Here is a 57,671-nt window from a genome sequence, read left to right as displayed (position 1 = left end):
AGCCGTACGGAAATATTCTTCCTGAGGTTAAAAAGAATATGTTCCAAAATCATCCTTATAGATGGACCACAATTGGTTCTATGAAAGATTTGGATGCAGCAACTCTTGAAGAATTCCAGGCTTTTAATAAAAAATTCTATACTCCAAATAATGCCGTTTTGGTCGTTGCAGGAGATTTTGAAAAAACAAAAACAAAAGAATGGATTCAGAAATATTTTGGACCAATTCCAAAAGGTGAAGAAGTTAAAAAACAAACTTACACAGAAGAACCTATAAACCAAACCATTAAAGCAACTTACGAAGATCCGAATATTCAGATCCCAATGATTGTAGCTTCATACAGAACGCCTTCAATGAAAACAAGAGACGCAAGGGTTTTAGATTTGATTTCTTCTTATTTAAGTGATGGGAAAAGTTCTAAACTTTACAAAAAAATAGTTGACGACAAAAAAATGGCGTTACAAATTGGCGCAGTAGGATTTAGTCAAGAAGATTATGGAATGTACATTCTTTACGGCCTACCAATGGCACCATACACCATTAATGATATTTTAAAGGAAATGGATGAGGAAATTGTAAAAATCCAAACCGATCTTATTTCCGAAAAAGATTATGAAAAATTACAGAATAAATTCGATAACAATTACGTAAATGCCAATGCAAGCGTAGAAGGAATTGCAGAAAATCTGGCTTCTTATTATCTTCTTTACGGAGATGTCAATTTAATTAATACCGAAATCGACATTTACCATTCTATTACGAGAGAAGAAATTAGAGAAGTTGCCAAAAAATACCTGAATCCGAATCAGCGTTTGATTTTAGATTATGTTCCTACTGCCAAATCTCAAAACTAAGAATATCGAATCATGAAAAAAATATATCCTTTTTTAATCCTTATTTTCCTAACTGGAATTATGCAAGCACAAGATCGTCCACAACCCAAACCAGGAAATGCCCCAGTAGTCAACATCAAAAAACCGCAGACCTTTGTTTTAGCAAACGGAATGAAAGTTTTAGTTGTTGAAAACCACAAATTACCTAGAGTGAGCTATACACTTACTTTAGATAATGCTCCGTTTACTGAAGGCAACAAAAAAGGGGTTGATGAATTGACCAGCAGCTTAATTGGAAACGGAACTAAAAAAACAACCAAAGAAGCTTTTAACGAAGAAATTGATTTTTACGGAGCTAATATCAACTTTACTTCTCAAGGCGCCTATGCAAGTTCATTGTCAAAGTATTCTGGCCGCGTTTTAGAGCTATTAGCAGAAGGTGCTTTACAACCCAACTTCACTCAAACTGAATTTGATAAAGAAAAAGCAAAACTTTTGGAAGGTCTTAAAGCCGATGAAAAAAGTGTTCCTGCCATTTCAAACCGAGTAGTTGACGTTTTGGCTTTTGGAAAAAATCATCCGGTAGGAGAATATCTTTCTGAAGAGACTGTAAAAAATGTAACTCTTGCTGATGTTCAAAACAATTACAATACTTATTTCGTTCCAGAAAATGCTTATTTAGTTATTATTGGTGACGTCAAATTTAAAGAAGCAAAAACTGCTGTTGAAAAATTATTCAGCGGATGGAAAAAGCAGACTGCACCAAAAAACACTTACCCAACTCCAGTAAATGTTTCGAGCTTACAAATCGATTTTGTTGATGTTCCAAATGCGGTTCAATCTGAAATTTCATTAGTAAATACGGTAAATTTAAGAATGAACGATCCAGATTTTTTTCCTGCCGTTATTGCCAATCAAATTCTTGGAGGCGATTTTAATAGCTACTTAAACATGAATTTACGCGAACAGCACGCTTGGACTTATGGAGCAAGTTCTAGCATTGGGAGCGGGAAATATGTTACTAAATTTAAGGCTTCATCTGCTGTTAGAAATACGGTAACAGATAGCGCTGTTGTTCAATTCGTTAAAGAAATAAAGCGAATTAGAACAGAAAGAGTTGATCCAGAAGTTTTAAGAAATGTAAAAGCAGGCTATATTGGAAGATTTGTAATGCAAGTTGAAAAACCGCAAGCTGTTGCGCGTTACGCCTTGAACATTGAAACAGAAAAACTTCCTGCAGATTTCTACGAAAAATACATTCAGACCATTAACAATGTTACTGCCGATGATATTTATCGTGTGGCCAACAAGTATTTCTTGTTAGACAATATGCGTATCGTAATAGTTGGCAAAGGTTCTGATGTACTTCCTGGTTTAGAAAAATTACAAATTCCGATTCATTATTTCGACAAATACGGAAATCCAGTTGAAAAACCTGCTACAAAAAAAGAGGCTCCTAAAGATGTTAGCGCAAAAACGGTTTTTGAAAACTATATTAACGCAATTGGTGGAGAAAAAGCTGTTACCGCAGTAAAAACATTATACATGAATGGCACAACAACTGTTCCGCAGGCCCCTAATCCATTAACGTTTACCTCTAAATTAGATTCGAAAGGAAAAATGATGGTTTCGCTTTCTATGGGAACTATGAATTTAATGAAACAGGTGGTTAACGAAAAAGGTGCTTACGTTGAACAGCAAGGCCAAAGAAAAAACCTTGAAGGTGAAGATTTAGCCGAAATGAAAGCTAATGCCGCTCCTTTTGAAGAATTACAACTTGTAAAAAGAACAGACCTTAAAGTAGAAGGAATTGAACCAATTAACGGAAATGATGCTTACGTAATTAAAGATGGCAAAACAAAGTATTATTACGACGTTAAATCTGGATTAAAAACAGCCGAATCTAAAGTTCGCGAACAAGGCGGAAAATCAGTTGAACAAATCACTAATTTCAATGATTATAAAGAAGTAAAAGGCGTTAAAGTTCCTTTTAACTTAGTTCAGAATGTTGGTTTTGAATTAGATATTAAGATGTCTGATATTAAGATTAACGAAGGGGTTTCTGAGAAAGATTTTCTTTAAAAGATGCTAAGTTCTGAGACACTAAGATACTAAGTTGCTAAGGGCCTAAGACTTTAAGGCTTTGTCAAAGTTTAAAACTTTGACAAAGCTTTTTTTTATTCATTACGTTTTGTCAGGCTAAGCGACTCCGCGATATTAGAAAAAAACTCTCTTTTGTTAGGCTGAATGAAGTCGAAGCCCCACCCCTATTGGAACGCCTTTCTCCCCAAGCCTCGGAATCGCTCAGGGAGACATTCGCATCAAATCACATTTTACATTTTACAAGTAACATTTCACAATTCAAATCACTTCTTAGCCGACAAATAAACTCCAATTAAAATAATAAAAGCGCCAACAGATTGAATTGGCGTCAGGAATTCATTATCTAAAAGTCCCCAGAAGAATGCTACGATCGGAATTAAATATGTCACAGATGTTGCAAAAACTGGCGATGACATCTGAATCAGCTTGAAGAAAAGAATGTTGGCGATTCCTGTCCCAAGAACACCTAAAATCGCTACAAAAAGTATAGAATGCTGTGTTTCTGCAAAATGTATTTTCTGACTGATATCGGTTGTACTTAAAATGATTAATGCAGGTAAAAGTAAAACTGCAAAATTTCCTGTTGTAATACTTACAGAATTTAGATCGTGAAGATATTTTTTAATTAGATTTACGTTAATAGCATAACTAAGCGTTGCAATAACAACCAATAAAACATAGAGGTAATTTTGAGTTCCACTTGCAGAATCTCCGCTTAAAACCAAAAGCAGACAACCTACAAGTCCGACAAAAACGCCTAAAACCTGTCGTTTTTGAAACTGAATCCCAAATGCTATAATTCCTAGAATCAAAGTGTTTAATGGCGTTAACGAATTTAAAATCGCAACTATCGAACTATTAACCTGAGTTTCTGCAATAGCAAAAAGATAAGCCGGTATAAAAGTCCCGAAAAGCGAAGTTATGGCGACAAATTTCCATTGGCGGCGCGAAATCTTTTTCAGACTATTAAAACCCACAATCAATAAAAACAAAGCAGCAAAAATAATTCGGAACGATCCTACCTGAACAGCACTTAAGCCAATCAATCCTTTTTTTATTAGAATAAAAGAGCTTCCCCAGATAAGAGAAAGTATCGTTAAGTAAATCCACTTTAACTGTTTTGTTTCCATAAATTGTTATTTACTGCAAATTTGTAATTATTTTACGGACTAAGCATTCTCTTTTTATTAATTTTGCAAGAATCTTATTCGCAATTTTTAAATTTATATATAATGAAAATTTCAAAAATCTTATTCGCTGCAGCAATCGCTGGTTTAGTATTTGTTGGCTGTAAAAAAGCAGAAGACAAAAGTCTTGAGGTTGTAAATGCAGAAAAAAGTGCTCCAAAAGAACACAAACCTATTGCTGCCGAAAATCTTCAAACAGCAAGCTTCAAAATTGACGGAATGACTTGTGCTATGGGATGCGCAAAAACAATAGAAGAAGAATTAGCTAATCTTGACGGAGTTGACAAAGCAACAGTTGATTTTGACAAAAAAACTGCAACGGTAAGTTTTGACAAAACAATCCAAAACTCAGAATCTTTAACAAAAGTGGTTCAAGAAACTGGAGATGGGAAAACATATAAAGTTTCGAATTTTAAATCGTAAACAGATCAATTACAATAAAAAAAGGAATCCGATTTGGATTCCTTTTTTTATTTCCATTTCAACGTTTCCATCAAACGCTGCATATCATTTTTAACGTAACTCGCGGCAGGCATAATCGAGTCGAAATTTGGTTTTGCATAAAAATACACAGAACCTATTAAAAAATGTTTTGTGCTATCTGTAACGTAAAATTGAGAGTTTGTCGCTGCATTTCCGTCAACTTGATAAAACATTCCGTAAACCTTTTTCTGCGGATTTAAATACGGCTGTTCCAAAATATCATCGGCTTTAATAACGTGTTCGTAAGTCAGTTTTTGTGCATCACGCAATAACTTATCAATATTTCCATTTACTGGCTTATATGTCAAATAAATCGTTGCTTTCATCTTTGGATACGTGATTGCAAATCCGCATTCTTTCTCTCCTTTGATGATTGCATCTTCATTCATTTCGAAAGCAAACGGACAATTGTTTTCAAAATTCACATATTTTGCTTCCGGATAATCTAATCGCAGGTAACTTGCTGGTTTTGGCAAAACATCATTTTTACAGCTTATAACCGTTAGAGCAAGCAAAATTGCTGTTATTGAAAGTATTTTATTAAACATTTTTATTTATTGTTACTTTTATTTGTTTTACACGCTTTTTATCAACTGTTTCTACAGTGAAAATACAGTTTTCAAAAGGCACTTTTTGATCTTTTTTCGGAAAATTACCCAAAATCTCCAGAATGAATCCGGCCAATGTTTCGGCTTCTCCTTTATGAGCTTCAAAGACATCTTCATCGACATCTACAATTCGATAGAAATCTTTCAGGTTTATTTTTCCTTCAAAAAGAAAATTATTCTCATCGATCTGCGAGAAGTTTAGATTTTCATCGTCAAACTCATCACTAATATCACCAACAATTTCTTCGATAACATCTTCTAAAGAAACTAATCCAGAAGTACCTCCATATTCATCAACCACAATGGCTAAATGGCTTTTTAAGCTCTGAAAATCCTTTAGCAGATTATCTAATTTTTTATTCTCAGGAACAAAAAAGGCTTCTCTAATCAAAGAAGTCCAGTCAAATTCTTCTTTCTCAATATGAGGCAATAAATCTTTTACGAAAAGTACGCCTTCAATCTGATCGATATTATCTCGATAAACCGGAATTCTCGAAAAACCTGTTTCTATTATTTTAGGATAAATCTCCGCAAATGTTTCTGATATTTCCAATGCAAAAATATCAATTCTCGGACTCATTACCTGTTTTGTATCTGTATTTCCAAAAGAAACAATTCCTTCTAGAATTTTCTGCTCTTCTGTAGATGTTCCTTCCGAATCAGTAAGTTCCAATGCCTGAGAAAGTTGATTGACAGAAAAATTACTTTTTTGCTTTCCTAATTTATTTTGAAAATATATAGTAACGGCACGCATTGGCAAACTAACCGGAGAAAGCACTTTGTCTAAAAATGCCAGCGGATACGCAACTCGCTTAGCAAAACGAATACTATTTCTGCTAGCGTAAACTTTAGGAAGAACTTCGCCAAATAATAAAATTAAAAAAGTAACTAAAATTACCTCTAGAGTAAACTTAAAGGCTGGCGAACTTATGTTGGCAAAAATATTTTGCCCTATATAAGCGAACAGGATTACTACACCAATATTAAAAAAGTTATTCGCAACCAATAAAGTTGCCAAAAGTTTTTTAGGCTTTTCTAGTAGATTCGAAATAATTTTACCTTTTGCTGGACTATCATTTAAAGAATCATCGATGTCTTGCTGTGATAAAGAAAAAAGAGCTACTTCAGCACCAGAAACGATTGCTGAAAGAAATAATAAAATAAAAATTCCGACGAAACCAATAATTAAATTGGCGTCAAGATTTGTAGAAAAAAGTAAACTGGGCTCTGGGTCCAAATTGCATAAAATTAGTTAAACATCGCTTAAAAGGGCAGATCGTTAATTGGAAGCCCTTCAGGAGCATCAAAGTTAGTGTTTTTTGCCGACTCTGTATCCTGGTTTTGTTTAGTATACGCAGTTTCTTTTTTAGTTGTCAGGAAAGTAAACTCCGTTACCTGAATTTCGGTCGTATATTTTGTCGTCCCATCTTCTGTTTGCCACTGGCGAGATTTTATTCTTCCTTCGACATAAATTTTGTCTCCTTTAGAAAGATATTTTTCGCAAATCTCTGCGGCTTTATTACGCACAACCAAATTATGCCATTCTGTAGAAGTTATCTTTTCATTAGTCGTTTTATTGATATATACCTCATTGGTAGCCAGCTGAAAACGTCCGATGCAGTTTCCTCCATCAAAATAATGCATCTTTACATCATCGCCTAAATGGCCAATAAGCATCACTTTATTTAATGTTCCGTTCATAGTTTTGGTGGTATTTCTCCCAAAGATACATTTTTTTAGCAATTTATTTCTTGCTTTTCTATAAAATTATACAACACAATAGGAAAAGGAAAAGTTTTCAATTTTTGAGCATCTACTCCGTTTTCGACTTCCTCTTTCACTTTAATTTTCCAAAATTGAATATGCAAATGTTGGTGCGAAAGCTTGTGTATAAGCATCGATTCGTTGCAATCTTCTATACTTATAATAGTATACTTTGTAAAAATTTCATTTTTGACTGTTTGAGAAATCTCGTCAAAATCAACAATTGATTGCGTTTCCAATAACGGAAACTCATATAAATTATGCCAAATTCCTTTTGCAGTTCTTTTTTGAATTAATGTGTTTCCTGAAGCATCTTCTAAAATCAAATAATTAAAGTAACGATTGGTCACTTTTACCTTTTTTGACTTAACAGGAAGCATATTTACTTTTCCTTTTTGCAAAGCAGCACAGCTTTCGTTAAAAACACAAATCGCACAATTAGGACTTTTAGGAACACATTGCAGCGCACCAAACTCCATTATGGCCTGATTGAATATCGCTGGATTATCTTTAGGCATTAATTGCTGTGCCAAAGCGGCAAACTCTTTTTTGGTTGCAGGAAGCGCAATATCAGATTCAATATCAAAATAACGAGCCAAAACCCTAAACACATTTCCATCTACAACAGGAACCGCTTCATTATAAGAAAAAGAAGCTATTGCAGCAGCTGTATATTCGCCAACACCTTTGAGTTTTAGCAGCTCTTTATAAGAATCAGGAAAAACTCCATTTAAGTCATTAGATATATATTGAGCCGTTTTATGAAGATTACGAGCGCGAGAATAATACCCCAGACCTTGCCAAAGTTTCAAAACTTTCTCTTCTGAAGCATCTGCTAAATGTTTTACAGTAGGAAATTCCTGAGTAAATGAAAAAAAATAAGGCATTCCTTGCGCAACTCGCGTCTGCTGAAGCATGATTTCTGAGAGCCAAATCTGGTACGGATCGACCGTTTTTCGCCACGGTAAATCACGCTGGTGCTGTAAATACCATTTTATCAATATGTTATAAAAATCCATTGCAAAATACTTAGATTACAAAAGTAAATGTTTATGTAATTAAAATTTAACGAATTAGCTTGATTAATTATTTTTTTAATTCCTATATTTGCAAACTCAAAAAAATAGTACACCATTTATAAAATAAAATAGGAAAGAAAATGACGAAAGCAGATATCGTAGCGAAGATTTCAGAGAAGCTAGGTCTTGAAAAAGGAGACGTTCAAGCAACAGTAGAAACTTTTATGGAAGAAGTTAAAACTTCTTTAGAGACTGGAGACAATGTATACCTTAGAGGTTTTGGTAGTTTTATCGTTAAAACTAGAGCTGAAAAAACTGGAAGAAACATTTCTAAAAACACTACTATTAAAATTCCAGCACACAACATTCCTGCTTTCAAACCTGCAAAAGTTTTTGTAGAAGGAGTTAAAACCAACAACGAAGCAAAATAATATTAATTAACATAAATCTGACACAATATGCCAAGTGGTAAAAAAAGAAAGAGACATAAGGTAGCTACTCACAAACGTAAAAAAAGAGCGAGAGCTAACCGCCACAAAAAGAAAAAGTAGTTTTAAACTACTTTTTTCTTTTTAAACGTTCATTGAAATTGAAAATTAGTATTCAGTCATCAGTTTTTAGTCTTCAGTCTACTGATTACTTAGAACTACAAACTGCAAGCTGATTTTCCCCGGGTTCAATACCTGTTAAAATATTGTTTAATCCATCTGTAGATAAGATTTTAGATTTTAGACTTAAGATTTTAGATTTTTATTAATCTATACTCTTCTCTCTTTTTCTATTTTCTGAAAAAACAGATAAAAATTTACAGTGTGAATAAAGAATTAATCATTAGATCTAGTTCTGAAGCAGTAGATTTTGCCTTATTAAAAGATGGAAAACTAATTGAATTACACAAAGAAGAAGAAAAAAGCAACTTTCAGGTTGGTGATATTTTTATTGCCAAAATCAGAAAACCAGTTGCTGGACTTAACGCCGCTTTTGTAAATGTAGGCTTCGAAAAAGATGCCTTTTTACATTATCACGATTTGGGTCCAAATCTAGCTTCTCAGCTGAAATTCATAAAACTTGTAAGCGCAGGTAAATTAAAAGATTTCTCCCTAAAAACCTTTCAGTTTGAAAAAGAGATTGACAAAGATGGCATCATTACTGATATTTTAAGTGCCAATCAATCTGTCTTAGTTCAAGTAGTTAAAGAACCTATATCAACCAAAGGCCCAAGAATAAGTGCTGAGCTTTCTCTTGCCGGAAGATTTATTGTTCTAGTTCCTTTCTCTGACCGTGTTTCTATTTCTCAAAAAATAGAGGACAAAAAAGAAAAGGATCGTCTAAAAAAACTTGTTCTATCGATCAAACCTAAAGGATTTGGTGTTATTGTTCGTACAGTAGCCGAAGGCAAAAACGTAGCCGAATTAGAAAAAGATTTGCAGAACCTGCTTGGCAGATGGTCTGCAATGTGTAAAAAATTACCAACTGCTCATCATCCATCAAAAGTATTAGGAGAGCTTAATAGAGCTTCTTCGATATTAAGAGATGTATTTAATGATACCTTCAGTGGTATTCAAATAGATGATGAAGAGTTGTACCATCAAACGAAGGAATATTTGCAAGAAATTGCACCTTCAAAACAATCGATTGTTAAGTTTTATCAATCAAATGACACTCCCATTTTTGAGAAATACAATATAGAGAGACAAATCAAAACTTCTTTTGGCCGAACTGTTTCCATGAGCAAAGGTGCGTATCTTATTATAGAACACACTGAAGCGTTACACGTTATAGACGTAAACAGCGGAAACCGTTCTAATAAAGCGACCAACCAAGAAGACACAGCCATGGAAGTGAATATGATTGCCGCAGCAGAAATCGCACGACAACTTCGTTTGCGTGATATGGGCGGAATAATCGTAGTTGATTTTATCGATATGTCTAATCCAGAAAACAGGAAAGTTTTGTTCGACTTCTTGCGAGAAGAAATGAGCGACGATAAAGCAAAACATAAAATATTACCGCCGAGTAAATTTGGTTTGGTCCAGATTACAAGACAGCGCGTAAGACCAGAAGTGAATATCAAAACCAGAGAGGAAGATCCTAACAAACATAATGGTGAAATTGAAGCTCCAATTTTAATCATTGATAAGATCACCGCTGATTTAGAAAGACTTTTAAAAACCCACAATAAGGTTGTACTAAACACACACCCGTTTGTGGCTGCATACCTCAGTAAAGGTTTTCCATCATTACGTTCAAAATGGTTTTTTGAACATAAGAAATGGGTGAAAATCATACCTCGTGACGCTTACACGTACTTAGAATACCATTTCTATGATAAAAAAGGAAATGTTATTTCAGAATAAATCAAAAACCGCCTTTCGTGAGATTGGCGGTTTTTTTGTGCTTTTTTATAACTTCTTTTATGTCTTATACTAACACAAAAAAAGCTTATGCGTTTACAAAATATTTATATTTTAAAGTAAGTTTATATAATCTTTAAAAGATAATAAATGAAAATTGTTACGACTTATAGTTTTGAGAAAAAAAAATATGCCATTTACCTTCTTATAACAATCCTTTTTTTGCTTTCTTCGAAAGTGGCTGCGCAAAACGATACTCTCTTTTTTGATAAACAATGGAAAATATCTACCAAAGAAGTTGCTTTTTATTACAGAATTAAGCCTTTAAAAATAAAAACAAAAGATGCTTTAGGATATAAAATAAAGAATACTGACTCTCTTTTTACAATTTACGATTACTATTTAAATAGCAATAAAATACAATTTCAAGGCTATTCTAAAGATTACAATGGTGATTATTTAGTTGGGAAAGCAAAATGGTATAATGAAAACGACGACACAATTGAAACGAGAGAATTTGACTACAGAGAAAACAATGCTACACCAAAATTTAGGATTCCAGATTGGCCTATACTTTATTTAAATTATTCAATTGCCAACAAAAGTCTTTTAACTGCAGGTATGGAATTTTGTTTAGTTTGCCATACTGACAACAAACTCTTCATAGGTGCTGGGTACGGAATTACAAACAGCTACAATGACAAATATTATGGTCTTCCAGATCTACATTTGTCATTTAATACAGAATATTTTCTATTTTTAAAAGCTGGGAGTTCTACTAAAAATGCATATGCAATGGGAGGCGTAACCTTTTTAAACATGATAGATTTAGGCTTAGGTTATTCACTTTCATATAACAAAGAAAAAATTCCAACTTATGAGGGATTTACCACTTCAATTACGTTCCGATTTACAAACAATAAAAATGTATATGGCAAATTCAAAATCATGTAATAAATTCATTATTCCTTTACAATTTCAATTTTTCTTCTAATTTCATTTCCAGAAGCATCTACAACTGTTATGTAATGTATTCCTGTTGTTGGCCTAATAGGCAGTTCATGAAAAGTTTTTGTTGTGGCTTTATAAACATCATCAACATACCAAAATAATTCTTTATCTCTTTCAGAATACGCTACTTTCAAAATTACGGGCTGTATGTTACTGTTAAAATCCTTTGTTAAATATATTTTACTATTCGCTTTCGGATAAATAAAGTCCATTGTAGTGGTTTGCGTTCCTTCGCATCCTTCTTTAAATGGCGGTAACGGCAAATATTCAATATGCTGGCTTTTATAATACCAAGCCATAACAGGAGGCAGTACAAACCAGTTTCTAGTCACAATATTATCGATACTCTCACAGCTGCTATTAACCTGAAATTGCTCTGTTTTATCCAAATGAATGGTTCTATGATACGGACAAACCTTAGTCGATTTACCTTTTTTAGAGACCCATTGTTTAATTTTTGGGCAATTTTCTTTTGCCAGATAACCGCTTAAACGGCAAACCTCAACTTCTGCTAAATCATTATACGGAGTATCAAACCATCGTTGTCTTGGCAATAAATTAAAAACGTCAAATAAAATTGGTGCAGCGCTCGTAACTCCAGTTAAAGTTGGCCTTCCCTCCCCTGTTGCATTTCCTACCCATATTCCAACTACATATCTTGAATTTGTTCCAATAGCCCACGCATCACGATTTCCGAAACTGGTTCCCGTTTTCCATGCAATTTTAAGCGAACTGTCATAAAACTTCCAGGCTTCATCTCCTTCCGGCCTATTAACCTCTTCCATCGCATTGTACGTTAACCAAATTGATCCCGCACCCAAAATATTCTTCTGGTCGGTTTCTGAGCCAAAATCGGGCTTAAAATCATTTTTATAATTGAGTTCGGTAAATTCGTTAGTACGATATTTACTTTTATTTTTAGTGTAATAATTGACCGTAGACGAAAGATTTGCATAGGTTCGGCATAAATCCCATAAATTACTTTCGGCACCTCCCAAAATAAGCGATAGCCCATAATGATCGGGAGTTTTATTTATGTTTTTTAATTTAAATTTTTGAAGTTCTTCGTAAAACTTGTTTACAGTAAATTCCTGAAGCATTAAAACCGCAGGAATATTCAACGAACGTGACAATGCACGATGTGCAGGAACAGCGCCATCAAAAGTTAAATTGAAATTTTGAGGCGTATATCCAGAAATCTGTGTTGGTATATCAGCTACTAAAGTATTGGGCAGTAATTCGCCATCATCCAACATTGCTCCATACAAAAGTGGTTTTAGAATACTTCCTGTACTTCTTGGCGAATCAATAATATCTACGTCTTTTTGATGATCTGCATCTGCCGGAGAATTTCCAACATAACTCATTACATTTCTACTCTGAACATCAATAACCAAAATCGCCAGATTATGAACCTCATTCTGTTTATACTGGTTGTAATAATATCTTGCAATTTGATTGACACGATTTTGCAAGGCATAATCAATAGTAGTTTTTACTCTTGTTCCTTCTTCATTTTTTGCAACTCTCTGTAATAAATGCGGAGCGATTTGAGGCAAATCATACGGTTTTTGAGGCAATGGTTCTTCTATTGAAAGTTCGTACGTCTGCTTATCGATAATACCTTCCTCATGTAGTTTTAGTAAAAGTCGGTTTCTTTTGTTCAATAATTTTATCTGGTTTTTCCCCGGATAAATTAAACTTGGCGCATTGGGTAAAACAGCCAAAACTGCATTTTCTGCCCATGATAACTGATTGGACTGCACTCCAAAATAGCGCCATGAAGCCATTTCCAATCCCACAACATTTCCACCAAAAGGCGCATGTGCAGCATACATTTCTAGAATTTCATTTTTAGAATACCCTAATTCTAATCTCGTGGCGAGAATAATTTCTATTATTTTTTCAAAATACGTTCTGTTTTTTCCTTTTCGGGATAATCGAATAACCTGTTGTGTTAAGGTACTTCCTCCTCTGACCACTTTTCCTGCTTTTCTGTTTTGTTTAAAAGCATTAATCATCGCACCAGGATTGAATCCGGGGTGTTTATAGAAATACTCGTCTTCAAAATACACAATGCATTTTTTAAACTTATCTGGAACGCTATCTTGTGCTGGAAAACGCCATTGTCCGTCACGGGCAATTTTAGCTCCAAGTAATTCTCCTTCTTTGCTTTCAATTACGGTTGAATAAGGTTCTTTGAATAACGTTCGAGGTATCGAAAAATAGTAAATCAGCAAGAGCAGAAATGCAATTGCTGATTTTATTTTATTTCTTTTTATCCAGTTTAGAATGCGCTGAAAGAACGCTTTTAATTTATTTTTCAATGCTTGTTTTTTTTAACCGCAAAGGCGCTAAGTTATCGCAAATTCACAAAGTTTTTTTTTGCTCGCAGATTCAGCAGATCTTATTTTATCTGCTTGATCTGCAAAATCTGCGAGAAACTTTTTTCCTAAGTTTGCAAAGTTTTTGTCACAGATTAAAGGATTAAAAAAGATTTTGAAATCTGTGATAATCTGTGCAATCTGTGGCTAAAAAAAATTATTTCACAACCTCAACCCAGAATCCTTTTGTTCTGGCTAAGAATGTATTATCATACATCGCTTCACATTGTAATCCTGGCAGGTAATAATTCCCTAAATACGATGCATTTAACAGGATTCTAAATACTTTAGTTTCTCTAGCTTTCATTCCGAAATAGAAATTAGTTCTGTCATCTCGAATATCAATATAATCTGCAATGTTGTTTACAGCATCTCCATAATCGGTAAAACGAGTGTTTACAATTTCGAATCCTGAAGGCAGAATTTGAGATAACGCTACGTTTTGAACGCTTTCTCCTCTTTGGTTTTTAATCGTAACCTCGGCCACAAATTCAGTTCCCTGATTAATTCTTGAAACATTGATTACGCTTCCTTTTCTGTTTTTGAAAACAATAGAAGCCGTAACATCACTTTGAACCGCATTTTCTTGTCCGATAGGCAATATTCCGGTGTTCAATACACGAACATAAACTGTATTGGCTTTATTGTTTTTCAACGTAACGCTATTTGTTCCAGAAGCAACAGACAAACTGCGATCAGCAACCGATTTACCTGTATTGATTGTCTCTCCTTTTCCGTTTTTACTAAATTGGATATTGATTCCTTTCGGACCATTACTCACCGCAAATTTCGACATTGCATACAAACAATAAGCCGTTGTCTGCGTACTCATCCATTGATTGGCTGACATTTCTTTAGCTAATTTTGTTGCAGTAACAAATGCTTTTTGTTTCTGATCTAAAAGAAGCATCGTTTCTAAAGCCATTGCTCGGTTTCTTTCACTTGAACCATAATAGTAATAGCTGTAGCCATCTGAACTTCCATCAATGCTGGTTTTCAGGAACAAACTTTGCCCAGCCGATTTCTGACCTGCTAAAACATAAGCTGCGGCTAAGCGAAGCATACTTTCATTCGAAATGCCTTTTGTTTCTCTCAATCTGTTCATTGCTGATAAATCAGCATTTCCTGCTAAAGCTAAAGTATATAAACGATATGCCTGAGCCAGATCATTTCCGTATTTTGGTTCAAAACGCCATTGTTTCGCTTCTTTCTGCTGATACGACAGCCATTTCGATTTGAAATTAATTGGCAGTACATATCCTTTTTTCTCTGCTTCAATTAAGAAATGTCCAGCATAAGAAGTTCCCCAATCATCTGCAATTGCATTTCCTTGCCAGTACGGCATTCCGCCATTTGATAATTGGAAATTACCCAATCTGGCAATTCCGGCTGCGATATTTTTCTGAATCAGATCTTTGCGTTTCGCATCTATATCTGCCACATCGCCCAAATACAATTGCGGGAAAACAGATGAAGTCGTCTGCTCTACACATCCATGAGGGTATTGAATTAAGAATTGCAATCTTCCATTCAAATTCATTGATGGCATTGACGAAACTTCTAATCTTGCCTTATTGCTTCCTGCAATTCCGAAAGTTTTCCATGAAATTGTCTTCGTACTATTTGGCGTTAAAACAACATCTGTAAATGTACTCGTAACCGGATTTGGATTCGTCATGTCGATTTCAACATCATAAGTTGACTTCTCACTTCCAGATGTTGCTATTACTTGAACTTTTGCAATTCCTGTTGCAGAGCCTACAACCAAATTAAAATAAGCCATTTTCTCATCTGGCTGTGCAAAACTTAGCTTCTGAAGCGCGCTTCCCATTACTTTCAATCCGTTGCTGGTTTTAACCTGAATTGAAACATTTTTAATTTTATTTTCAGTTGCAAAAACAGTTACAGGCAATGTTACTTTCTCTGATGGAGAAATCTTTCTAGGCAACGAAGCCAGCACCATTAAAGGGCTCTTAACTTGCGTTGCTTTTTCGACGCTTCCGTAAGCGCTTGTATTCGCATCACCCGCTACTACCATTGTTCGAACAGAACCAATATATTTTGGAAGCTTTAAATCATGCGATTTCGTTTCTCCTTTTCCTAATTTAAATGGTCCATAATATAACACTACAGGTTTAAAACGGTTGGCTTTTTTAGCTTTTCCACCACCTAAATCCTGGTCACCACCAATACTAAAAATCTGATTTATTTTTCCGCCATAAGCGCCAATTACATCATCGTACACGTCCCAAGTTTTTACTCCTAAAGCTTCACGCACATAGAAACTATCCCACGCATTTGGTGTTTTAAAACGAGTTAAATCCAAAAGACCTTCATCGACAACTGCGATTGTATAAGTCATTTCTTTACCTGATTTTTCACCCACTTTAACCGTAAATGGCTGTTCTGGTCTTAATACATCTGGCATAGTAAGAGTTGGTGTCAAAATGGTGTTTTTATCTACGACTTCGATTGGCACAATTCCGTACATGCGAATCGGAGAATCGTTTTTAGTCGAAGCATGAGGCTGTAATAACGTGATATTGAAATATACATTTGGCGCCATCGCTCCCGTAATTGGAACCTCTACTTTTGTTTCTCCATTTTTAGTTTCAGCCCAAATAGTCTGTACAACTCTCGATCCGTTTTCAATTGAAATTAAAGCACGGCCACCTTCACTTGAAGGGAAAGAAATCTGTGCTTTTTCTCCAACAGCATAATTCTTTTTATCGGTAGAGAAAACTAACATATTGGCTGTTGAAGCATCTCTATTACGTGTTTTTCCAGACCAGATTGGCCAATCGATATTTACGGTTAAAGATGTTGCATGACCATCTTGCTGATCGGCGACACGAATTAAATAACGTCCCCATTCTTCATCTGTCAAGGCAAACTGGAAACTTCCTTTTCCACTTGAATCGGTATTGATGACAAAAGTTTTGTATGAAGTTGTTGCATTCGACGAGTTGTAATTTGATAAATTATCACTCGAAGAATCCCACCACCATCTCCAGTCTACTTTATAAACTCGTACTTCGAGATTACGAACCGATTTTGGTCTTCCGTTTTCGTCAACTGTTACAACATCAAAACGATTGTTTGTTCTCGTTTCAAGCATGCTGTATTTATTCAGTTCCGGCGTTTTTAAACCTACATAGGTTTTGTATGGAGAATAGGTCGTTGACATCACATCTGTACTAAAATCTCCTCCTTCTTCGTACACTTTTGTAATGAATGAAGCACGAAGCATTCCGGGTGCCTGACCTTGTAATCTTGGCTGAATGTTTACTGATGCTTTTCCGCTTTCATTTAATTTGCCAGAGAAAATATTAATTTCTTCTGTACTGAATTGACGTGCTAAATCATCAAAAGTATATTTTTCATAACCTTTAAAAGTCGTGCTTTGTTGAGAGAATTTAGCCTGCATTTCTACATTCAAATTCTTAGCAATTGCACCGTGAAGCCATGTTACCTCAAGATTGTCTGTATTTGGATACGAAGCCGAAAGTGTTTTTCTGCTAAATGTATTCTTGATTTTTAAACGATTTGGTTTGATGGTTTCAATCTTAATGTTCTTATAGAATTTAGCTCCACCAACACTTACCATTGCTTCCCAGTTTCCTGTTGGTGCATCTTGATTTGTTGGCACTATAAAGGCATAATGATTTAAATCATTCGTTTTTTGAACAGTCTGATAAACCGTTTTACCGTTCGGGTCGTTTAATCTGAATTTAATTGGATGTGATTTTGGAAGTTTATTCGCGGCATCATTCAAAATAAATGACAGATACAAATTATCTCCCGGACGCCAAACGCCTCTTTCTCCATAAATAAATCCTTTCAGTCCTTTTTGCAAAGTTTCACCTGCAACATCAAAATTACTTACAGATAACGAAAGTCCATCGTCTAACTTCACATAAGTCGACTGATCGCCTAAAGTAACAATGGCAAAATAGGCAAATTTATCCAATTGGAAAGATGCAATACCTTCACTGCTGGTTGCTTCTGTCGCTATTTTTTGCTGTTGGTAATTGTATAAATCTACCCTTGCATTTGAAACAGGTTCAGTTGTAACGATATTATTTACCGCAAATAAATATGATTTGTTTTCTCCTCTTTTGGCAATAACTCCTAAATCTGATGCTAAAATATTGGTTGCAATTCTAGCGTTGTAATAGTAAGAACCTGTACACGGATCTTGACTTTCTCTCCAGTCATAATCATCATAATAATAGTAATCGTCATAAGAGTTTCCGCTGTAGTTTACGTCGTTTTCATCAACTTCTTCTTCCTCGGCTTCATCATCGCTATTGTCTGATGTTTCACATTTATAAAGCGAATATTTCTTTTTATAAACAAATTCAACTCTGTAAATTGCTCCTGGTTCTGGTTTAATGATCTTAGATAAATCTAAGGCATACGTATTCCATTTCGCCAGATTTACGAGCGTACTTTCTTTTAAATTTAAAGTGGTTTTAGCAATTGGCTGTGCGACTTTTTTAAGATTTTGCCCGCCATTTAATTCATTGTATTGAAGAAATTGCAGAATATTATTTTTATAAATCTTGTATACTTTTACATCTACAGCACTTAGATTTACAGCTTCAAAATTCAGTTTTAAATTGTTGGAACTTGGCAAAATTGTTCCATTTTTAATAAAACGAATGTTTGGTTTTATCTGGTCAAAAGAAATTTTCTCGCTGTAATTGTTTTCCAGTTTTTTACCATATTGGCTCTCGATTCCCTGAAAAACTTCCAATAATAGTTCGCCCGTAACAACTTGTTCTGGTTCTTCGTCTGGTACATATTCAAAGGCTTCTTCTACAACTGCCACGGCTGAATCTACAGCAACAGCAGCTGAGTCAACCATTACCGCAGCCGAATCTACTGCAACTGCAACTGGTTCTTGCACAGCTACTGCTACAGGCTCTTGTTTTTTAGAAGCATTTTGGTTTGTAAAATATACTTTAAGTAAATTTCCTTGGGTAGAAAATTTCAGATTATTGGTGTTTTGAATCGAAACCAATCCCGCAAAATCTTGACCTTTTTCTAAAGGCTCAGAAAAATTAATTAAAACCTGCTGATTGTTTCCGTCTGGAACTTCAACTTTTATAACTTTAAATTCGTTGATGCTCGTAATCGGGAAATCGATTTGTCCTTTTTGATCAATGTCAAAATCATTTCCGTCATAGATAATTTCTAAATTAGAAGCTTCCGATTGACGCTGAATACTGTCAATTATAAAACGAAATTCTTTAGCAGGGCCAGCTACTTTCTCAAATTTAATTTTAAGATTATTACCTTTCTGCTTCGCTTCAACAAGCTTTTGAGCGGTTTCCAAATCAATATTGTCGGCTGTTTTTAAAACACAGTTTAAATATTGGTATTCTTTGCTGTACGATTGAATATCACCCGTATTGATGGTAAAATCTTGCTTAACCGTTTTAACTGTAAAGTTGAATTTTGACAGCTCCTTTTCTTTCTCTTTCGGAATGGCAGTCAGTTTATCTAAGTTTAAAGTAACCTGATATTCTGTTCCCATTTTTAGTTTTTTCTCCGGAATAAAAGCTACCGTGTTTGTTGAAAGCGCTATGACTTTTCCGTGAACACTTGGCGAAATGTCAAACAAATCGTCATCTAATTCCTGATTTGGCTTCCAGTCGTTTTTATCGAAAGCCAAAACCACACGAATGTCAGAATCCGAAGAAACAATTCCGCCCGTAAAACTGGTAATGTAATCTTTAAATAGTGAAAAATCTGAATTGAAATCTGCTGCTGATTTACGCCCGCAAGATTGAAAAATAAAAAACACAAAAGATACGAGAATTAGTCCTTTTACTTTCACCTTTAATTAGAGTTAATTGGTTAATAAACTAAGAATTTAATACAATTTACCGTCAAAAGCCTTAACAGCAAAAACGTAATTAAATTATTATAAAAGTAAAATATTTTCCGAATCCTTTAAGAAGAAAATTCTCTAATATGATTATTTAACTTTTGTTGAAGTTTTATCATTGCTCTCAAAGCTCAGAACCTAATTTTGATATAACTTTATCCATTTCTAAAAAGTGTTCTTCTGTACCCGATGAATAAAAAATTTGATTGTTACTCATTACTATAATTACATCATCATCATGATTTCCATAGAAATTTATTCCATCTGCCCATTGCGTAAAAGAAACAATTTTATTTTTATAATTCGTAGCAATAAAGCGAAAACCTTCATCGTCTATTTCGTAAAAACAATCAGAAGTAAACCCTAACGCAAAACCAGCCTGAAGATAAGCCATTGCAGTAAAAAAGTCTGTCAAGTTCTCTGTTTCCAAATTCCATTCTTTTTCATCATAACTCATGTAAACTGGCGGATTCGTTTTTGACAAATCGTCTTTATGAATTCCCCAAACACAAGCCCGTTGATTTTCATAGTAAAAAATCAAATAATCATTGTGCTTAAAATATTGAAAACGTTCTGGAACAATCAATAAATCTTGGGTCTGATTTAAATTTTGAATTTTCCCCAATTCATTATAGTAATCAACAAAAACTGCTGGAAGATCTCCAAAAATATTTTTTATAACCTTAATTTCATTTTCGGTAAAACCATTGGGCTCAGTAATGCCAAAAAGCTTTTTTATTCTTGAAAAATCTGTCATGATAATTAGTTTTATTTTCTTCTTTCTAAGAAAAAACGTTTCATCAAATCCGCAGCTTCATTAGCCATTACCCCAGAAACAACAGTCGTTTTAGGGTGCAATTTTGTTCCCATATTGATAAACCCACGTTGTTCGTCTCTTGCGCCAAAAACAATTTTAGAAATCTGGCTCCAGTACAAAGCGCCCGCACACATTTGGCAAGGTTCAAGAGTGACATAAAGGGTACAGTCTTTTAAGTATTTTCCGCCTAGAAAGTTTGCTGCTGCTGTGATAGATTGCATTTCAGCATGAGCTGTAACATCATTTAATAATTCGGTTAAGTTATGACTGCTTGCAATTACTTTATCTGCAACGACAATTATAGCGCCAACAGGAATTTCGCCTCTTTCAAAGGCTTTTTCTGCTTCCTGCAAAGCTTTTTTCATAAAATATTCGTCTGTAAAAGGATTTATCATAATTGCAAAAATAGGATTTTAGAACTTATTTTTATTACATTTAATCTTTGATATCTGAATATGGAAAGAAATTACAAAATCAGCATTCCTGAACCATGCTCTGAAGAATGGAACAAAATGACGCCAAATGAAAATGGTCGTTTCTGCATGAGCTGTTCAAAAACTGTTGTTGATTTTACCTTGATGTCTCCAGAAGAAATTCAGCACTATTTTACTCAAAATAAAAATGAAGGGGTTTGTGGGAGATTTAAAAACTCGCAACTAGAAACCATAATAATTCAAATTCCAAGTCGAATTTTACATACGCAAACACAATACCATAAAATATTTCTGCTCGCTTTATTTATTGCTATGGGAACAACTCTATTTAGTTGTTCGGACAAAGATGGAAACAAAAACAGAATCCATAAGGTCGAAATTGTGAACACAGAGAAAAATCAAGATGAAAATGAAACTGTTCCGGCATGTTATGGACATCAATTTGAACCTAAAAAAGCAAAATATGTCGGAGAACTTTCTAAAGGATTCACAACTGGAGTACTTGTAATGACTGAAAAACCTTTGAAATATGATGTCGTTTTTAGTTCAAATGATTTAGATATAGTACCCTCTCCAAAAGATGGAATGAAAAAATTCTATTCTTATTTTACAAAAAATTATAAGGCTTCAAAACAGTTAAAAATGTCAATCTTATTTGTTGTAGAAAAAGATGGCACTTTAAGTAATTTCAATGTAACAAAAAATACATCATCAGCAAATGAAGCAGAAGTTATTAAAGTTTTAGAATCTGGTCCAAAATGGATTCCTGGAAAAGTAAACAATCAATTTGTTCGATCAACTTTCATTTTGCCAATTACACTTAAATAATGAAAATAAAACATGAAATAACTACTTATATAAATCGCAAATCGTTTTTGCCAACGTTGTATGTAGTTATGGCTGTAGTTTTTTTCGGTTGTCAAAACAAAGAAAATAAACAGCAGGAAGTTAAAAGTATTGAGGTTGCCAAAGATACTTTGACAGCAAAACCAGAAGCTTTAGATGCAACTGCAATTAGTACAAAAAAAACAGATCAAGTGCCATCAGATTTATCAAAAATTGAGCAGCTTAAAATAAAAAAAACAACAACAATAGCCTCTAGAGAAGTTGATGATAACAAATCTTCAAAATCTGATAAAGTAAAAAAAGATGATGCTTCTTCTTCAACTCTAAAACCTCTTTCGAATACCAATGCCGAATTTCCTGGTGGTATTGATCAATTTCATACTTTCTTCATGAAAGAATATAAAAAACCAGAAAATGTGAATTACTGGAAACTCAATTTCACACTTGCCTTTGCGATAGAAAAAAATGGAAGTGTTTCATTTCTTGAATGTTCGCCGCCTGTTGAAGAGCCTCTAGAAAAAGAAATTATAAGGGTTTTAAACTTATGTCCTAAATGGCAACCAGGCGAATCAAACGGAAAAAAAGTCAGAATGCAATATTCTGTGCCTATTCTTCTAAAATAATACGCACAGAGAAATTAAATTTAAAACCGTAAATTTGCTTTTTACCATACAATGAAAAGCGATTTACTTTCAAACATATACAATCCGACCGATTTACGTCTTTTAAAAGAAGAACAGCTTACTCAGGTTGCTCAAGAACTTCGTCAATTTATTATTGATATCGTTTCTGTAAAAGAAGGGCATTTGGGGGCAAGCTTGGGCGTTGTAGAGCTTACAATTGCTTTGCATTATGTTTTTAACACCCCCGATGATTTATTGGTTTGGGATGTTGGACATCAAGCTTATGGGCACAAAATATTGACCGAAAGAAGAGAAAACTTTCATACCAATAGGCAAATCGAAGGTATTTCTGGTTTCCCTAAAAGAAGCGAAAGTGTTTACGATACTTTTGGCGTTGGGCATTCTTCCACTTCAATTTCTGCAGCTTTAGGAATGGCGATTGCTTCTAAGCTAAAAGGTGATTTTGACAAAGAACATATTGCTGTAATTGGCGATGCTTCTATTGCAAGCGGAATGGCGTTTGAAGGACTTAATCATGCTGGAGTTACCGATGCTAATATTTTGGTTATTCTAAATGACAATGCAATCGGAATTGACCCCAGTGTTGGCGCTTTAAAACAATATCTGACTTCTGTCAAAAACGGAAAAAATCCAATACAAAATAATATCATAAAGTCTTTAAATTTTGATTATTCGGGACCAATAGACGGTCACGATCTTCCGAAATTAATTAAAGAATTAAAACGTTTAAAAAAGATTAAAGGCCCAAAATTCCTTCATATCGTAACTACAAAAGGAAAAGGTTTGCTTCAGGCTGAAGAAAATCAGGTAAAATATCACGCGCCTGGAAAGTTTGATGCTTCGACTGGCGAAATTCATTCAAAATCGGAAGAAAATCTCCCTCCAAAATATCAAGATGTTTTTGGCTTGACCATTTTAGATTTAGCTAAAAAGAATGAAAAAATAATCGGAATTACGCCTGCAATGCCCTCTGGAAGTTCATTAAAATTTATGATGGACGAATTGCCAGATCGCGCCTTTGACGTTGGAATTGCCGAACAGCATGCCGTTACATTAGCGGCTGGTATGGCAACTCAGGGAATGATTGTTTACTGCAATATTTATTCGACTTTTTTACAGCGCGCCTATGATCAAGTAATTCATGATGTGGCGCTGCAAAACCTTCCTGTTATTTTTTGTTTGGACAGAGCAGGTCTAGTTGGAGAAGACGGAGCAACACATCATGGTGTTTTTGATATTGCCTACTTGCGTTCGATTCCGAATATGATTATCTATGCGCCTTTAAACGAAATTGAACTTCAAAACGTTTTGTATACTGCGCAACTTGGATTAGATCATCCAATTGCAATTCGATATCCAAGAGGTCGAGGCGTACTTCCAAATTGGGAAGTAGAAAATTTCGGACATTACAAAAAAATTAATTTAGGTGAAGCAAAATGTTTAAAAGATGGTACAAAAGTTGCGGTACTGTCGACCGGAACAATTGGAAATAATGTTATAGAAGCCCTCAAAGAATCTACCCATTCAGATGAGATTGCCCATTACAACTTTAGCTTTATTAAACCACTAGATAACAATACATTAACCACTATATTTAAAACTTTTAAAAACATTATTACAATCGAAGATGGAGTTAAAAATGGTGGTTTTGGAAGTGCTGTTTTAGAATTTGCAGCATCAAATAATTTTAAAAATTCGATTGAAATTTTGGGTGTTCCAGACCAATTTATTGAGCATGGAACAGTAAATCAATTACAACAATTGTGTAAAATTGACGTTAAAAATTTAATAAATCTTTTTTCTAACGGTTCAAAATAATTATTTTGCGATACCAAAACAAAAATTACCTATAATGAAATTATTGCGTTCTACCCTTTTGCTATTATTGCTTTTGTGTACTTCTAATAACTTTGCCCAGATTATACAAACAACTCTAAGCCCCAATCAAGCACCTAAACCGCCTTCAAACTGGACAGAAAAAAACCAACTTGGTTTTGACCTTTCACAAATAGCTTTTGTAAACTGGAGCGCGGGGGGAACAAGTTCTATCTCTGGATTATTTAAAGGAGAATTCTCTAGAACTTATTTGAAAGGAAATCATAAATGGTTCAACGAACTTATTATGAAATATGGTCTAAACAAACAAGAAGATATTGAAACGAGAAAAACGGATGATGCGATTCAATTGAACTCTACTTACGGTTTTAGAAAAGATACCGCTTCAAATTGGTACTACTCAGCAAAGTTTAACTTCAATACGCAGTTTACCAACGGTTACAATTATCCTAATCGAGACGTTCCTATTTCTAGACCTTTTGCACCAGCATATGTCTTTTTAGGAGCCGGAGCAGAAAATTCAAATAAAGAGAAAAACAGAACATTTTATTTCTCACCAATTACTTTAAAGACTACATTGGTATTAGATCAAAATTTGGCAAACCAAGGTTCTTTTGGTGTTAAAAAAGCCGTTTATGCGCCAGATCCTTTAGATCCAACCCAGCAAATTTTGATTGAAGAAGGTCAAAAGGTAAAAGCCGAATTTGGTATCCTTTTTACTGCCTACATGAAAAACGAAATCTATAAAAATGTTTTTTACGAAAACAGACTTTCCTTATATACTGACTATTTAAATCGATTCGGAAATGTCGACATTGATTATGACACACGTCTAGATTTGGTTGTAAATGCTTATGTCAAAGCAAACATTGGCGTTCATTTAATTTACGATGATGACATTAAAAACAAAAAAGACGTTATTGATCCTGCCACAGGAACAAAAAGTCAAGTTACTGAAGGTCCAAGAATGCAGTTAAAACAAGTTCTTGGCGTTGGTTTGGTTTATGCCTTCAAATAAAGAAATCAATAAAAATAAAAAAGCTTCTTTTAGAATATTTCTGAAAGAAGCTTTTTTATTTAACGCTTTTTTTGTCCTTGAATCATTTCATAGAGTTCAAGCGCATTTCCGTCTGTTAAGAGCGAAACATAATGGCAGATATGCAATAGGCGCTCATATAAATTTGTTTTCTCTAAATGATGTTTTTCTGGAAGCATTTTCAAAATCAACTTATCGTAGTTGGAGGCAGTTCCATCATATTTATTATTAAATGCTGTAATAAATTTATCCAACAGCGTTTGAATAATCTGGTAACCTACAATTTCTTTTTCAATTACTTCTCTGCTCTGGTAGATTTTTTCAACACTCAGTTTGATAATATCATTCATCTGCGCTTTGTATTTACTTTTATCTGTTAAAGCATACGGAAAATTTCCTGCCAGAATTGCTTCTTCATTTTCAACAAAAACATTTACAGCATCATTAATTAAAGTTCCAATTGCCAAAGCTCTCAAATAACTGATACGATCTTCTTTTGTAGTTAACGATTTGTATTTAGAAACCCCAATATTATCTTTTACGAGATTAATCAGATATTCTAAAGCAAAATCTTCAGAAACCAAACCTAAATTAATTCCGTCTTCAAAATCAATAATCGTATAGCAAATATCATCTGCCGCTTCAACCAAATACGCTAAAGGATGTCTTTCAAAACCAATATCGTCTCCAGATTTATTGGCAATCATTCCCATATCTTTGGCAACTTCTTCAAAGAATAATTTATCTGTTTGAAAGAAACCGTATTTCTTATCAGCGATATTATTGGTCGGCTTTTTCGGAAGACTCTCTTTCGGATATTTCATAAAAGCCCCCAAAGTAGCATACGAAATACGAAGTCCGCCTTCAATTCCAGGGCGGCTTGCGGTTAGAACTGAAAATCCGTTTGCATTTCCTTCAAAATCAATTAAATCCTGCCATTGCTTATCTGTTAGCTGATTTCTATATTTCTGACCATTTCCGATAGCAAAATATTCGCCAATTGCTTTTTCGCCAGAATGCCCAAAAGGCGGGTTTCCGATATCGTGCGCTAAAGAAGCCGCAGCTACAATTGCGCCAAAATCGTTCATATGATAACCATGAACTTCTTTTAAATAAGGGTACTTTTCAATGATTTTCTTTCCAACCAAACGCCCAAGCGAACGCCCTACAACAGAAACTTCCAAACTATGCGTTAAACGCGTGTGCACGAAATCGGTTTTAGAAAGCGGAATAACTTGTGTCTTATCTTGCAAACTTCTAAAAGCGGCGGAGAATATAATTCGGTCGTAATCGACTTCAAATCCTAGACGAGTATCATCTTGTTCTACACGTAATCTTTTGCTTGTATCCCCCTGACGTTTTAATGATAAAAGTTGTTCCCAGTTCATTTTAATTTTTGATTGTAGATTAACGATTTTAGATTTTTGATCTAAATTGCTGATTTTAGATTTCAAAAATACGTTTTATTTTAGGATTTTCTTCTGCTTTAAAATTCTAAAGCGGTGCTGTGTTTGATTTCTCCCATTACAAAAATACTGTTCGTCTTTCCAATGTTTTCAATCATTGACAGCTTATTCATTACAAAATCCTGATAACTAGCCATCTCTTGCACTAAGATCTTGAGCATAAAATCGTAATCGCCAGCAATATTCTAACATTCTATAATTTGACTTAATACCTTTAAATAGTTTTTGTTTTTTATGTCAACAAATAAGGCCGAATATTAGTTCTGATTCGGTTCGGCTTCATTTTGTTGGTATTTTATAGCCAGAAATAGATTTGTAGAATAGCAGTCAGTACTTTCTTGCTTTTACTAAAACAAATTGTTTTTCTATTCAGTCTTTTTAAATGTGTTCGCATTGAAAGATTCTTTCTTTCTATACGATTTGTACCAAATTGTTTTGTTTTATGAATTCCTGAAGAGATAAGATATTTATAATGCTTCAGTTTATCTGTATAAATCGCTTTTGGTTGTGATAACTTCAAAGTAGTTAAAACTACATTTAATGTTTTATTGGTTCTACTGCCTACATTAAAACTAACTACTCTTCCCGACTCTCTTTCTAGTGCGTAGACAATCCATATTAGTTTATCTTTACTTTTTATATAACTTCTCATTTCGTCTACTTCATAAATCTTACCTAAACTCAAGATAGGTCTTGTACAATTTTCTGAAATTAATAGGATGCGTTTGATCAAAGTTGTTGTAGAAATTTTCAGAACCCTAGCAGTGCTTCGTATTCCCAAACCTTCTTTTGTAAATAAAATAATCTGCTGATCAACATCCTTCTGACAGGCATTATAGTTATAATTCAATTGTTGTTTCTTTTTGCAAACCTTGCATTTATAACGCTGAATTCCGTTAGACTGACAACCATTTTTATTACATTTTCCTCCGCAAAATCTACACTCTACATCCATGTACACTTAATAAGTTTTTCAATGCTTGAAAAATAAGAAAGGCAACCTTAAGGTTGCCTCATTTTTTATAAAAATTAATATTCATTCTTTACTCTAATGCTCTTAAAAGCATATTTTCTTATAAATGCCCTAATCTGATACATTACCGGGAAGTCAGAGACATTCGCACAGCGCACAGCCTTTCAGCAGAACTCTTCGGAGAGCGGGGACATTCGCACAGCGCATAACTTTGTCATTAGAACTCTTCGAAGAGCGGGGTAAAGCGTTTAATTCTTTTATTCTTTGTCGATTTGCTTTGTCTCACGAGCGGGTTTCTCTAATTGCTTTTTTCTATAGGCATCTAATGCAGGAACTTTACTCTCATCTATTTCTAAATATTTTAAAATCCTAGCCAAAAAATGATCTGATACATATTGACCTGTAGAAAAATCTATATAATATTCACTATTAGGTTTAAGAATAATACCTGTCGTTAAGCTATTAATATACTCCCCCATTCCATATTGATCCTTTTTTAAAAATCGTATAAGAATTGTTCCTTCAAAAGGTCTTGTTTGCAGATTGTTCTCTTCTTTTAATGAAATTAATTCTTTACAAATAGAAGCTATTTCTTTTTTATCTTTAATATTAATTTCTTCAATTCCTCCAAACCTATGTAAAGCTCGATTTTGAATATTGATTTCATATATAGAATCTAACATTTCTTTATTAATATTATCCCTAGTACTGCAACAGCTCGTTAAAAAACACAACAAGCATAATAAACAAAATTTATACATAATTAATCTTTTTTAGGTCCTGGTTCTATTGATAAATCTTTTATTAATTTAGCTCCAGATAATTCAAAACTTTTATTATCTCTTTTTCCTCCAAAAACCTCCTTAGACTTGCCAAATCCAGCAGAAATTCCATAATAAGATTGATCAGCTGCAACAAATAATGACCCATTCAAAATACCACGGCTAACCCCTATAGAAGTTTCAAGCCCCTCAAAAGTATATCTATTAAATTTTTCAAAATTACTATCTGATTTATAAATTAAACTTGCGCCTAATCCTGCACTAATTTCAAGAGAATAACTGGCTTTTTCAAATCCAATATTAAAGCCTTTTTCACCAGAAGGTCTATAAAAGAATAATCCTCCTTTATCAGGACCTTGAAGAGGAGTAACAATCCCCAATGTCCCCCCTACATTGACCCCTCCAGCATGCAATTCTGCTGCAACATTAAATCGTACTGCATCTGGCTTCCCTGTAAGCGTAGCCCATAAATCCAGTCCATACATAACGGTCGGTTCCATTGGTGCCATGCTCACTGGAGCCATAGGCGCTAAAATATTTCTTGAATAATAATCTATGTTATATATATTAGATTTCATAACAAGAGTTTGTCTGTATTTTTTTGAGATAGGATCCCATCCCCATAAAATGATATCATTTGGGGCTTTACCATCGGGATCAGTAAACCTGACAGGATTATTTAAAGCATAAGCATAAGAACTTACTCCTTTAAACTTCTCTGCCAATGGATCGACCGATATAAAGATTCCCAAGCTTAGGATCCTGATATCTCGCCCCGAAATAGTAAAGTCCTGTCTCTCTGTCAAGTTCTTTGCTCGTAAACAAATACGGCGTATTCCATTTGGCATTTTTCTCTTCCAAGAAAACTTCCCCGAAAGGCACGTATTCGACATGTTGAACAACCTCACCATCTAAGTTGCTAATATACGAAGAACTTCCCAAATGGTCAGGGTGATAATAAAACTGCTGTAATTCTGCATTGTCATTTTTACCTGCCATCAACTTTCCTGTTGTAGAACTAGAAGAACTAGAACTTTCCCCAGAAGGATTACAACAGAATCCAATCCCATTTACATAGTCATTATTGTCCAAACCATAATAAGGAACTTCAAATGTTGCATAATTTGCTTTAACAACTTCTAAAGATTTCTTGTATTTCGCATCATAATTTACCTTAACCCCTGAAAACGATTCTCCTGCTTTTTCTAAACGTCTTGGATCTGCACCGTACGAATCAAAATCCCCAAGTTTAGAAACTATTCTTTGGCTTCCAATATAAATATGCTTGGTATATCTTCCTCCATTCTGCGCTACTAAATATGGATTCACATAAAGTGTAAAATCACTCGTAGAAGTTTTACCTCCAGCAAAAACAGAGTTTACAAATATTCCCTGTCCTCCTCCTGACATTTTTGTTACGCGTTCTCCGCCTGCATCATAAGTGTAGTTACTCACGTAACCATTAATATCAATCGCCCCTAAACGGTTTTCTTCGTCCCAGATAAATTTCTTTTCCTGAGCTTTTTCAGCAACCTGACCGTTTACTTTTACTTCTTCGGTATTTACATAAATCATGTTACCGTTTTTGTCGTAAACAAATATTGCAATATTGATTAATATTAAAAACCTTTAAAAGTTTTGTTTACAACACTATAAGACATAAAATATCTTTCTTTTAAACGTTTTAAAACCTTAAAAAACCAAAAGACAACCCGAAGGTTGTCTCTTTCTTTTAAAAATTAATACTTTTCTTTATTACAATAAGCTGTAAAGCTGATTTATATAAAATACCTAATCTGATACATGACCCAATTTATCAATAAAGCCTTCTTTAAATACTTTTATTTTGTCAGGATATTCATCTTTGTTTTTATAAAAAACATCAATCATTTTAAAATTAGAATCTACTACAGCTTGAAGTTCAATCCAAGCCCCTTTATATTCTGTAGATTTGTTTTTATCTAAATTAGTTATAAAGAAATAGCTATCACAATCTTTTCCTAAAGTTATATATCTAGTTGTATAAGCGCTATTCTTAAAAGTAGTATTAAGATTGTTTTTTTTTGTCATTTGTTTCTGTATTCTTCTTTCTAATTCATTATATGATATAGGAAAAGTATATACTTTAATTGGTTTTGGCTCTTTTGTAAAAAAATAGATAAACGTAAAATATGAAATTACTATAACAAATAGTGGTGTAATAATTATTAATAATATTTTATAAATTGTTCTCATAAAAAATATATACAATGTTTTAAGTAAAATGAATTGCACCAAAAAGTTATTCCCAAACAATAGGCTGTACTAAAACTTGTATTATTTTTTCTCCAACTATATCAGCTTTTATAGCTGCATCAATTCTAATTTGCTTTTGTTTTACTAATGGTTCAAATGCCCTAATAACTGCTTTTGCTCGAGCAAGTGTAGGCAAAGAAATATCATCTCCCGTAATTTTATCTTTCTTTCCGTCACTTGCATTTTTTAATACTTGTCTTGAATCTGCAAGCAGTTTCTCATCTGCAGGTAAGGTTACTAAATCATAAACTGCCCCTTTAACCCCAGCAGCTTTTATTTTATCATAGCCGACATCATGATTAAATGCAGCTAAATCTACTTCATCAACTGGCTCTACACCCGTTTTTCTTTGCTCCATTGCAGACAATGGGGAAGTAGATGGTCCAATATAATTACTTTTGAACCAAGACTTACATTCACCACCACAGTTTGGATATGCCATCTAAAGTATTGTAGCTTCTGCACCTAGCTGGAACGTCCCTAAAAGTGCTCCGAAATCAACTTGTTTCCCATTAGGATCTACATATTTAACAGGATTCTGATAACAATAGCCATAAGTATTTAAATTTCCAGGATTATACATTCCTCCATTATGGTCTCCATTATAATAAAATTGAGATTCCATTACAGGATTATAAACTGCCAGCGGATCGACAGATGTCCAAACACTAACTTTTGGATCGTAATATCTTGCACCGAAGTAGACTAATCCTGTCTCTCTATCTAACTCTTTAGCATTGAAAAGATACGGTGTATTCCACTTAGCATTCTTTTCTTCCAAGAAAACTTCCCCGAAAGGCACGTATTCAACATGTTGTACAACCTCTCCATCTAAGTTGCTAATATACGAAGAACTTCCTAAATGATCAGGGTGATAATAGAATTGTTGCAACTCTGCATTGTCATTTTTACCTGCCATTAATTTTCCTGTAGTACTGCCAGAACTAGAAGAACTAGCTTCCCCAGAAGGATTACAACAGAAACCTACTCCATTTACATAATCGTTATTGTCCAAGCCATAATATGGCACTTCAAAAGTATCATAATTCGCTTTTACAATTTCTAAAGATTTCTTGTATTTCGCATCATAATTTACCTTAACCCCTGAGAATGATTCTCCCGCTTTCTCTAATCTTCTCGGATCTGCGCCGTAAGAATCAAAATCTCCTAATTTAGAAACTATTCTTTGGCTTCCAATATAAATATGCTTGGTATATCTTCCGTGCATTTTCTTTTTATAACTACATAATTTTAAAATGAAACAACTCAAAGATTGTTATTTAAACCTCAACAAAAAGCCATTAAAAGTTTTCTTTACAATAATATAAGACATAAAAAAAACCTCGCCATTTGGCGAGGTTTAATTCTTTTATTCTTTGTCTATTTGCTTTGTCTCACGAGCGGGACGCTCGCGCCAGCAGGGGGATCGGGGTCTCCATATCCGAGCTATCAGGCCCCTACATTAGCTAAATTCGCTTTAAATATGCTAACGTTTCTTTTATTACCTCCATATGATAACAATGACGTAAAAAGTCCATTTGGATCACAAATACTATTTATATATATCTTGTCCTCTATTTTTATAATAGTTATCATTTCTCCCCAACTACCATCAGTTATATAATCAATTCTTCTATACACCCTTATAAAACCACTTGTTTTATTATCTATAAACCAATTTAGTTCCTCTGCTGTTTTTTCTACTGCAATATTAAACTCAACTAATGAAGAAAAACTTTGAATTTTTTTAAATTTCAATCTATTTCTTTGAATATAAAACATTAAGACTGCAAATAAAATCAATATATAACTATAATTTAATTCCATTAAAGATTGACTTTTTTTTATCTTATAGAATACATCTATCAACGGAATTACTAAAAGAAATGGCACAATTGAATAATGCCAAAAAGATTCTTTTTTACTTAATGCAACTTTATTCCTTTCTAACATATCTTTTATTAATTGCTTATTCATATTAATATCCAAAAGTTTCTTCTCTGAAGGGTAACCATTTTTCCTTTTTCCATTTTTGATAAGCCGACAATTTTGTTATTTCTCTACCACCTTCCCATCCTATTCCCCAAGCAGCTCCATACATTCCACCAAATGTTGAATATGTATTTGAACTATGCTCTAAAGTTGCCTGAACACCATTAATTTCTCCCGAATTGTGTTGAGACTGAATAGAAACTGTATATAATCCTATTCCATAACCTGAAATTTTAAAACTAGTGACAACTTCAGAAGTACCATAAGTTTTTATTTGGCCTCAGCTACCTCCACTCCATCCGCTCTCGTTTAGTTCTTTTATTCTTTGTCGATGCTCTTTAAGGGCACGGGGTTCTCTAATTGCTTTTTTCTATAGGCATCTAATGCAAGCACTTTACTTTCATCTATTTGTAAATATTTAAGAATCCTAGCCAAAAAATGATCTGATTTAAATCTTCCTTTAGAGTAATGTATAAAATATTCATCATTAGGCTTAAAAACTATTCCCGTAGAAAGAAGGTTACTAGCATTATAAGAACCATCGCTATTATTTTTATAAAATTCTATCAATATTGCTCCGTCAAAAGGTCTAGATTGTATATCATTCTCTTCATTTAAGGATAGTAATTCCTCACAAAATGAAGTTATTTCCTTTTTATCCTTAATCTTATATTCCTCAAGACCTCCAAAATTTTCTGGGCTACTATTTTTAATATGTATTTCGTAAACAGAATCTAATAATGTTTTATTGATTCCATCTTTAGTACTATTACAGCTTACTAAGAGAAAACATAAAAACCCAAACGAATAAATTTTATTCATAATTTTAATCTTTTTTAGGGTCAGGATTAATTGACAACTTATCTAATAATTTAGCCCCAGATAATCCAAAACTTTTATTATCTCTTTTTCCTCCAAAAACCTCCTTAGATTTGCCAAATCCAGCTGAAATTCCATAATAAGATCTATCAGATTAATTCTTTTAATCTTTGTCGATTACCTTTGCGGGTGCGAAGTCGGGAGACTTCACACAGCGAACAGCTGTATCTTTAGAACTCTTCGAAGAGCGGGGCTATTCAACTAGTTGTGAGACAGCCTCTTTTTTCTTTTAATTTGGTTTTATTTACTTCCTATTTCTTCTCTTGAAAATCCAGCTTTTAAAATAGCTTTAGTATCAGTAATTTGTTTTGAATAATTCACTCTGATTATTTCAGGAGAATCTGGCAAATATTTAATTTCATAAAACTTATCAATATCCTTTATTGTAATATCAGCATCTAAATCATTCTCATAATAATTATAACTTTTATTATTTATATGATATGACAAATAGATGTTAGACCACTTCGGTAATCGTTTAATACTATCAATTCTACCAATTGTTATCTTACCATCTTTTTTAAATTTTTCCTTATATATGTAACTTCTAATATATGCAAACAAAAAGAAAGAAAATATAGAACCAAGAATTAATGCTGCCTTTATATTTAGTTTCATAATTTATTCTTTTACTAAATTTGGTGCTGAATTAGCTCCAACTGTTACAATTCCTTTAAAATACTCTCTAACCATCGCTTCACCAAAACCTGAACCTGAAAGATAATTGTCGGTTAATTTGCCAAAACGGCAGAACCTGCTTGAACAGCCCATTTATTTAAAGATTTTGGTGTTTGAGGAGCTATACCATTCATAATGTCATTAGCTGTCCAAGTAATAGTTTCTCCAAAAACTGCTGGACCAATTTCAGGTACTACTGAACTTGCTGTTGAAATTACATTTATATCACCAAAACTTCTTCCGTTTGCTAAATATTGAGCTGTAGCATTTGAAGCCATATTAACTCCAGCAGGGAAACAACTCAAAGATTGTTATTTAAATCTCAACAAAAAGCCATTAAAAGTTTTCTTTACAATAATATAAGACAAAAAAAACCTCGCCATTGGCGAGGTTTCTTTCTTTTATTCTTTGTCGATTTCCTTTGCGGGTGCGAAGTCGGGAGACTTCACTCAGCGAAGTTACCTATTAGAATGATCTTCTATTAATTCATTAAAGTAATCTTCATAATTAAATACCTGCTTAAAATTGTTATTACGATATAAGGTAATATAAACTTCATTATTACTTTTAACAATTGAATCACCAATTTTGACTTGATCCCAAAATACATTTTCTAAAGAAATTTCTGTATTATCTCTAAATTTTAACATGGGAGTCGAATGTTCTGATTTATCTATATATTTTTCAGATACAACTCCTGAATAAGATTCTTTTTTTCTTTGTTCTAACATTCTTTTATATAAATTCTCATTTACAGAAAGATATTTAATGCAAAAAACAGCTATAATTATTAATATTACCAACACAATTAATTTAAATATATTTTCTCTCTTTCTTAACACAATAAATTGTTTTAAAAATCCCAAACCCATCTGGTTGTTTCCGATATCATAGCACCAACATTTATACCAACTGAAGGTTTTATTTTGACGCATTCACTATTTCTCCTCTTGAAAATCCAGCTTTTAAAATAGCATTTGTGTCTGTAATCTCTTTTGTGTAATTACCTCTAAATATTTCAGGTGAATCTTGCAAATATCTAATTTCATAGAACTTACCAATATCTTTTTCTGAAACTCCTTTATGTAAGCCACTTTCAAAAGAACTATATCTTTTATTGTCAATATAATATGACAAGACTAAATAAGTGCGTTTTGGGTATTCTCTTATGCTATCAAAGTGTCCAATTGTTACTTTACCATTTTTAGCTAATTCTTTTTCATATCTATGACTTCGTACATAGGCAAATACAAGAATAAAAATTAGAGGGCTTAGAACTAATACTGCTTTTGTTTTTAATTTCATGATTATTTAACTTCTTGTGGAACTGAATTAGCTCCAACTGTAATAACTCCTTTAAAATACTCTCTAACCATCTCTTCACCAAAACCTGGGACATTCGCACAGCGCACAGCCTTTCAGCAGAACTCTTCGAAGAGCGGGAACGAAAATTTCCTTACCATCTGTATTCCAATATAAATGTATTTCGTATATCTTCCGTGCATTTTCTTTTTATAACTACATAATTTTAAAATGAAACAACTCAAAGATTGTTATTTAAAACTCAACAAAAAGCCATTAAAAGTTTTCTTTACAATAATATAAGATATAAAAAAAACCTCGCCATTGGCGAGGTTTCTTTCTTTTATTCTTTCAATCCTTATTTGTTTTCAAGAGTACCATCAATAACGATTACTTTTTTTGTAGCTCTAAACTCATTAGTGATAATCCTTGTATCATAACTTCCTTTTTTATTTTTTACATCCGAAGTTATATATCCTTGATCATTTATAATTCCATCTATAAAGAACGTTCCTGATTTATTGAACTTAACATCATAAAAAGGAATTGTATGATTATTGAGAGCCCCAAAAGTATCTTTAGCAATTTTCCATAAGTCTTTTTCTACATAATCAATGTTATCAGTTAAAGCCATTGAAAAAATAATATATCTATTTTTTTTACTTGTAGAATCATTGTTCATACTTTCTGTTATAGTATCTAATACATTTTTAAAATTAACTTTTCCTTTATAGGTCTTTCCTTTTAAGACAGTATCAGGGAATTCTATACTGTATTCAACACCATTCCCTTTGAATGTAGTATTAACAAACTCCTCACTTTTAGTAGACTTCTCTTTACATTGAGTAAAGAAAAACACACAAAATATAATAATTATTCTAATTGCTACTTTCATTCTCTTTATTTGCTTTTCTTTCTGCTTCCGCTCTTCTTTGATTATTTCTATTGAAAATTTTTCTTGCATCTGATTGATTACGCACAGTGGAGTCTTTTTTTACCGTATGAACTTGGGAGTCATTCCCTCTCAATGTACCTGTAGTAGAATATTTTTCTACAATCACAGTTATTTCTTTTGCTGCATCCGCAGCATTATTAGTTGCATCAAGTACATTACCCGCTGCTGTTTCAGAAGTTGCTTTTCCTCCATTGCTACCTTTACCATTTCCATTCGTTCTTTTAAATAGATCTTTATCCAAACTAAGATAGGCCAAGATAGGCTCAAGTATACCATTGAAATCATACCACTCAACGTTTCTTCCACCTTTTTCTAGAGAACCAGGATTTTGATAACTTCCTCCATCAGATAAAGCAACTCCACTTGAATTGGATCCTGAGGATTTAGGTCTGTTAAAATCAGCTATTGTAGTTCCGTTTACACTAATGGTTTTAGTATTTCCGTCCATTATTAAATGGTCATTTTTATTTACTCCATAACTTTGATTACTGTAACTATAACCAAGATTCGTATATCCTTTAATATTTGAATTACCATCAACCCATGCTACCTTACCAGTTTTATCACTTCTATACCAATCTCTTCCATCAGGATCGATCATATTAACTGGATTATTAACTACATAACAGTATGATGAAATATTTGGATATTTCTCCGCCAATGGATCGACCGATATAAAGATTCCAAGTTTAGGATCTTGATATCTCGCTCCGAAGTAGTATAATCCCGTCTCGCGATCAAGCTCTTTACTTGTGAAAAGATAAGGTGTATTCCATTTAGCATTCTTTTCTTCCAAGAAAACTTCCCCGAAAGGTACGTATTCGACATGTTGAACAACCTCGCCGTCTAAATTAGTGATATAAGATGAACTTCCCAAATGATCAGGGTGATAATAAAACTGCTGTAGCTCAGCATTGTCATTTTTACCAGCCATAAGTTTACCAGTTGTAGAACTAGAAGAACTAGAACTTTCCCCAGAAGGATTGCAGCAGAAACCAATTCCATTTACATAATCATTGTTGTCCAAACCATAGTAAGGCACTTCAAAAGTATCATAATTCGCTTTTACAACTTCTAGAGATTTCTTGTATTTAGCATCGTAATTCACTTTCACTCCTGAGAATGATTCTCCAGCCTTTTCAACACGTCGTGGATCTGCTCCGTAGCTGTCAAAATCTCCAAGTTTACTCACAATCCTTTGACTTCCAATATAAATATGTTTGGTATAGCGCCCGCCATTTTGTGCAACCAAATAAGGATTCACATACAATGTAAAGTCTGATGTAGAAGTTTTACCTCCCGCAAAAACAGAGTTTACAAAAATTCCCTGCCCGCCTCCTGACATTTTCGTTACACGTTCACCTCCTGCATCGTAAGTGTAGTTAGAAACGTAACCATTAATATCAATCGCTCCTAAACGGTTTTCTTCGTCCCAGATAAATTTCTTTTCCTGCGCTTTTTCAGCCACTTTTCCATCAAGTTTTACTTCCTCGGTATTTACATAAATCATGTTACCGTTTTTGTCGTAAACATATTTGTTGTTTTTCTGTTTATCGACTTTTGGGTCTGTGTTTTTCGTTCTGTATTCCGTTTCGGTTACATTATCTAACTGGTGTTTGTTCGTGCCGTTATAATTGTAATTCAAAGTATAACCTGCTTTGAGTGCGCCTGTTTCTGAAACTTTGTTCTGCATCACGTTTTGTGTTTTACTCACAATATTGTGCAGGTCATCGTATTTCATTTCCAGATTATAATTGGCCGTTTTTTGGTCGGCTCCCGTGTAGACTCCGTTGGCACTTATCAGCTGATACAAATTATCGTAACTGTAATTGTGCGCCATGATCCCGCCCATTTTATTGGTTACGCCTGCAGCACTGTTGGTTACATTCAGCACGTTGCTTACTTTGTCGTACTGGTAGTTGTTGTTCATGAACATTCTCGACGTATTGGTTCCCTGATAACCAGTTCCCGAAGCCACGGTCATATTATCGAGTCTTCTTCTCAGAGGCTCGTAATTGTACTTGGTTTCTGTTCCGTTGCAGTATTTCAGGTAACTTCTCTGCTCAAATTTATCGTAGCCAATTTTGTTGACATAGTTGTAGCTGTAGGCTTTCTTGCCTGCAACTGACTGCAGTAATCCGCCTGAGTTATACGTATAGCTGATCTTTTCCTGATCTGGATAGATCATTTCCTGAAGACGGTTCCATGAATCGTATTTCCAGCTCGTTACATAGGTTGCTACAGCAGAATTAGGTACAATTACCGTTCTGCGGATGCTCTCGATCTCACCCATCACGCCATATGAAAACTCTTGCGCTCCTGTGGCATCTTCCATCAGAATCAGTCTTCCCTTGCGGTTCTGGCTTTCGTTTTTAGAACCAAAAACATAACGCACATCGTTCTGAGGATTCTCCGGATAATGAATATTGGTTAATCGGTTAAACTCGTATTCATAAGTAATCTTTTTGCTTTTGGCTTCCAGATTTGCCGTTTGCCTTTCCAGTAAATTGCCTAAAGCATCAAACTTAAACGTGCTTTTTCCTGCATCCGGCTGCACGACTTCTATTCTTCTGTCGGCTAGATCGTATTTGCTCAATGTCTGCTGTCCCTGAGCATCGGTTACGGTAATATTTCTTCCAATTCCGTCATAACCAAACTGCGTCATTACACTGTTGGCATCCAAGGTTTTCATCGTTAGTCCAGATCCGTTGGCATAGCTTGAATTGGTATTATTCAACGCATCGGTTACTTCTGTTTTCAATAAACCGCTTTCAATGGTGTACGCCATTTTGGTTTCTGCACCGTCAGGCAGAGTCGTGGTTACTGGTCTGTCCAGAATATCATACGTAGTTTTAGTCGGCTCAACCGAATCAAAACTGTCCATCAATTTATTCCAGTCGCCAAGCGGTGCAGTCTGCGGGTAATATGCCGCTTTTACGCGTCCGAAGGCATCAAACTTCGCACGTCCCGAAACAATCATTACATCACTCTGCTGGTCAGGTGTTTTATTGTCGGTAATTGCTCCGTCTTTTTTCACCTGAATCGCTCTCCCAAGTCCGTCAGCAAAAGTCACCGTTTCAATAGGATCATTCGGGTGCTGCGCGTCAAAATGTTTGGTTCTCGCATAAGCCGTTCTGCTGATGTTTCCGTTAGATACTATAGTCGTCGGGAAATATTCCATCATAATCGTATACGGTTGTCCTGCTGCTGCTTCTTTTGGTCCCTGAACTTTGGTCAGACGACCAAATTCGTCAATTTCTTTTTTAATCACGTAACCGTTTACATCTTCTGTTTCTAAGGCAATTCCGTAACGGTAATCGTAATCTCGGGCATAACTGCGGTATTCAAAATTATCGGAGATTTCTTCTACGTACATTTTATAATACCTGTCATAACGATATTTGTAAAACGGACGCTCATTTTTATAGTTTGCAGGCAGTGTTTTTTGTACTATATTCCCGTATAGATCATAATTTATATCTGTAACTGCCCATTGGCTGTCATTGAGTTTCTGAGATAGCTTTGTAAGATGATTAGCATAATAGATATCATAAGCCGCTTTGACTTCATGTACGTTTATCCCATTCATAGTGACTTTACTGCTAATTGGAAGTCCTAAAATATGTTTAGACAAATTAGTAGTATATCCAATTTCTGTTTTATAATTTCCGGTACTGTTATCTTTAAAACTATAACTTTTTAGATCTCCAAAATCTCCTGAACCTACATAATATTCATTGTGAATTTCGCTTAATTTTAAAGGTGCTACTCCACCTTCATACGCTAATGAAGTTATATTTTTAACAGGGTTAAAACTCACTCCTCTGTCTGAACAAATTTTAGCTATAGGCGTAAAATCGTATTTGTCTCCGCTTGCTTTTACGGCATACGAATAATAATCCTGAGTACTCTCTGTATATTTTGCTCCAGTATTGGCTACAGCATTTACGCCTTCATTACTTTCCAGAACAGAACTTAGTAATTGTCCTGCATTGTAATAATCGGACACATCATAGTTTTGGGTTACTGTTCTGTATACTTTATCGCCATTTTCGGTATCGATGTTTTGTGTTTTCACTTCGCCAAAGCCAAGGAAACTTCTTTCATGGCGTTCGTATCTCCCTTTTGCATAAGCAAATTGTGTTTTCATATCAGGACCGTCACTTGCAATTCCGTCTTTTACCACCACACTCTGCATGACCCATTTTCCTCCCGGATGATCGTAAGTTGGTGTACTGCGGCTATAGTCTACTATAAATTCCCCACCCAATGGCGTATGAACTGATTTTAATTTATTGGTACGTGCAATAGTAGAACGTTTTACATTTAACAGATCATCTGTAGTCGAGGTTAAATAATCTGGGAATCCGTCGCCGTCAATATCCTGTAATTGGGTTTCTACACGGTTACTTGAAAGTCCTGCACTTACTCCAGGGTTAATCGCTACTTTTATTTGAATAATTGGTATTGGCACACCAGCCGTATAGGCTGTGTTAAGCGATTCAGCCGTAGAAGAAACTTGGCCTAAAACATCTAATCCGTTCCATGGCATTGGAGCACTGTAGCGATCTCCTAAATTTAAACGAACCAAATTGTTCTTAAATACTTGATCTACTAATCCATCTCCATTTACATCCTGCAAACTGAAATCATTCCAACTAATATTTTTCGAAATTCCGTAACCAGCACTTATAGATGAAGAACCAAAATCAACCCCCAAACCAAAACTTGGAAATATCGATTCCCCTTTAGAAATATCTTCTAAACCAAGGTCTATTGGTTCTGTAAAGCTGTAACCTAAATTAAGCTGCACTTTTTTATCGCTCAATATTTTATCTGGCAAGCCATCACCATTTATATCTGTCCAGCTTTGTACCGCTGCTTCTTTATTGTAACTTATTCCTCCACTTATAGTTAATGATGAAGATTCTGCCTTAGCTTTATTTAAAGCGCTTTTGGCAGCTTTGTTTGATTTGTCTTTCTTGAATTCTGCTCTTGCTGTTGCGACCTCACTAGAGAAGAAGGCATTTCCTCCAGCAGATAAACTATAAGCTTCATGACTGCTTTTATGTCCTCCATTAATCGCAATATTTTCACCATCAAAACCACCATTGCTATTGGTCATCTGGATATTTGCTTTGGTAATAATATCAGGAAAGCCATCGCCGTTCATGTCCTGAAAATCAGTAATAACCTCTGATGTTCCTGTTGCTGTACTAGCTGTTAAGGGCGTTGCTCCTGCCTGTATTGATATACTTTGAGATTTGGTTACTTTGTTAATTCCAGCTGCACCAGCCCCTTCTGCACAATAAGGATTATTTGTGTTTACTTCTCCTGCATTCAATCCGTCTAATGGATTTGTAAGCACTACATTATCCTCACCTAAACGAGAACTTGAAATTACAGTTCCATTTATATAAGTTAGATTGTCTGCTCCTGACCAGTATTTTTTAGTCATTACATCAGGAGTCATCATATTAAAGATCATCTTTCTAGGATCTGTTTCTGCTCTTTCCGATTGTGGCAATACCAGTTTGCTCTCATCAATAGTCTTATTATAACGCCCATCCATAGCATTATAAATAAATTGTCCCCAATGGCGCTGCATTGGCCCAAATTTCTCTGTATCGGCTAGAACTGGAGCAAATACTGCAGCCACGACGGGAGTTCCGTTTGCCGTTACTGTTGCTGTTGTATTGGCAGATGCTGGAATTGTCCCTAATGCTAAACGATCGTCAATAGTATATTCAATCCAGATTTGATCTCCTGCATTTGCTGTAACCGTTAGTGGTGTTGGAGCAGTGAGCACTCCATTTAGCATCGTATAATTACTTTTGCCCAATAAAATACCTGTTCTTGTTTTAGCTGACAATGTTACCTTATAAGAAATTCCATTTGTATTGACTGCCATTAAATTGGGCAGTAAGGTAAGTGTACCAGTATTTGTCGCAGTATAGATTTTACCTTCAATTAAATGACTGGCAAAAATGCTGTAGTCTTTAAAAGGAACCGTTTCATAATCTGATGTTCCAGTAATAACTGCTGAATTTGCCCCTGTACAATTTACATCTGAAGGTGCTGGCATTATCGCTGTAAAATTCCCCAAAGGATAATGGGTTAGTTTCGCATCCCAGTTTATTTTGTCCCAGGCTACGTTTGTCTCGCTGGTTATGGCAATTTTTAATTCCTGAAAATCTGCAGTAATAGCTGGTAAAACAGTATTCGCTGTCAATATTCCATTTACAACATCTGTTGCAGCGTAGTTTTTACACCAAAGGGTAACAAATGTTCCTGAATTATTTTTGCCCAAAAGACTGACCTGAATTACATCGCTGGTTACTGGTTTTGTAAAAATTCCAGTTACTTGTATGGCTCCTGCTTCGTTAGGCTTCTGAATGATAACATTTGTCGTGCTGTTTTCTACCACAAAACCTTCGCTGGCTTTATAGCTAAAACGCTGCTGCCCATCAGGATTTGTTGGTAAATTGGTTCTGTTTGCATCGGTATAAGTGATTACGGGATTCCAATCGACCTGATCAAAAGCTCCATTTGCCAAATCTGTACGACCTGATTGTACTCTAAAATATACTTTCTCTCCTTTTGTTATTGTCTGCGAGAGAACAGAAAGATTGGCTGAAGGAGCTGTTTTGGTTAAAGGCTGTTGCGACACAATTTGAATTCCTCCTTTTTGAATACCCACAAACACACCATCTGCCAAAGCATATTCTGCTTCATCATAATTTCCTGTTGGCGGTATAAGCGTAGCTGTACTTTCTATTTTTATGGTTCCATCAAAAGGCGCTTCCCACACTCTAACCACATCTTGTAAAGGAGAATTGGCAATAGCTTCTGCCTGTTCTGCAGGATCTACTCTTGTTACACTGCTATCTATTTTTCCGCCTCCTTTTATTGGACTGGCAGTATCAGAACTTGAAGTAGTGAAAGTTGGTATTGCATTACCGTTAAGATCCACAATATGATTAAAATATACCACGCCATCTCGTACCAAATCTACTAAACCATCATTATTAACATCTTGAAAATAAGCACTGGTAGTAGTCGTACTATTTTCATAACTGGTTCCTACTGTTGCAACGGCAGATGCAAATCCAATTTTTGCCACTGCGCCATAACTTGTCGCTTTTGATTTGGTGAATGAAATTCTGGAAATTCCATGAACTTCTAATTTATCTCCAAAAGTATTACTGCCTAGATTAGGACGATAAAAAATTCTACCCGATTCGCTAAAAACTTTATCTGCTAAACCATCACCATTAATATCTACCAGTGCTAAAAGTCCCTTTGATTGGGATGGCAAATAGGAGAAACTTGCTCCCACGGTATTACTCGTAGAATTTAATCCCCCATCATTCGGACCAACACCTACAAATAAAGAAAACCCTTCAGAAGTAGAAACTCCCCCGCCAAGTGCTGAAATTTTATCATTAAAAATAACATTATCTTTAGTAATTTCATTTTTAGTAATCACACCATTCCCTCTCACATTATCATTTCCAGTATTCCAATCTTCTGTATTACTATTAAAAGGCACATATCCTTCTGCTGCTTTTACATCATCATAATAGTCAAAAACATGCTCGTTGAATTTGGCTCCGCTGGCGTCATTCTGCACTATTTTTTCTAATAAGGTTTTCTTGAAGGCTCCATCGTCTTTTTTATAGACAAAATCATAACTGCGTAACGTTTTTTCAAATTGAGTTACCGTAATGTTAGTTAATAACTTTTGCTGTGAAGTTAAAAAACCATATCGTCCACTATTTGTTTTAACTGTTTTTGTAGATCCACTTTTAAACCAAATAGTAGTTTGTGTGGTAGTTTCTTTAGTGCCACATACAATAGAACTCAAGTATTTTGATTGAGATAAAAGCTTATCTCCCGTATTTTCCATTATTGCATTAGTATAATTATATTTGATATAATCTCCATGCAACTCTGTTACGGTAGTCAGATACCATTCGGCAATATTTCCGTTGCCTCCTTTTAGCTGTTGTTGGTATTGATAAACAGTACCGCTTTTATCGGTTACTTCCCACGTATAACTTTTAGGATCAGTCCCTTTTCTAATGATTTTACTAAAGCGACCTTCATTTCTCGGGTAAAATTGAACATCGCCACTCTTACGGGCAATTTTATCTCCACGGTGCGCCACACTTGGTTTTTGATTGTCCATCTGAACTAGCATTACACCATTCAAACTATAGGTTTCTGTTTCTTCTGTAGGGCTAAAACGCGGTACTCCCCAACGGGTATCTACTGCAATTTTTGGAATTTGTATATCCCAGCCTTCTCCTAGCCAGCCACTCCCGCCGTCACTATTATAGGTAACATTGATATCAGGTTGCATGCCATTACGTGCTGGTGGCACCTCAATATGATAACTTAAATTGGCTGAACCCTGTTGATTGGCTGTTGGCGGTTGTATCATTTGAATTGCCGCGGTTGGGTCTGCTGCTTTAATGTCATTCATCATCGTTGCTGCAAAGCCTTGTGTATCGGGAGATTCTGGTGTTTTGATAACACCATTGATCATATCTGTAAAATGAGTTGTTTTAGAAATAATAATCTGATGGGCAACATCAAGACTATCGCGCTCCAAAGCTTCCCAGTGTCCTGTATTTTTGTCAAAAAAGAAGGTACGGATATCTTCCTCCGTATAGCCTGGAGGCAGCAATTCCTTATTATATCCTAATTTCACTAGGGCTCCCTCTGCAAAATGTTCGCCATGAGGCAGAAAACGATATCCTCTTCCGTTGGTTAAATTGGTCATTGTAGGATCTAATGCAGGCAAATCTAAAGATCGCAAAGGTGTAATACTTAATGTTTTATTTTCTAATAAAGCTGTATTATTTACTTCGATACTTGCTGCTCCTACAGAAAGCATCATTTTTTGGCCTTTTACAAATGTTTTAGCTTGTCCTGCAAGAACACTCATTAAGGGTTCCTGATGCATTACCGAAACAGGTTTTACAATAATATTTTGTTGTAAAGTCTGGCCGTTAGCCGTTATCGTTACTGTTGCTTTTGAATTGTTTTCGATTGGCAGAACCGTTTCAAAAAATCCATTATAATGCGGAATCATTTTTCCGTCAATACTAATTTTGCTGTCCGCAGATAATCCATCAACAAAACCACTAATATAGCTTTCGCCTTTGTAACTTAAGGCTGTCATGTTATCTAACCTAAGTGATTTTGCTTTTCCTTTCTCTATGATTATAGATAAGTTACGAACCTGATATCCGTAAGAAGCATTTTCTGGAAGTGAAAATAATACTGTATTATCGCCAAGATGTAAACTTGAGGCACTGATATATTGTTCCTGCTGGCTCCACTGGTCGCTTTTTTGCACCCAGTTTCCTCCTCTTGAAAATTCATCATTGATACTTATAGCTGCCCCATGATAATCTGAAATTCCTTGTAATTCGTAAACCAGTTTCACACGGTCTTCTGATGCTGGCTTTTCTTTAAGACTAAAATGAAAAATATTGTCTGCCGGATTATCTAAAAGCTTGCCTGCGTAAACTCCAATAACTCCTGCTTTTTCTTCAGCAGAAATAATTTCCTGAGTTACTTTTGCAAAAGTTTTATCTGTTTTTTTTACTAAATTATTGGACGCTGATTGATTTGATGCCCCAGCAGATTTAGTATGTTTTGCACTATTATTGGAACTGCTTTTAGAAGATGCATTAAAAAATACTTCTGTTGCCGATTTAAAATTATAAGCGAGAGCACTCTGCCCAAATATTATAACGGCCAGAACACTTGCAGTGATTCTCTGTATTGTTGATTTTAAGTTTTCTTTCTTTTCCATTTTTACTGGTTTTGGCGTATAACTAATTTTTATTGACTTGATGTCTAATTGATGATGATTGATTTCGAGAACTCACCCTCTGTTGTCAAAACTTTTATAAGATAAATTCCTGGTGCTGGAAGACTGGTGGTAATTACAGCTTCTTTTTGCAATTGAGGATTACGCAGTTGCTGTATTAAGGTTCCTGATGTATTAAATATCAAGACCATCACCTCTGAAGGATTGTTTAATTTGACATTGATATTAAAATTCGCCCCTGCTTTTGAAGGTACCGGCGACACAACAAGGTTGTCTGTTACTACCGGTGTAACTGGAGGCAGAATTTCATTACATTCGGGAGCTGTGAGTATTATTTTTTGTGTTACTTTACTTGAGACACCATCACCTTCTGTGATATTTAGATACGTTGCTGTTCCCCAAGCGAGCTTGGCTGGACTGGTTACAAAACCGGTATGGACTAAATTGTAAATTGCATTGTTGCCTGCATCAAGAGCGACAAACCCAAAATAAGTTAATCCTACATCTGCAGTCGCGATATTTTGAGTTCCTTTCAGAATACCATCCACAGAACATTGTAAAATGCCATTTTGGATTTCCAGTTTTATTTTACTGCCTTTAGTTAATGTCGCTAAAGAAGTAGCAGATGCGACTCCTTTATTCCAGAAATACAATTGATCTTTTTTGATCTGAACACCATAATTTAATACCGCCGATGTTTTTGTCGTTTTTTGATTGATAAAACCAATATATTTATCTGAAGCAAAATCGATTACTGCCCATTCTAAACTTCCATTTCCTCCAGCTGGCAATGAAGTAGTTGTGGTTACACCAACCTGACTGCTTCCTCCTGATCTTTCAAAATTGGTTCCTATCATTTCTAATGTCAAATCATAACTACCTGCTTCCAGATCTGTTATTGTTATTTTAGAATCATAAAAAGTGTCTGACTTCAAAACCGTGGCAACTCCTGTTTTGCTTAGAGAATATTTATATCCTGGAATTCCTTCTTTTACTTCAATATTAATTTTTCCATCCTGCTGTAAAACACCATTTGCACAACTAGGAGGAATCCCATCTTCCAGCGCTATTAGTTTAACTGTAGCGTCTTTATATCCAAAAGAAAAAACATCTTTTCCATTGCCATCTGCATCCCAAATGACATTATTGAAAACAATTTTCTTTCTATTTTGATCTATATCACTAACAGGATAATATTCTACATTTTCAACCTCAAAAGTACCAGTACCCGAGCGGTCTATAATTAGAAAACTTCGATCAGTATTGTTTGCAAATTCAGCCGCTCTTGAACTATCATATGAAAGTTCTACTTTTGAACCGGTGGCTGCAAAACCACCATGAATTAAGTTTATTGAAAAATCTGTTGTCTTTTTCTCTAACAAAACAGCCCCATAAAAAGCCTTATTAGCATCTGAAGGTAATATTGTCAGGATTTTTGTAGCACTATCTTTATTGCCAATTGGGTTATAGATATTTATAGCAACTTCATTTCCTTTTTTCTCAATGGTAATTTTATGATAATTAGCAATTATTGTCCCTAAATTATAGGGTTGTTTAGTGTTTTCTATTGCATAAATTGCCCCATTGGGATCAATTCTTACACCATAATCTTGTGTACCTGCAACACCGCTTTGAGATCCAAATTTTACGAATATTGAACTTCCTATTGCTACTGGTTTAAATTCCATATAGCCATTTGCTCCTAGCAATGGCGTTTTTGTTACACTTACTCCTGTACTAGATGCCGTTTTGTTGGTAAATGTTGCTTTTCCAAAATTTGAATCTACATCTAAACCATTACTAACAAATAGCAGTATTTTTTGTTCTGTTGTGGGAGGCAAAGTATTTGTAACGAGTTTCCACGTTCTTGTCATTCGTTTAATTCCTGCAATTCCACCAGAATTTTGTGTGACTAAAGCACCATTATCATCTCCCCATAAAGCTGCACTTTTGTCTGCAAGATCGTTCCCAGGAAATTGTCCCATTGCCAACAGGCGATAACGGGTAGATAAATCTTTATAATTGGGTTCCTGATAAGAATCATAGCCATCAGAAAAATAAGGTCCTTCTTCATAACTTGTGGTAGAAAATGGCTGATTTAAGCCACTTATATCATCCCGCATAATTCCGGTTATTCGATTGTTATATGTTTTATTGGCATCCAAGTCCCATAGTAGTTTGTCGTCACTGGAGATATAAGAATTACTTAAACTTACACCATACTTTATGGCTAGATAGGTCTCTGCTTTTCGACGTTCAAGAGGATTCAAAACGCGACTGTAAACCAATAATTCCGGTATATAGCCGTAAAAATTATTGCTAAAATTTTTTAGTGAATAAGTAGCTAACCCGTTTGCAGTATTAAGGTAACCATAACCCAAAGTCAAATTTGATTTTTGATCTTCGCCCCACACCGAAATGTTAGGTTGCTGGTATTGATAATAGGAAACAATTTTTAAGGAACGTTCTCTAAACTTTGCTTCTGTTCCTTCACTATTGTCTTGTTTACGGTACAAATCTTCACCGTTAGTACTGCCATAATCTAGGGTTTCCCCATCTCTTTCGGTACTATTGGCTACTTTATCATTAGTAATTATAGCTCCTTCGTTAGCTCGGCCTGTTATACCAAATAAAATATTTTCATAATTGAAATAAGCTGCTGTATAACCAAACAACCCTATAATAGTTCCTTGCTGTAAATTGGTTTGATTTAAGAAAAATTGTCTGCTACCTCCATCAAGATAAAGAGCTTCATTAAAATTAAAATACCGACCATGACTATAATACTCGGTACTAGTATTCCAGTTATTTAATTTAGACGAGTCTCCACTGAAATCCTGCCACTTGAAGTATCCATTAGACTGACGACTAGTTTTAAACCAAGCCTGAAATCCAGAAATACCTCCAGGAGACTGGCTAAAGGATTTAACATTAAAAAACATAATAAAACTTAAAATCAGTAGGCTTTTAATTTTTCTCATAAGGCTTCATTATAACAACAGTATTTTTTTTTATAATATAAATTTCTTACAATTTTATGTTATTTTTTTTGAATTAAAAAATAAAATTGAGTGATTTTTCTTATTTATTTGAAAATAAAGAAGTTCATTACCATGGCTTATCATTCGATCTGAGTTGTTAAAATTGAATGCCATATTGAAAAAAAATAAAAAAGAATCTAAAATTAAATACTGTTTAAAGCTGTATTTGTTAAGAGAAGATTGAATTAATAGATTTCGGTTTTTTGGATTATGCAAATAAAAAAAGCATCTGCCACGACAGATGCTTGATAAGATTAAATAATGTTAAAATCTAAAACTAGAAGTTTTTAGAAATCCCAATATTTACGGTTTTTCCAAAATTGACGAAAAACTTACTATAATCAACATCACTGCCACTTATATCATAGTTTAATGTCTCGTATCCTAATCCACCAATACTAAAATTTAGGCCAAAACCTTTTTTCATATTAATAAAAAGAGCTGGAGTGATGCCCGTATAAAATCCATCAGCTTTGTTTTCTGACACAAGCGATCCATTTTCGTAATTTTTGATTTTTTGATTTTGAAACCCAGCCCCCAAATCGGCAAAAACTGAAAAAGTTTCGTTCAATGGCATTGTATAACGTACAAAGGCTCCTGTTTTAAAAGTATTCGCTTTACCTTCACCCTCTCCAAGATTACTTTTTGAAGATTGTACCGAAAATTCGACTCCAGCTGTCCAGTTGTCATGAAATTGATATCCGATTTTTGGAGAAAACTCAAAAAAATTGTTTTTTGCTGATACAATTTCTCTATCCGTTTTTTCAGAAGTATAACCAATATTTCCTCCAACTAAAATTGTTCCCTTTTGGGCATTTGCAAAGCCAAAAACTGACAATGCAAGAATAAGTAGCATTTTTTTCATAATGGTTTATAATTTAAAATTTGTAGGTATTAACCAACAACAATGCCATCAGACAATCAATAATAATCGAAAAACCAAACATTTACAGTTACTTAATACATTCTAAACACATTAGCAATAATTGCGTTTTTTATTACAAATTCGTAAACAATAAATTTACAATTAGAGCATAAAAAAAGCGCTCCAAATGGAGCGCTTTCTGAAATTGAATATAAAAACTAAGATTAGAAGTTTTTAGAGATTCCAATGTTAAATGTTTGACCAAAGTTGAAGTAGAATTTACTATAATCAGCTCCATTATTGTCATAGCTTAAAGTTTCGTATCCTAAACCACCAATGCTGAAGTTAAGACCAAAACCTTTTTTCATGTTGATGAAAAGAGCTGGAGTTACTCCAACATACATACCGTCTCCTTTGTATTTTGAGAAAGCATTTCCAGGACCGTATACTTTGTCTTTTTGAGTTTGGAAACCTGCACCCATATCAGCAAAAACTGCAAAAGTTTGGCTTAATGGCACAGAGTAACGAACAAATGCTCCTAATTTGAAGTTGTTGTTTTTTTCTTCGATACCAGCTGTAGTTTCGTTGTTAGATGAACTTACTGCAAATTCTCCTCCTACTGTCCAGTTATCGTTAAATTGGTAACCTACTTTTGGAGAAAAAGTAAATGTACTTGTTTTATCTTCGCTAAATCTGTATTCTGATTTTTCAGAAGTGTAACCGATGTTTCCACCAACTAAGATTGTACCTTTTTGTGCGTTTGCAAAACTGCAGATAGCTAAAGCAGCCATCACTAGAATTTTTTTCATGATTTGGGTTTTATTTTAATTTTAGCATTCCTTTAACAATAACGATGCCGTGAATACTGGGCTGTCCAATTTTTTTATAATTACTTTAAGAGATAAATTTGTAGCAATCGAAACTATTTCTCGCTACTTTTGTAACAAATAAAAAGTCATGTCGATAGAAGTAAACAGTATATCAAAAAGTTACGGAGAGCAAAAAGCTCTAAATGAAATTTCTTTTAAAATCGAGAAAGGAGAAATCGTAGGATTTCTTGGTCCAAACGGAGCTGGAAAATCTACTTTGATGAAAATTTTGACCACTTATTTACTTGCCGATAGTGGCTCAGCCCTTGTAAATGGTCACGATGTCATGACAAACGCAAAAGAGGTTCAACGCTCGATTGGTTACTTACCAGAGCACAATCCGTTATATTTGGATTTGTATGTTCGTGAGTATTTGGCATTTAATGCTGATGTTTACAACGTGCCAAAATCAAGAATTGAAGAAGTAATTCAACTGACAGGACTGACACCCGAAAGTCATAAAAAGATTGGACAGCTTTCTAAAGGATACCGCCAACGCGTTGGATTGGCAAATGCCCTGCTTCATGATCCAGAAGTTTTAATTTTGGATGAACCAACTACTGGACTGGATCCTAACCAGTTAATGGAAATTCGAAATGTGATTAAAAATGCAGGGAAAAATAAAACTGTTTTTTTATCGACACACATCATGCAAGAGGTTGAAGCAATATGTGATCGTGTCATAATTATTGACAAGGGACAAATCGTTGCAGACAATAAATTGGATCATTTAGTTACTACCAATAAAGAGCAAGTAATTGAAGTAGAGTTTGATTACAAAGTAGAAGAACAGCTTTTGGCTAGACTAGAAAATATTTCTTCTTATATAAATACGCATGACATGACATGGGAGCTAACTTTTGTTACAGAGAAAGATATGCGCCCTGCTATTTTTGACTTTGCCAACGAAAATGGATTAAAAACTTTACAACTCAATCAGAAAAATAAAAATCTGGAAGCTGTTTTTAGAGAAATTACTAAGTAAGTTTTCAGTCGCAGTCTCAGTTTTCAGTTAGAAAGCGGTTTGTTTTATTTAAAAACAAACCGCTTTTTTTATTCTCTTTTTTCTGCAAATCAGTAAAATAGGGGTTTTTCAATAAAAATAATTTCTATTTTTATTTAGACTTGTTATAAATAGTATTATATTTGGCAAATCAAATTTTAAATGCCACGGTATGTTACCTATTCTCCTTACTCTTAAAAAACTTATTTCTGTTGTTCCAAATCAAGTAATACATCTTCGAAAAAGATTATCAGACAAATTAGAACAAATTGTATTGCGATAAACTCTGATTTTAAAAATTACAAAAGATTATTATGTTCTAAATCTCGGTTTAGAATTAGCCAAATTTAAACAACATGAAAAAAATTATAACCTCTCTTATGCTTGCTTTTTCGGTATATGATGGATATTCTCAAACAGAAAAAGAAACCGATAGTATTGTTGAAACCACTATAAATGCTTTAGATGAAATTGTGATTAGTAAAAAGAAAGTACTTTACACTCAAAAATCGGATCGTCTTGTTTTTAATGTCGAAAACAGCATCGTTTCTGAAGGCGGGACCGCGCTTGACGTCTTATCACGTGCGCCAGGCGTTGTTGTGTCTCAAGATGGCGATTTGTCCATTCGCGGACAACAAGGCGTTGCCGTAATGATTAACGGTAAACTAACACAGCTTTCTCAAAAAGAATTGGCCAATTATCTAAAAGCTACAACTTCATCGAACATCAAACAAATTGAAGTAATTACAAATCCTTCTTCTAAATACGATGCAGCTGGAAAAGCTGGAATTATTAACATCATACTAAAAAAACCAAACTCAGCCGGTTTAAAAGGTACCGCTTTTGCGAGTTACGGAAGAGGACGAAAAAACAGAACCAATTCGGGTTTCAATTTAAATTACAATAAAGATAAATGGGGCGTTTTCGGAAATTACAGCTATACTTTCCGTGGCGAAGAAGAGCATAAACAATTCAATCAGACTCAATATACAAGTCTTACGCATCAGGAAATTGCTTCTACAAATCATCAAACTTCTATAACAGATGAACCTTTGACTTCTAATAATTTTAAGGTTGGAACTCAATATGAGGTTTCGCCTAAAACCAATTTAGAGTTCTATGTTGATGCCAAAATCGGACGCTATGAAAATATGGCTGACGGGACAAATAAAGTCTTCAACACTTCGAATCAGCCCATTTTTGATGCTTTGACTTACAATGATAGTAAAGAAAAATGGAACGATTACACTTATGCTTTTTCTGGCACGCATAAATTCAATGACGAAGGAAAAAATATGGTTTTTGATTTTGAATATGAAACTTCGAAGTTCAGATCTAATCAATTTCAGAGTGCCGATAATACAGCAAATGCCACTGTTGTAAACGATCGTCGCGGTTATATTCCTTCTCAACTAAAAGTCTTTACAGGAAAAGTCGATTTTGTAAATCCGTTCAAGGAAAAACAATCTATTGAATGGGGTTTTAAAGCCAGCATTAAAAACAATGATAATCCGTCTGTTTACGAATATTATGAAAACAACGAATGGCTTATTGATTTTAACTCGACCAATCATTTTGAATATAATGAACAGATTTACGCCGCTTACGCCAACTACAAATATCAGTTAGAAAAATTAAATATTCAGGCTGGATTAAGAAGCGAATACACCGCAATCAATATTGATCAGAAAACATTGAATGAAGAACACAAAGATGATTATTTGAAATGGTTCCCAAGTCTTTCTTTAAAATATGAATTCACGAGTAATCATTCTGCACATGCATCGTATAGCAAAAGAATTAATAGACCAAGTCAGTTTGATTTAAATCCGTTTCGTTTTTACGATGATTCATTCAATTATTCGCAGGGAAATCCGAACTTGATTCCAGAGATTACACATGCTATGGAAATTGGTTATGCTTGGAAAAGTAATTTTATGGCTTCTCTATATTTTAATAGTACCAAAGATGTTTTTACCGAAGTGTACAACTACAATCCAGACACAAATACAACCGTTACCACTCAAATAAACGTGGATAAATCATACAATTACGGAGTTAACATTACCAATACTTCTGAGTTAAGCAAGTGGTGGTCTGTAAACACTTTATTGAATGTTTTTGAAAATAAATTTATGGGGCAAATTTTAAACAGCAATACAATTGATCCCATTATGACAATCAATCTGAGTGTTCAAAACTCTTTTGCTATAACCGAAACCTTGAAAGCAGAAGGAAACGCACAATACCAGTCAAAATCTAATCTTGGAATTTACCAAAGAGATGGTTTCTTTGATTTTAGCATTGGGATTTCTAAACAAGTTTTGGCTAAAAAAGGGAATATCAAACTCAATTTTACTGATGTTTTCAATACCAATAATTTCTACATTAAATCTGCTGTTGCGCAAACTACTATTGATAAAAGATATGATCTTGACAATCGTATAGCGACAATCGCATTTACATACCGTATATAAAGTTTCGTTCTTTAAATACCTTGTTTTTTGTTTTTTTTTGTGTTAGTCAAGAGCCTGTTCCTTCAAACAGGCTCTTCTATTTTGGGAGTTTAGATTGCAGATTTTAGATTGTAGATTGTAGATTGTAGAATTTAGATTGTAGATTTTAGATTGCAGATTTTGGAATTTGGAATTTGGAATTTGGAATTTGGAATTTGGAATTTGGAATTTGGAATTTGGAATTTGGAATTTCGGGACATAAAAAAAGTCTTTTAAAGCTATTCGCTTTAAAAGACTTTTTTTATTTTGTTTGAAATCCTCTTAGTTCTTCTTTGTTTTTTTCTTTCTTCCCCACCAAATATAAAAACCTGTAATTGGTAAACTAGCGCAGATTAAACTTGCTGTAAAGTAGAGAATTTTAGTTGTTATTCCGCCAATGGCACCAACGTGAAGGCTATAATTTGAGCGGCTCATCCAATCGTGGAATTTCTCGTCGCCTATATATTTTCTAGATTTCGGAAGCAATTCTAATGTTTTCTGGTCAAAATATAAATCCCTCCAATTTCCGTTATGCATATCGGTACAGGCATAAAAATCATCTTTTGGCTCATCTGGAAAATGAATAATTACCGCTTCATTATTGTGCTTAGCAATCTCATTTCTAACTTTATCAAATATAATATCAGCAGAAGTAAGCATATCATATTTAGGTTTTAAGAGCGTATCCGATTTTATTTCGGCTACCACTTCTTTCTTTGCTTTTTCATTGCCAAAACCTCCTGTAATCCAGTAAGTGCTTTCTCGTACCCAATGAAAACTCATTATTAAACCTGTTAACGCAATTAAAAATGCCAAAAGAAGCGAATAAAACCCTAAAACATTATGAAGATCATAATTCAGCCTTTTGAATTTGGCGCTCCATTTAATTTTAAAACTATTGTTGATTCCTGTTTTATTCCACTTTTTAGGAAACCATAAAATGATGCCACTTATTAATAAAAAGAAGAAAATAAGAGTTGCCCAAGAGGTTACTGCAGTTCCTATTTCTCTTCCTAGCCAAACATAGCGATGACCTTCATCAATTTCATGGAAAAAATCTTCATGATCGACCATTCCGGTTATTTTTCCGTTATAAGGATTTACATAAATCAAAGAATCAGATTCTATATCTACTTTTATTGTTTTATCTAAACCATTATACCATACTCCATGAATATCCTTTTCTGGCAAGGCTTTTTTTACTGCAGCATAAATTTTAGAAGGAGGCAAAACTTTATCTGGAGTTTGTGCTTCTACATTTAGCCACGGAGAAGTCAATTCTTTTATTTCATGTTCAAAAACCAAAATACAGCCTGTAATTCCCATTATAAAAACTACTATTCCAGAAGCAAGTCCAAGCCATAGATGCAACCAGGCATTAATTTTACTGAATCGAGATTTCTCTTTTGATTTTGGTTTTGGTGATTTAATAACACTCATTTTGTTCCTAGTTTAATGACGCAATAAAACCATACAATCAATGCTTTAAAGCAATAATTGTATGGTCTTAATTATGTAAAAATTAAATTGTGTAACTGCTTATTTCTTTTTTGTCAATCTTGTGATTGCTGGCAAATCAACTCCGCCTGTAATTAAAGCTCCTGCTTTTGCCACACCAGTTGCAATATCAATTTGATAAACACGTCCTTCTGTATTAGTTACAAAGCTTTTGTAAATTTTACCGCTTTCAATTAAAGCACTTCCGAAACCAAAATAATTGTCTCCAGCGTGATCAGGCAATCCTGTAACTGGCGTAATTGCTTTTGTATTAAGATCGATGATAGCAGATTTTAAATTGAAAGATTTATAGTTTAAGAATCCCCAGTTTGGTTGTGCAGCGTCAATATCTGCAGGAATGTAGTTAACTAATACTTTTTCTCCACCTGCTGGATAAGCAGATAAAACTTTTCCTTTTAGAGAACTTGTTTCAAAGTCGAAGAAGTAAGTTGAATCGAATTCTGACTGTCCTTTTTTAATTCTAAGAATTCCTGAGTGAGACGCAGTTGGCGTGTAACCGCATAAAACTGAATTTGAAGAGAAAGTATAAATATCTCCAGATTCTGTTTGTACCATACCAGTATTAGTATAATATTGACCAATTGCTGTAGTACGAGAATCTTCTAGAGTTTTTAAGTATTTTAAAGATGGATATTCGTAAACTTTTACAACTGCTTTTTCTTGGTAAAGTTTCCAGTCTTTATCACGCTCAAATGTCGAAACAAATAATTTATCTCCTGATACATTTACACTAGTTGGCCATAAAAAGTGTCCGTTAGAAATAGCAAAGTCATCATAAACACGCTTTGAAATTGTAACTGTAGCTGGATCGTAAATTAAAATTTCATTTTGAGTAGAACTAGCATCCCATGGAGAATTAATCATAACCAATTTGTTATCATCAGTAGTTCCGTAAGCATAACTATCTCCTGTAAATAAGTTTGCCGTTGTACCTAATTTACCTTCTGTGTTAAGGTAATATCCAACAGACCCTTCTGCATTTCCTGTTAAAGCAAAAAATGTGTTTGCAACCGGAACTAAAGCTCCTGCTTGCTCGATACCTTTACCAACCATGTTGATTGATCCAGTCATCAATTCATCTACAGATTCAAACTGCCAAACATAAACATCCCAATCAGTTGTTTGATATGAAAGCACATACGTTTCATCAGCTGGATTTCTTACCTCTGAATTATCATTATCGCTGCTGCATGAAAAAAACAGAGCAGGCAATACTGCTAAAGCCAAAAGATTTTTAATTCTTTTATTCATTGTGTTCAATTTAAAATTATATAATTAGTTTAAAAAATATCTAAGTTTAACTGCGAAAGATCTTCCTGGTTTTTGCACTTTAAAATAGTCATAGACTTTTGTGTCTGCGACGTTATTACATTCTATTCCGATATTGTATTTTCCATTTTGAAAAGCATAAGAAGCGGCAATATTCTGTGTAAGTTGCTCCGGAATTGTTTTTCTA

Annotated in this window: 45 protein-coding genes (2 of these 45 running past the window's edge); 12 read left to right on the top strand and 33 right to left on the bottom strand. The window is 34.3% G+C overall.

Features of this window, described 5'->3' with window-relative positions:
• Window positions 1–854, top strand: partial view of a M16 family metallopeptidase gene (locus QLQ95_RS11175; RefSeq protein WP_482503840.1) — the 3' portion only. 469 nt of this gene lie to the left of the window's left edge; 854 of the gene's 1,323 nt are visible here — the last part of the coding sequence; its start codon lies beyond the left edge, outside the window; it ends in the stop codon at window positions 852–854.
• Between the two features lie 12 nt (window positions 855–866).
• Window positions 867–2,915 carry a M16 family metallopeptidase gene (locus QLQ95_RS11170; protein WP_172426840.1) on the top strand — a complete coding sequence of 683 codons (2,049 nt, stop codon included), beginning with the start codon at window positions 867–869 and terminating at the stop codon, window positions 2,913–2,915.
• Between the two features lie 284 nt (window positions 2,916–3,199).
• Here QLQ95_RS11170 and QLQ95_RS11165 read toward each other — a convergent pair whose 3' ends face one another.
• Window positions 3,200–4,066 (bottom strand): DMT family transporter, encoded by an 867-nt coding sequence (locus QLQ95_RS11165; protein WP_095928029.1) that lies wholly within the window; start codon window positions 4,064–4,066, stop codon window positions 3,200–3,202.
• Between the two features lie 102 nt (window positions 4,067–4,168).
• On the opposite strand from QLQ95_RS11165, the gene QLQ95_RS11160 reads away from it, so the two are divergent.
• Entirely contained in the window at window positions 4,169–4,546 is a 378-nt protein-coding gene (locus tag QLQ95_RS11160; protein ID WP_320493376.1) for a heavy-metal-associated domain-containing protein, read from the top strand.
• Window positions 4,547–4,593: 47 nt separating this feature from the next.
• On the opposite strand, the gene gldD is transcribed toward QLQ95_RS11160, so the two are convergent.
• Genes gldD through mutY form a run of 4 tightly spaced genes read right to left on the bottom strand, consistent with a single transcriptional unit; the run spans window position 4,594 to window position 7,997 of the window.
• Window positions 4,594–5,154 carry a gliding motility lipoprotein GldD gene (gene gldD / locus QLQ95_RS11155; RefSeq protein WP_320493377.1) on the bottom strand — a complete coding sequence of 187 codons (561 nt, stop codon included), beginning with the start codon at window positions 5,152–5,154 and terminating at the stop codon, window positions 4,594–4,596.
• Window positions 5,147–6,451 carry a gliding motility-associated protein GldE gene (locus QLQ95_RS11150; RefSeq protein ID WP_320493378.1) on the bottom strand — a complete coding sequence of 435 codons (1,305 nt, stop codon included), beginning with the start codon at window positions 6,449–6,451 and terminating at the stop codon, window positions 5,147–5,149. The genes gldD and QLQ95_RS11150 overlap by 8 nt, the downstream gene beginning before the upstream one ends.
• Window positions 6,452–6,477: 26 nt before the next feature.
• Window positions 6,478–6,915, bottom strand: coding sequence for a single-stranded DNA-binding protein (locus QLQ95_RS11145; RefSeq protein ID WP_095928033.1), 438 nt, complete (start codon window positions 6,913–6,915; stop codon window positions 6,478–6,480).
• A 35-nt stretch (window positions 6,916–6,950) separates the two neighbouring features.
• A complete protein-coding gene (gene mutY / locus QLQ95_RS11140) occupies window positions 6,951–7,997 on the bottom strand; it encodes an A/G-specific adenine glycosylase (protein WP_428237151.1) in 1,047 nt (348 codons plus the stop codon).
• Window positions 7,998–8,137: 140 nt separating this feature from the next.
• Between mutY and QLQ95_RS11135 the strand changes: the two genes are divergently transcribed.
• From QLQ95_RS11135 to QLQ95_RS11125, 3 genes are all read left to right on the top strand, one after another.
• Window positions 8,138–8,428 (top strand): HU family DNA-binding protein, encoded by a 291-nt coding sequence (locus tag QLQ95_RS11135; protein ID WP_007805026.1) that lies wholly within the window; start codon window positions 8,138–8,140, stop codon window positions 8,426–8,428.
• A 381-nt stretch (window positions 8,429–8,809) separates the two neighbouring features.
• On the top strand, window positions 8,810–10,354 hold the full coding sequence (locus QLQ95_RS11130; protein WP_248729267.1) for an Rne/Rng family ribonuclease: 1,545 nt from the start codon (window positions 8,810–8,812) through the stop codon (window positions 10,352–10,354).
• A 147-nt stretch (window positions 10,355–10,501) separates the two neighbouring features.
• The gene (locus QLQ95_RS11125) at window positions 10,502–11,305 is read left to right on the top strand and encodes a hypothetical protein (RefSeq protein WP_482503836.1); all 804 of its coding nucleotides are present in this window, start codon (window positions 10,502–10,504) and stop codon (window positions 11,303–11,305) included.
• Window positions 11,306–11,313: 8 nt separating this feature from the next.
• Here the strand turns inward: QLQ95_RS11125 and pbpC are convergent, their stop codons facing one another.
• The 4 genes from pbpC to QLQ95_RS11105 all read right to left on the bottom strand — a co-directional run bounded on the left by pbpC (window position 11,314) and on the right by QLQ95_RS11105 (window position 20,854).
• Window positions 11,314–13,689, bottom strand: coding sequence for a penicillin-binding protein 1C (gene pbpC, locus QLQ95_RS11120; RefSeq protein WP_482503834.1), 2,376 nt, complete (start codon window positions 13,687–13,689; stop codon window positions 11,314–11,316).
• Window positions 13,690–13,903: 214 nt separating this feature from the next.
• Window positions 13,904–19,591, bottom strand: a complete 5,688-nt coding sequence (locus QLQ95_RS11115) for an alpha-2-macroglobulin family protein (RefSeq protein WP_482503833.1) — start codon at window positions 19,589–19,591, stop codon at window positions 13,904–13,906.
• Between the two features lie 175 nt (window positions 19,592–19,766).
• Entirely contained in the window at window positions 19,767–20,399 is a 633-nt protein-coding gene (locus QLQ95_RS11110; protein WP_482503831.1) for a hypothetical protein, read from the bottom strand.
• Window positions 20,400–20,410: 11 nt separating this feature from the next.
• Window positions 20,411–20,854, bottom strand: a complete 444-nt coding sequence (locus tag QLQ95_RS11105; RefSeq protein WP_320493383.1) for a nucleoside deaminase — start codon at window positions 20,852–20,854, stop codon at window positions 20,411–20,413.
• A gap of 60 nt (window positions 20,855–20,914) precedes the next feature.
• Between QLQ95_RS11105 and QLQ95_RS11100 the strand changes: the two genes are divergently transcribed.
• The 4 genes from QLQ95_RS11100 to QLQ95_RS11085 are packed head-to-tail and all read left to right on the top strand — an operon-like array spanning window position 20,915 to window position 25,237.
• Window positions 20,915–21,721, top strand: coding sequence for an energy transducer TonB (locus QLQ95_RS11100; RefSeq protein ID WP_482503829.1), 807 nt, complete (start codon window positions 20,915–20,917; stop codon window positions 21,719–21,721).
• Window positions 21,721–22,362, top strand: coding sequence for an energy transducer TonB (locus tag QLQ95_RS11095; protein WP_320493385.1), 642 nt, complete (start codon window positions 21,721–21,723; stop codon window positions 22,360–22,362). Before QLQ95_RS11100 ends, QLQ95_RS11095 begins: the two co-directional genes overlap by 1 nt.
• Window positions 22,363–22,413: 51 nt before the next feature.
• Window positions 22,414–24,201: a 1-deoxy-D-xylulose-5-phosphate synthase gene (locus tag QLQ95_RS11090; RefSeq protein WP_482503828.1), complete on the top strand. Its 1,788-nt coding sequence runs from the start codon at window positions 22,414–22,416 to the stop codon at window positions 24,199–24,201.
• Between the two features lie 34 nt (window positions 24,202–24,235).
• Entirely contained in the window at window positions 24,236–25,237 is a 1,002-nt protein-coding gene (locus QLQ95_RS11085) for a DUF3078 domain-containing protein (protein WP_095928045.1), read from the top strand.
• A gap of 59 nt (window positions 25,238–25,296) precedes the next feature.
• Here the strand turns inward: QLQ95_RS11085 and QLQ95_RS11080 are convergent, their stop codons facing one another.
• The 21 genes from QLQ95_RS11080 to QLQ95_RS10980 all read right to left on the bottom strand — a co-directional run bounded on the left by QLQ95_RS11080 (window position 25,297) and on the right by QLQ95_RS10980 (window position 51,139).
• Entirely contained in the window at window positions 25,297–26,643 is a 1,347-nt protein-coding gene (locus tag QLQ95_RS11080) for a deoxyguanosinetriphosphate triphosphohydrolase (RefSeq protein WP_095928204.1), read from the bottom strand.
• Window positions 26,644–26,741: 98 nt separating this feature from the next.
• Window positions 26,742–26,903 carry an Lrp/AsnC ligand binding domain-containing protein gene (locus QLQ95_RS11075; RefSeq protein ID WP_482504060.1) on the bottom strand — a complete coding sequence of 54 codons (162 nt, stop codon included), beginning with the start codon at window positions 26,901–26,903 and terminating at the stop codon, window positions 26,742–26,744.
• A 113-nt stretch (window positions 26,904–27,016) separates the two neighbouring features.
• Window positions 27,017–27,676: an IS1 family transposase gene (locus QLQ95_RS11070; protein ID WP_482503826.1), complete on the bottom strand. Its 660-nt coding sequence runs from the start codon at window positions 27,674–27,676 to the stop codon at window positions 27,017–27,019.
• 275 nt (window positions 27,677–27,951) lie between these two features.
• On the bottom strand, window positions 27,952–28,377 hold the full coding sequence (locus QLQ95_RS11065; RefSeq protein WP_482503824.1) for a hypothetical protein: 426 nt from the start codon (window positions 28,375–28,377) through the stop codon (window positions 27,952–27,954).
• 80 nt (window positions 28,378–28,457) lie between these two features.
• A complete protein-coding gene (locus QLQ95_RS11060) occupies window positions 28,458–29,201 on the bottom strand; it encodes a hypothetical protein (protein WP_482503822.1) in 744 nt (247 codons plus the stop codon).
• Window positions 29,185–30,051, bottom strand: a complete 867-nt coding sequence (locus QLQ95_RS11055; RefSeq protein ID WP_482503821.1) for an RHS repeat domain-containing protein — start codon at window positions 30,049–30,051, stop codon at window positions 29,185–29,187. Before QLQ95_RS11055 ends, QLQ95_RS11060 begins: the two co-directional genes overlap by 17 nt.
• 216 nt (window positions 30,052–30,267) lie before the next feature.
• Window positions 30,268–30,711, bottom strand: a complete 444-nt coding sequence (locus tag QLQ95_RS11050; RefSeq protein WP_482503820.1) for a hypothetical protein — start codon at window positions 30,709–30,711, stop codon at window positions 30,268–30,270.
• A gap of 46 nt (window positions 30,712–30,757) precedes the next feature.
• Window positions 30,758–31,213, bottom strand: coding sequence for a hypothetical protein (locus tag QLQ95_RS11045; RefSeq protein ID WP_482503819.1), 456 nt, complete (start codon window positions 31,211–31,213; stop codon window positions 30,758–30,760).
• A complete protein-coding gene (locus QLQ95_RS11040) occupies window positions 31,214–31,999 on the bottom strand; it encodes an RHS repeat domain-containing protein (RefSeq protein WP_482503817.1) in 786 nt (261 codons plus the stop codon).
• Between the two features lie 221 nt (window positions 32,000–32,220).
• On the bottom strand, window positions 32,221–32,748 hold the full coding sequence (locus QLQ95_RS11035) for a hypothetical protein (RefSeq protein ID WP_482503816.1): 528 nt from the start codon (window positions 32,746–32,748) through the stop codon (window positions 32,221–32,223).
• 1 nt (window position 32,749) lies between these two features.
• Window positions 32,750–32,872 carry a hypothetical protein gene (locus QLQ95_RS11030; protein ID WP_482503815.1) on the bottom strand — a complete coding sequence of 41 codons (123 nt, stop codon included), beginning with the start codon at window positions 32,870–32,872 and terminating at the stop codon, window positions 32,750–32,752.
• A gap of 209 nt (window positions 32,873–33,081) precedes the next feature.
• Window positions 33,082–33,585, bottom strand: coding sequence for a hypothetical protein (locus QLQ95_RS11025; RefSeq protein ID WP_482503813.1), 504 nt, complete (start codon window positions 33,583–33,585; stop codon window positions 33,082–33,084).
• Between the two features lie 297 nt (window positions 33,586–33,882).
• Window positions 33,883–34,260, bottom strand: a complete 378-nt coding sequence (locus tag QLQ95_RS11020) for a hypothetical protein (protein WP_482503812.1) — start codon at window positions 34,258–34,260, stop codon at window positions 33,883–33,885.
• A gap of 113 nt (window positions 34,261–34,373) precedes the next feature.
• Complete coding sequence (locus QLQ95_RS11015) at window positions 34,374–34,625, bottom strand: hypothetical protein (RefSeq protein WP_482503810.1); 252 nt, start codon at window positions 34,623–34,625, stop codon at window positions 34,374–34,376.
• 153 nt (window positions 34,626–34,778) lie between these two features.
• Complete coding sequence (locus tag QLQ95_RS11010) at window positions 34,779–35,255, bottom strand: hypothetical protein (RefSeq protein WP_482503809.1); 477 nt, start codon at window positions 35,253–35,255, stop codon at window positions 34,779–34,781.
• Window positions 35,242–35,625, bottom strand: a complete 384-nt coding sequence (locus QLQ95_RS11005) for a hypothetical protein (RefSeq protein ID WP_482503807.1) — start codon at window positions 35,623–35,625, stop codon at window positions 35,242–35,244. Before QLQ95_RS11005 ends, QLQ95_RS11010 begins: the two co-directional genes overlap by 14 nt.
• Window positions 35,626–35,980: 355 nt before the next feature.
• On the bottom strand, window positions 35,981–36,517 hold the full coding sequence (locus tag QLQ95_RS11000; protein ID WP_482503806.1) for a hypothetical protein: 537 nt from the start codon (window positions 36,515–36,517) through the stop codon (window positions 35,981–35,983).
• Complete coding sequence (locus QLQ95_RS10995; RefSeq protein ID WP_482503804.1) at window positions 36,501–46,406, bottom strand: RHS repeat-associated core domain-containing protein; 9,906 nt, start codon at window positions 46,404–46,406, stop codon at window positions 36,501–36,503. The genes QLQ95_RS11000 and QLQ95_RS10995 overlap by 17 nt, the downstream gene beginning before the upstream one ends.
• 44 nt (window positions 46,407–46,450) lie before the next feature.
• Window positions 46,451–49,405: a DUF8202 domain-containing protein gene (locus tag QLQ95_RS10990; RefSeq protein ID WP_482503802.1), complete on the bottom strand. Its 2,955-nt coding sequence runs from the start codon at window positions 49,403–49,405 to the stop codon at window positions 46,451–46,453.
• 337 nt (window positions 49,406–49,742) lie between these two features.
• Window positions 49,743–50,330 carry an outer membrane beta-barrel protein gene (locus QLQ95_RS10985; RefSeq protein ID WP_482503800.1) on the bottom strand — a complete coding sequence of 196 codons (588 nt, stop codon included), beginning with the start codon at window positions 50,328–50,330 and terminating at the stop codon, window positions 49,743–49,745.
• Window positions 50,331–50,554: 224 nt separating this feature from the next.
• A complete protein-coding gene (locus QLQ95_RS10980) occupies window positions 50,555–51,139 on the bottom strand; it encodes an outer membrane beta-barrel protein (RefSeq protein ID WP_248729255.1) in 585 nt (194 codons plus the stop codon).
• Window positions 51,140–51,287: 148 nt separating this feature from the next.
• On the opposite strand from QLQ95_RS10980, the gene gldA reads away from it, so the two are divergent.
• Window positions 51,288–52,184: a gliding motility-associated ABC transporter ATP-binding subunit GldA gene (gene gldA / locus QLQ95_RS10975; RefSeq protein ID WP_095928048.1), complete on the top strand. Its 897-nt coding sequence runs from the start codon at window positions 51,288–51,290 to the stop codon at window positions 52,182–52,184.
• Window positions 52,185–52,558: 374 nt separating this feature from the next.
• On the top strand, window positions 52,559–54,679 hold the full coding sequence (locus QLQ95_RS10970; RefSeq protein WP_482503798.1) for a TonB-dependent receptor domain-containing protein: 2,121 nt from the start codon (window positions 52,559–52,561) through the stop codon (window positions 54,677–54,679).
• Window positions 54,680–54,979: 300 nt separating this feature from the next.
• Here the strand turns inward: QLQ95_RS10970 and QLQ95_RS10965 are convergent, their stop codons facing one another.
• The 3 genes from QLQ95_RS10965 to QLQ95_RS10955 all read right to left on the bottom strand — a co-directional run.
• Window positions 54,980–56,137, bottom strand: a complete 1,158-nt coding sequence (locus QLQ95_RS10965; protein WP_482503796.1) for a PepSY-associated TM helix domain-containing protein — start codon at window positions 56,135–56,137, stop codon at window positions 54,980–54,982.
• A gap of 99 nt (window positions 56,138–56,236) precedes the next feature.
• Entirely contained in the window at window positions 56,237–57,466 is a 1,230-nt protein-coding gene (locus tag QLQ95_RS10960) for a DUF4374 domain-containing protein (RefSeq protein ID WP_095928051.1), read from the bottom strand.
• A gap of 24 nt (window positions 57,467–57,490) precedes the next feature.
• A protein-coding gene (locus tag QLQ95_RS10955) for a TonB-dependent receptor (RefSeq protein ID WP_482503794.1) crosses the window boundary here: on the bottom strand, window positions 57,491–57,671 show its final stretch. 2,183 nt of this gene lie beyond the right edge of the window; 181 of the gene's 2,364 nt are visible here — the last part of the coding sequence; the start codon falls outside the window, past its right edge; its stop codon occupies window positions 57,491–57,493.

The organism is Flavobacterium sp. B330r, from assembly GCF_056824325.1.
This window is presented reverse-complemented; position numbering and strand designations above follow the sequence as displayed.

Coding starts and splice junctions, on each gene's coding strand:
- QLQ95_RS11165 (WP_095928029.1), bottom strand. CDS start 4,066: ATGGAAACAAAACAGTTAAAGTGGATTTACTTAACGATACTTTCTCTT.
- QLQ95_RS11095 (WP_320493385.1), top strand. CDS start 21,721: ATGAAAATAAAACATGAAATAACTACTTATATAAATCGCAAATCGTTT.
- QLQ95_RS11070 (WP_482503826.1), bottom strand. CDS start 27,676: ATGGATGTAGAGTGTAGATTTTGCGGAGGAAAATGTAATAAAAATGGT.
- QLQ95_RS11125 (WP_482503836.1), top strand. CDS start 10,502: ATGAAAATTGTTACGACTTATAGTTTTGAGAAAAAAAAATATGCCATT.
- QLQ95_RS11085 (WP_095928045.1), top strand. CDS start 24,236: ATGAAATTATTGCGTTCTACCCTTTTGCTATTATTGCTTTTGTGTACT.
- QLQ95_RS11100 (WP_482503829.1), top strand. CDS start 20,915: ATGGAAAGAAATTACAAAATCAGCATTCCTGAACCATGCTCTGAAGAA.
- QLQ95_RS11145 (WP_095928033.1), bottom strand. CDS start 6,915: ATGAACGGAACATTAAATAAAGTGATGCTTATTGGCCATTTAGGCGAT.
- QLQ95_RS11035 (WP_482503816.1), bottom strand. CDS start 32,748: ATGAATAAGCAATTAATAAAAGATATGTTAGAAAGGAATAAAGTTGCA.
- QLQ95_RS11010 (WP_482503809.1), bottom strand. CDS start 35,255: ATGCGTCAAAATAAAACCTTCAGTTGGTATAAATGTTGGTGCTATGAT.
- QLQ95_RS11110 (WP_482503831.1), bottom strand. CDS start 20,399: ATGACAGATTTTTCAAGAATAAAAAAGCTTTTTGGCATTACTGAGCCC.
- QLQ95_RS11170 (WP_172426840.1), top strand. CDS start 867: ATGAAAAAAATATATCCTTTTTTAATCCTTATTTTCCTAACTGGAATT.
- QLQ95_RS11090 (WP_482503828.1), top strand. CDS start 22,414: ATGAAAAGCGATTTACTTTCAAACATATACAATCCGACCGATTTACGT.
- QLQ95_RS11065 (WP_482503824.1), bottom strand. CDS start 28,377: ATGTTAGATTCTATATATGAAATCAATATTCAAAATCGAGCTTTACAT.
- QLQ95_RS10960 (WP_095928051.1), bottom strand. CDS start 57,466: ATGAATAAAAGAATTAAAAATCTTTTGGCTTTAGCAGTATTGCCTGCT.
- QLQ95_RS11020 (WP_482503812.1), bottom strand. CDS start 34,260: ATGAAACTAAATATAAAGGCAGCATTAATTCTTGGTTCTATATTTTCT.
- QLQ95_RS10985 (WP_482503800.1), bottom strand. CDS start 50,330: ATGAAAAAAATGCTACTTATTCTTGCATTGTCAGTTTTTGGCTTTGCA.
- gldA (WP_095928048.1), top strand. CDS start 51,288: ATGTCGATAGAAGTAAACAGTATATCAAAAAGTTACGGAGAGCAAAAA.
- QLQ95_RS10970 (WP_482503798.1), top strand. CDS start 52,559: ATGAAAAAAATTATAACCTCTCTTATGCTTGCTTTTTCGGTATATGAT.
- QLQ95_RS10965 (WP_482503796.1), bottom strand. CDS start 56,137: ATGAGTGTTATTAAATCACCAAAACCAAAATCAAAAGAGAAATCTCGA.
- QLQ95_RS11030 (WP_482503815.1), bottom strand. CDS start 32,872: ATGTATGGAGCTGCTTGGGGAATAGGATGGGAAGGTGGTAGAGAAATA.
- QLQ95_RS11055 (WP_482503821.1), bottom strand. CDS start 30,051: ATGATTTATGTAAATACCGAAGAAGTAAAAGTAAACGGTCAGGTTGCT.
- QLQ95_RS10995 (WP_482503804.1), bottom strand. CDS start 46,406: ATGGAAAAGAAAGAAAACTTAAAATCAACAATACAGAGAATCACTGCA.
- QLQ95_RS11135 (WP_007805026.1), top strand. CDS start 8,138: ATGACGAAAGCAGATATCGTAGCGAAGATTTCAGAGAAGCTAGGTCTT.
- QLQ95_RS11045 (WP_482503819.1), bottom strand. CDS start 31,213: ATGGCATATCCAAACTGTGGTGGTGAATGTAAGTCTTGGTTCAAAAGT.
- QLQ95_RS11050 (WP_482503820.1), bottom strand. CDS start 30,711: ATGAGAACAATTTATAAAATATTATTAATAATTATTACACCACTATTT.
- QLQ95_RS10990 (WP_482503802.1), bottom strand. CDS start 49,405: ATGAGAAAAATTAAAAGCCTACTGATTTTAAGTTTTATTATGTTTTTT.
- QLQ95_RS10980 (WP_248729255.1), bottom strand. CDS start 51,139: ATGAAAAAAATTCTAGTGATGGCTGCTTTAGCTATCTGCAGTTTTGCA.
- QLQ95_RS11025 (WP_482503813.1), bottom strand. CDS start 33,585: ATGAATAAAATTTATTCGTTTGGGTTTTTATGTTTTCTCTTAGTAAGC.
- QLQ95_RS11040 (WP_482503817.1), bottom strand. CDS start 31,999: ATGCACGGAAGATATACCAAGCATATTTATATTGGAAGCCAAAGAATA.
- QLQ95_RS11000 (WP_482503806.1), bottom strand. CDS start 36,517: ATGAAAGTAGCAATTAGAATAATTATTATATTTTGTGTGTTTTTCTTT.
- QLQ95_RS11105 (WP_320493383.1), bottom strand. CDS start 20,854: ATGATAAATCCTTTTACAGACGAATATTTTATGAAAAAAGCTTTGCAG.
- QLQ95_RS11160 (WP_320493376.1), top strand. CDS start 4,169: ATGAAAATTTCAAAAATCTTATTCGCTGCAGCAATCGCTGGTTTAGTA.
- QLQ95_RS11005 (WP_482503807.1), bottom strand. CDS start 35,625: ATGAAATTAAAAACAAAAGCAGTATTAGTTCTAAGCCCTCTAATTTTT.
- mutY (WP_428237151.1), bottom strand. CDS start 7,997: ATGGATTTTTATAACATATTGATAAAATGGTATTTACAGCACCAGCGT.
- QLQ95_RS11080 (WP_095928204.1), bottom strand. CDS start 26,643: ATGAACTGGGAACAACTTTTATCATTAAAACGTCAGGGGGATACAAGC.
- gldD (WP_320493377.1), bottom strand. CDS start 5,154: ATGTTTAATAAAATACTTTCAATAACAGCAATTTTGCTTGCTCTAACG.